Origin of the sequence: Streptomyces piniterrae (assembly GCF_005048155.1) — a bacterium.
Taxonomy (GTDB): Bacteria; Actinomycetota; Actinomycetes; order Streptomycetales; family Streptomycetaceae; genus Streptomyces; species Streptomyces piniterrae.
In genome coordinates this window covers 56,753-113,880 of the sequence record NZ_SUMB01000012.1, presented here as the reverse complement: position 1 = coordinate 113,880, position 57,128 = coordinate 56,753, and the positions used below count along the sequence as shown (strand labels likewise).

Sequence of the window (57,128 nt, the reverse complement as noted above, 5' to 3'; positions counted from 1 at the left end):
GTCGTGCACGACCTCCCGCAGAAGCCCGTACGCGTCACCCTCGTCTTCAAGGACCGGCAGGGCGCCACCGTCCTCGACCGGCACATCACCCTCACGCCGAAGCCGACCTACCCCAACGGCCGCGACTGCCCGCCCGGTGACCCCCAGGCCAACCTGACCGTCGCGGAGGACGGCTCGCTGACCGCGCGCTGACGAGGGGGGACGGCGACGGCCCCGGCCTCGCCCAGCCCCTCACCCCGGCGGGTCACTCCCGGCAGTTCCCTCAGCGGTGGCCTGTTTCGCGAGGCTCCCCCAAAGCCGACGGACTCCCCCACAAAGGTGAAATCGCCGCCGGGTCCTGCTGCCCTGTCACCCTGCCGGGTCAGGCGAAAGCGCTGTTCAGCGAGTTGACAAGCCGTCACGAGGTGCGCACCGCTGTGGGCTGCTGCGGACTTCTCCCCCTCGTGCCGGGCCTGGATTTCTTGGAGCATTGCGCTGTCGGCACCACTGTGCAGCCGTGATTCCGGGCCACGCAGGGCTCCGTCGTCGAGGACGCGTCCGCACGCGGGAGGAGTGGCGGAGCCTTCGGAGCCGCCGGCTTTCCCGCTCCGCCGACTCCCGGCACCACGTGAGGAACGCGTATGAGCGCTGCCAACGCCCCTGGCCGGTACCAGCCGATCGCCATTGTGGGAGCCGCTTGCCGATTGCCCGGTGACATCAGCGATGTGGACGGGCTGTGGCAGGCGCTGGAAGAGGGCCGGGACCTGGTCGGTGAAGCGCCCGCCGAGCGGTTCGACGCCACCCGGTTCATCGATACGAGCATGCCGCGCGCCGGCAAGAGCTACACCGCCGCGGGCGGTTTCCTGTCCGATGTCGCCTCTTTCGATGCCGAGTACTTCGGCATCACGCCCAGGGAGGCGGCGCAGATGGACCCCCAGCATCGGCTGCTGCTGGAGCTGGCGGCGGAGGCGCTGGACGACGCCGCGATCGCCCCGCGAGCGGTGGCGGGTTCGGACACCGCCGTCTACGTCGGGATCTGCGACGCCTCTTACGGCGCCCTGCAGTTGATGAAGTCGCGCTCGGTGAACGCCTACACCATGGCGGGTGCGGCGTCCTCGCTGGCGGCGAATCGTCTCTCGCACTGTCTGGATCTGCGCGGCCCCAGTATGGCGATCGACACGGCCTGCTCGTCCTCGCTGGTGGCGCTGGACCGCGCGTGCCGCACGCTGTCGGACGGCACCAGTCGCACGGCGCTGGCCGCGGGCGCGAACGTGCTGCTCAGCCCCTATCACTATGTGGGGTTCTCGCAGGCGTCCATGCTCTCGAAGCGGGGCAGGTGCGCGGCCTTCTCGGCCGAGGCGGACGGTTTCGTACGGGCCGAGGGCGGCGGACTGGTCGTGCTCAAGAGGCTGGCGGACGCGCGGGCCGACGGCGACCGGGTGCACGGGGTGATCCTCGGCAGCGGCTCCAACAGCGACGGCCGCACCGCGGGGGTCTCCCTGCCGAACCCCGAGGCGCAGGAGGCCCTGTTGCGGGAGGTGTACGAGCAAGCGGGTGTCCTCCCGGACGAGTTGGTGTATCTGGAGGCGCACGGCACCGGCACCCTGGTCGGGGACCCGGCCGAGTGCCGTGCCATCGGCCGCGCGCTGGCGACCCGTCGGCGGTCGGGGGCTTTGCCGATCGGGTCGGTGAAGTCGAACCTGGGGCACCTGGAACCCGCGTCCGGCATCGCCGGACTCCTCAAGGCGCTTCTGGTGCTGCACCACGGCACCGCTCCGGCCTCACTGCACACCCGGCCGGCCAACCCCGACATCGATTTCGCCGGACTGAACCTGGCACCGGTGGAGCACGCCCTGCCCCTGCCGGAGGTGTCGCGTCCTGTGGTGGGCGTCAATTCCTTCGGCTTCGGTGGTGCCAACGCACACGTCATCGTCGGTGCCGAACCGGTGGCCTTGGACGTGCCGGCGACGGCGGAACAGGCCGCGGCCCGTCCGGTACTGGTTTCGGCGCGTACCCCGCAGGCGCTCCGGGAGGCGGTGGCCCGTATGGCCGAACGGCTCGCGCGGACCGAGCCGGAGCGGTTCTACGACCTCGCCTACACCGCGACCCTGCGTCGCGGCACTCACCGGCACCGGGCGGTGGTGATCGCGGACGGGCCGGGAGAGGCGGCCGACCGGCTGACCGCGATATTCCCGGCCGACGAAGCCGAGGAGCCGCACGGGGAGAGCGGCGGAGCGGTCGGAGAGGCGACGGAGCACGGCCGGGTCGCGTTCGTCTTCTCCGGCAATGGCTCGCAGTGGGCGGGCATGGGCGCCGGTCTCCTGGACGGTGACGGGCCGTTCCCCGCCGCCCTCGCGGAGGTGGACGCGGCGCTGCTGCCGTATCTGGGCTGGTCGGTGGCGGAGAAGCTGGGCACGGTCACGGACGCCGAGTTGGCGGCGACCGAGATCGCCCAGCCGCTGCTGTTCGCCGTCCAGGTCGCGGTGGCGGCCGTGTTGCGTGCGCGCGGCGTCATCCCGTCCGCCGTGCTCGGGCACAGTGTGGGCGAGGTGGCCGCCGCCCATGTGGCCGGGGCACTGAGCCTTCGGCAGGCGGCGCGGGTCATCGCGGAGCGCTCCCGGGCCCAGGCGGGGACCGCCGGGTGCGGACGGATGGCGGCCCTCGCGCTGCCGCCGGAAAAGGCCGCCGAAGTGCTCGCCGGCCACCCGGAGTTGACGGTGGCGGCGGTCAACTCGGACCGGGACGTGACCGTCTCGGGGCCCGAGTCCGCGCTGTTGCGCCTGGCCGCCGAGATGAGCGCCCAGGACACCGTGTGCACGGTGCTGGACCTGGACTACGCCTTCCACAGCGCCGCCATGGACTCCCTGCGGGAGCCGCTGCTGCGGGCCTTGGACGGCTTGGCGCCCGCGCCGGCCCGCGTGCCGCTGTACTCCACGGTGACCGGGCGGCGGATCGACGGCACCGAGCTGGACGCCGCCTACTGGTGGCGGAACGTGCGCGAGCCCGTACGGTTCGGGCCGGCGGTCGAAGCCGCCATGGAGGACGAGGTGGACGTCTTCGTGGAGCTGGGGCCGCATCCGGTCCTGCGGCCCTATCTGCGCCGGGCCGCCGGTCGGCGCCGCACCGGGGCCTCGGCCGTCGTACCCACACTGCGTCGCACTACGGACGGCCGCGAAGCACTGCACAGGGCGGTCGAGGCGATCATGGCCGCCGGCGCCGACATCGACTGGACGGGGTACTTCCCCCGTCCGGGCCGGGTGGTGGACCTCCCCGCCTACCCCTGGCAGCGCGAGCGCCACTGGAACGGCGCCCCGCACGACTGGGTGCGCACCAGCGGCAGCGGCCGGGTGGAGCACCCCCTGCTGGGAGAGCGGATGCCAGGACCGCACCCGGTGTGGCACGGCGCCGTCGAACCGGCGCTGGTGCCCTGGATGGCCGACCACCGGCTGGCGGGCTCCGTCGTGGTACCCGCCGCCGCCTACCTGGAGATGGTCCTGGCCGCGGGCGAACGGGCGCTGGGGACGGCGGTGTCGGTGGACCGCATGGAGATCGCCAGCCCGCTGACCCTCCCCTGGGCCGATGCCTCCAGCGTCCACACCCAGCTCGCGCTGAATCCGGATGACGGAGTGGTGACCATCACCAGCACCGAAGAGGACGCGGGCGATCCGCGGCCGCATGTGCGTGCCCGCGTCCGTCAGCGCGTCGGCAGCGCCCCCGGCGCCCTGGACCCGGCCGGCCCCCGGGCCCGCTGCACCCACCTCATCGCGGCCGCCGACCAGTACGCGGCGCTGGCGGAGCGAGGGCTGGGATACGGACCCGCGTTCCAGGTCCTGACCGAGCTGCGGGTGGGGTCGGGCGAGGTGCTGGCCGCCTACCGGCAGACCGCCCCGGAGCAGCGGTACACGGCGGATCCCCTGCTGATCGACGGTGCGCTGCAGGCCGGTGCCCCGTTGATGCAGGGGCGTACGGCCGACGGTGACGTCTACCTCCCGTCGGCGTTCGAGGCCGTTCAGGTCTGGCGTCCCCTGGCCACCGAGGGCTTTGTGCACGTACGCGAGCGGTCCGCCACCCCGGCCGAAGTGTGCTGGGACATCACCGTCACCGACGAGGACGGCACGGTCGCCGTCGAGATGACGGGCTGCCGTCTGCGCCGCCTCGCCAGCCCCGTGCACACACCGGTGACCCGGCATCACACCGTGCTCCGCGCCGCCCCGCACGGCGACGCCACGGGCGCGCCGAGCCCGCTGCCCGCGTCCGAGGTGATCGCCGCCGCCTGCGAGGAACGGATCGCGGAACTGCTCCGGTGCTGGCGGCCGTTGCGCTACCCCGAGGCGATGGGCCAGACCCAGAGGTACTTCGCCACGCGCGTCGCGGAAGCCGTGGCGGACCTCCTCCCCGACCCCTCCGAATCCTTCACGCCGGCGGACCTGACCGCGGCAGGCGTGCTGGAGAAGCACCTCCCCATGCTGGAGCTGGAGCTGCCGGTCCTGGAGCAGCACGATTTCGTCAGGCGTACGGCAGCCGGCCGCTGGGCCCTGACGTCCACCGAACGTCCCTCTTCGGACGAGCTCAACACGGGGGTGTCGGAGTTTCCGGCCTCCGTCAACGAGGCGGCGCTGGCGGTACGCAACGGCGCGCAGATCATGCCGCTGCTCCGCGGGGAATGCGACCCGCTGGAGGCGTTGACCGGCGAGGGGGCGGGGTACGCGCTGGAGCTGTTCTACGACACCGCGCCGTTCTGCCGCTTCCAAAACCGCATCGCGCAGACGCTGGTCGGCGAAATGGTGCGGCGCTGGCCGGCCGACCGACCGCTGCGCGTCCTCGAAGTCGGCGCCGGCACCGGCGGCCTGGCCGGCGCCCTGCTCCCCGTTCTGCCGGCCGACCGCACCACGTACCTGTACACGGATGTCTCCGCGTTCTTCCTCCCGCGCGCCCAACAGCGCTTCGCGCGTTACGACTTCGTGCGGTACCGCACCTTCGATCTCGACGTGGATCCGGGAGAGCAGGACCTGGCCGAGGGCGGCTTCGACCTCGTGGTGGCCGCCAACGCCCTGCACACCTGCAAGGACCTCACCGCCACCCTGGAGCGGATCGCCACCCTCCTGGCCCCCGGTGGCCGTCTTCTGAGCATCGAGAACCACAACCCCGTGGCGTTGATCCCCTGGTTCGGGGCCGTGGACGGACTCTGGCACCACCACACCGACCGTGCGCTGCGCCCGCACTCCGCCCTGCTGCCCCGGGAGGAGTGGCCGCCGCTGCTGGAGCGGTGCGGCTTCGCCGACATCGTCCAGACCGGGGACGACCGCGCGGCGGAGCTCGTCGCCGCCTCCGTCGTGCTGGCCACCGCTTCCGCGAGGCCTGGTGCGTTGCCGCCCGCCCTTCCCCTCGGTCCGGAGAGCGCGGTGTTCGTCATCGTCGGGGAAGGGCCCTCCGAGCAGCCGCTCGCCGACTCCACGGCGGAGCTGCTCGCCGCCGGCGGGCGGCATCCGGTGCGCCTCGTCCAGGCCCACGAGGACGTACGGGAATGGCAACCCGGCATCGGCGAGACGGCCGAGGAGCTCCACCTGGTGCTGATCCTCGCCGACCGCGCGCCCTCCGACGTCGCCGAACTCACCGGGCACACCGCCGAACGGGCAAGTCTGCTGCGCAGCTTGGCAGAGGCCGATGCGGAGGCCGATGCGGGCGGCCGCCCGCAGGGCCGCACATCGCTGTGGCTGGTGACCCGCCCGAGCGGTGCCCTCCCCGCTCCCGAGCGTGCCCAAAGCCCCGCCGACGCCGCGGCCTGGGGCATCGCCCGCACACTGGACAACGAGTATCCGCACCTGGCCGTGCGGCGGATCAGCCTCGACCGGTCCGGTGCCACGGGCACCGACGCACACCGGCTGGCCGGCGAACTGCTCGCGCCGTCGGACGAGGACGAGATCCTGCTCACCCGCGAGGGACGCTTCGTCCCCCGCGAGATGCCGCTGCCCGCCACGCCCGCCCGCGCTTCGGACCGCTACGCCCTGGACGTCCACAGCCCCGGCCTCTCCTACGCCCTCGGCTGGAAGGCGGCCGCTCCCCGGGAGCCGGGCGCCGGGGAGGTGACGGTGGCCGTGCGGGCCGCCGCGCTGAACTACCGGGACGTCATGTCCGTGACCGGACTGCTGCCATCGGAATGCAGCGAAGGGACCCCGTACACGGCGCCCGGCATGGAGTGCGCGGGCATCGTCACCGCCGTGGGGCCCGGGGTCGGCACACCGGCCGTCGGCGACCGGGTCTTCGGGCTCGCGCCCATGGCACTCGCCTCGCACGCGATCACCCCGGCCCAGGGGTTGCTGCCCGTTCCCGAGGGCATGAGCTTCGCGGCCGCGGCGACCCTGCCGGTGGCCTTCTGCACCGTGCACTACGGCCTGGAGAACCTGGCGCGGCTCCGGGCGGGAGAGACCGTCCTGGTCCACGGCGGTGCCGGCGGTGTCGGGCTGGCCGTACTCCAATTCGCCCGGATGCGGGGTGCGCACGTCGTCGCCACCGCGGGCAACGAGACCAAACGCGATCTTCTGCGCTTCCTCGGCGCCGAGCAGGTACTGGACTCCCGCCGCCTGGACTTCGCCGCCCAGGTCACGCCGCTCACCGGCGGGCACGGCGTCGACGTCGTCGTCAACTCCCTCGCCGGCGAAGCCATCGACCGCAGCCTCGAACTGCTGCGGCCCGGCGGCCGGTTCATCGAACTCGGCAAGCGCGACATCTACGAGAACAAGCCGCTCTCCCTCGGCCCGTTCCGCAACAACCTCGCCTTCTTCGGCGTCGACCTGCTGTCCCTGATGCACCGGCCCGACGAGGCGCTCGCCCTGGTCGAGGAGGTCGGCGAGCGAGTGCGCAGCGGTACGTACCGGCCGCTGCCGCACACGGTGTACCCGGCGGACCGGGTGCGCGAGGCGTTCGAGCTGATGCAGCACTCCCGCCACATCGGCAAGGTCGTCGTCGCCTTCGACCCCCTCGACGAGCCCGTCACCGTCACAGCGGACCCCGCCCGCCCCGCTTTGGATCCGGACGGCACCTACCTCGTCACCGGCGGGCTCAGCGGCTTCGGTGCCGCCACCGCGCAGTGGCTGGCCGACCGCGGAGCCCGCCACCTCGCGCTCGTCGGCCGGCGTGGGGCGGCCGCCCCCGAGGCCGCCTCCCTTCTCGACGCGCTGACCCGCCGCGGCGTCCATGTGACCGCGCATGCGGCCGACTGCACGGACATGGCGCGCATGCGCGCCCTGCTCGACGGCATCGACGCCGGAGGGCATCCGCTGCGCGGCGTGGTGCACTGCGCCATGCACCTGGACGACGCGCCCCTGAGCGAGCTGTCCGCAGAGCGCTTCGCCGCCGTGCTGGCCCCCAAGGCGGGTGGCGCACTGGTGCTGGACCGGCTCACCCGCGACCGGCGGCTCGACCTGTTCCTGCTGATCTCCTCGGACGCCGCGTACATCGGCAACCTGCACCAGGCCCCGTACATCGCGGGCAATCTCTTCGTCGAGGCCCTGGTGCGGCAGCGGCGCGCGGCCGGACTGCCGGCCCAGGCCATCGCCTGGGGAGCGCTCGGCGAAACCGGCTATGTCGTCCGCAACGACCTGACGGCCCAGCTTTCCGCCGTCGGCCTGGAACCCCTCGGTCTGCGCGACGCGTTCGCCGCCGTCGACGATCTGCTCACCCGCGACGCCCCGGTTGCCGGAGTCGGCCGCTACCACTGGGGCCGGGCCCGTGGCCTGCTGCCCAGTCTCAACGCCCCGCGCCACAGCCTGCTGCTGCCTTCGCGCAGCGAGACCGGCGGCCGGTCCCGCGAAGAGATCCTCGCGGCACTGGCAGCCCTGCCGCCGGAAGAGGCCCGCGCCGCGGTACAGGACGCCATCACACAGCTGCTGGCGAAGGTCATGCAGATGGACCCGGACGCCCTCGATCCGCACCGCAGGTTGGACGAGTACGGGATCGACTCCCTCATGGCCGCCGAACTCCTGATGTCCCTGCGCCACCACTTCGACATCGACATCCCGCCGATGGAGCTGCTGCGCAGCGGCCGCACCATCGACGGCCTCACCACCCTGCTGCACCTGCGCCTCGGCCTGAACAACGACCAACCGCCGGCCGTCGCGGAGCCCGCAGCCGAGGGCGCGGCCGAGCCCGCATCCGAGGGCGCAGCCGTGGCCGTCGCCCTGCCCGCCCAGCAGTCCGCCACTCCCCCCGCAGCTCCCGCGCCGCAACCCCAGCCCTGAAGCTCCGCCCCTCCCCGCCCGCAAGCTCATCGACGCATTCCCCCACCCTCACCCCGCACTCCCCCACGAGCTGGAAAAGGACAGCACCATGCAACAGCGGCCACCCGCGCGGGCCTCGGTCCTGGAGACGGTTCTGCTGGGCGCCACCGTCTTCGTCCCGACCCTGGCCCAGGGGGCGATCCTGCGCCGGCCCCGTATGGTCCGCCTCGCCGCCCGTTTCGACACCCACCGCAGGGCCCATCGCACTCTCGCGCGGGTGCGCAGCCGACACGGCGCGGGCCCGGTCTCGGTCACCGTCCCCGGACGGCGGATGCTCCTGCTGCTCTCCCCGCAGGACGCCCGGATCCTGTTCACCGCCACCCCCGCGCCGCTCACCCCCGCCAACCGGGAGAAGGCCGGCGCCCTGCGCCACTTCGAACCCGACGGAGTGCTCATCTCTCCCGCCGAAGTCCGCCCCGAGCGCCGCGCGTTCAACGAGACGGTCCTCGACCGGGGCGCCCCGGCCCACCGGCTCTTCCCCGTCCTCACTCCCCGCATCCGCGAAGAGGCCCAGGCCCTCCTCGCCCTCCACCACGGCTCGGCCCGTCCCCTGGACTGGGACGACTTCTCCGCGGCCTTCTGGCGCATCATCCGCCGTGTCGTCCTCGGGGACGCCGCCCGCGACGACCACCGCATCACCGAATTGCTGGCCAGGCTGCGCGCCGACGGCAACTGGCTCAACCTGCGCAGGCCGAAGGACCGAACCCGCGACGCGTTCCTCGCCCGCGTCCGCGCATACGTGGACAGCGCCGAGCCCGGCAGCCTGGCCGCCCTGGTCGCCGCCACCCCCAGCACCGAGGCGACCGAACCGGTAGGGCAGGTCCCGCACTGGCTGTTCGCCTACGATGCCGCGTCCATCGCCACCTACAGCGCCCTCGCCCTCTTGGCCAGCCACCCCGAACAGGCCGACCGGGTACGTACCGAACTCGCCGGCACCGACCCCGCCCAGCCGGCCACCGCGGACGCGCTGCCCTTCCTCCGAGCCTGCGTCCTGGAGTCGCTGCGCCTGTGGCCCACCTCGCTGGCCATCCTCCGCGACACCACCGCGGACATCACCTGGCACAACGGCACCAGCACACCCGCCGACACCTGCGTCGTGTTCTACAGCTCGTTCTTCCACCGCGACGACCAACACGTGCCGCACGCCGACGAGTTCGCGCCCGAGGCCTGGCTGGACGGCCGCAACGAGGACAACTGGGCGCTGGCCCCCTTCAGCCACGGCCCCGCCAAGTGCCCCGGCCAAGACCTCGTCCTCTTCACCGCCGCGACCCTCCTCGCCGCCCTCCTACGCGACCACAAAGCCCTGCTGCTGCTCCCCCGCCGCCCCCTCGCCCCACCGGTCCCGCTTCCCCGCACCATCGACCACACCTCCCTCCGCTTCGCCCTCCTTCCCAAGTAGTGGCTGATCGGGGCCCGTTGGGAGGAAGCGCCGATGGCTGCAAGCGCGGTCTACGATGGCGCGATGACCACAGTGTTGATCATCGGTGCCGGCGACATGGGCGAGCGGGTCGCGGACGGGCTGGCCGCCGGTGGCCGGGGGCGGCGTCTGCTGGTGGCGGGCCGATCGTCCGCGCGCCATGACATCGCGGCGACCGTGGCCAGCGCCCGCGACTGCCTTGTCGAGGCGGTCCGGCTCGACGCGTCCCGGCAGGACGAGGTGGCCGAGCTGCTCACCGCCACCCGCCCCGACCTGGTCGTGCACTGCGCCTCGCTGCGCAGCCCCTGGGCGATGTCCGGCCGCCCCGATCCCGCGGCCCGCGCCGTCGCCGCCGCCGGTCTCGGCCTGCGGCTGCCTTACCAACTCCCGCTCGTGCTCTCCGTCATGCGGGCCGTTCGCGAGGCCGGCTACACCGGGCCGGTGGCGAACCTGTCCTTCCCGGACGTGACCGGGCCGATCCTGGCCCGTCTCGGTCTGGCGCCCACCGTCGGCCTGGGAAACGCCGCGATGATGCAGCTGCGGGTGCGCGCCGCCCTGCGCGCCGCGCACCCGGACCGGCCGGCGCCACTGATCCGTGTGCTCGGGCACCACGCCCATGTGTTCGACGTCATGCAAGCGCGTCAGCCCGCCGACCCGGAACAGCGCTGCCGGGTCTATCTCGGCGAGGAAGGGCGGCGCGGCGACTCCCTGGCCTACCAGGCGCCACCGCTCGCGCCCGGCCCGCGCTACAACGTCGTCACCGCGGCCGCGGTCATCCCGGTCCTGGAAGCGTTGCTGCCGGGAGCCGGCCCACTGCGCCATTCCACCGCCGCCCCGGCGGGCCTGCCGGGCGGATACCCGGTCCGCATCGTCGACGGCTCGGTGGCCCTGGATCTCCCGCCTGGGCTCACCGAGGCCGACGCGATCGCCTTCAACGAGCGCATGGCCGGCGGTGACGGTGTCGATCACATCGACGACGCGGGCACCGTCCACCTCACCGCCGCCGGCCACCGAGCCGTCGCCGGGATCGCTCCGGACCTGGCCCACCCCATAGCCATCGACGAACTCGCGGAGCGGGCGGCACTGCTGGACTCCGTACTCGCCTGACCGAGGCTTGTCCTCGGGTACGGGTACTCACCTTTGAGTACCCGTACTCAGGACACCGCGTATCCGGACAGGTGAGGGTCGACTGGTGAACCTCAAAGCCGAACGCACCGGCAGACGCACGGCCGTGGCACTGGCCGTCATCGAGCTGGCGGTCCTTGCCTTCATCGGCCTGTCCTGGGCTTCGACCTACTACTGGTCGTGGGACCCACAGCACTACGGCGACCCGCCGGGCCCGTACCTGAAGAAGGCCGCGGTCGTGCCGATCTTCGCCCTGGTCGCCGCGGTGGTGGCCGCCGTCCGGCGCGTACGGTCGGTCGCTGTCGGGCAGGCCGTGATGTTCGTCGTCATCTGCGGGGTCATGCTCTGCGCCGGACCCGCCGGAGAGAGCGCCTACGAGGACTCCTATCGAAACGCCTGTCACGCGGGCGTGATCTGCGACGGCGACCCGTCGAACCGCCGGTGACCCGATGGCCGGCGGATGGGGGCGCTACTGGGCGAGCCGGCGTTCGAGAGGGGTGCGGTAGGAGGGGGTGATCCGGGTGCCGGCGAGGAAGTCGGTGAGCCGGGCGGTCTCCGCTTCGATGGCGGCGCGGGCCTCGCCGCCCGGGTCGGTGAGCAGGCCGTGGTTGATGCGACCGTCGGGGCGTTGAGCCCAGGCCCCGACGATGCGGCCGTTCGCCCAGACGGTGGGGCCGATATTGCCGTTGCGGTCGAACAGGGCGGGTACCAGGTCGGGATCGAGGTACCAGTGACGGTCGCGCCAGCCCATCGGGGTGGGGTCGAGGCCCGGCAGCAGCGCGACCCACGGCAGCGGCTCGTCGACGGGTTCGGTGTCGTCGGGCATGAGGTAGCCGGTGCCTTCGTCGAGGTCGACGGCTTCGGCGCCGCCGGCGGCGATGGCTTTGCGGGTGTCGGTGAGCGTCCAGCCGGTCCACCACTTGAGGTCTGCTTCGGTGACGGGGCCGAAGGCGGCGAGATAGTGGCGCGCGAGGGTCGCCCTGGCCTCGGCTACGGGCACCTGGGGCAGCGGGTCGGCCGGGGCCCAGCGGAACTGGGCGGAGGTCCAGTTGCCGGCGGGCCGGGCACGGCGGATGCGGCCCTCGGCGGCCAGCGCACCGAGCACGGTGGAGCACACGCGCTGGCGGGACTCGTACGACTTGCCTGGGTACACGGTGATCTGCTCGGCCAGGGCCGGTACCGCCGCGGCGAGTTCGGCCGCGGTGAGTTCGCCGCGTGCGGCCAGGGCCGCCACAGCCTCCTGTTCGGCCGCGGTGTAGCGGCGCTCGTCCCAGCCGACCGCGTTGCCGAGCCGTTCGATGGCGGCCGCGCGGTCGCGGTAGGTGTCCTTGCCGGTCGCGGACTGCACGGCGGGCGCGAGAGGGGCCGGAACGACGAACATGGTCCCGCGCATGCACCGTATCCGCGCCAGCGTCCGCTCCTCGTACAGCGCCCGTTCCACCATCGCCACGTCCGGCTCCGCCAGCCGTGCGGCGGCGGAGAGGAACACGGTCGCCGGGTCGGTCGCGTGCAGGCCGATGAGCGCGTTCGTGACGCCCTCGGGGGTCTTCACCCGCGACGTGGCGGCCAGCAGATGGCGGTGGCCCAGGCGGGCGCGGCGCTCGGCCGCGGTGATGTGACGGCGGAAGGAGGCCATGAGGACGTGACTCCGGGGGTGGGTGCGGAGAGCGGGTCCGGGCGCGGACTCGGCAGCCCTCAGCTCGCTTCAGTACATTAGTACTGTACATCAGCCCCAGAAGGTGCGCAATACGGACACAACCCCCCTGTCGCGCCACCCCACAGGGCCTGCGAATGCATACGGTACGTACGTACAGCCGGGCAGACGCCGTTGCCGGGGTCCGGCAACGGCGTCTGCCTGCGCCTAGGAGGCGACCCGCCAGCTCAGCGATCGGGAGAGGAGTTTCCGCAGGGCCGGGTCACGGACCGCGTTCGTGCGGTCGGTGGCCTTGGCCGTGACCGTGTGGGTGCGGCCGTCGGCGGGGACGCCGAGGGCGCGCGGTACGGCTGTTGTCCTGCCGCGCGCGCCCTTGCTCTCACGGCCGTCCACGTACCACTTCACCTGCGCGGAGCGGGGCACGGTGACTCGGATGCGGTCTCCGCGGCTCAGCGGGTGGTCGGTGGCGACCCGGCTGCTCAGGACGCTCGCATAGCGGTAGAAGCCCGCGATCATGGCCTCGCGGCCGGGGAGGTTGAACTCCCGGCCCAGGGTCCGCATGATCGAGTTTTCGGTGGGACGGTTGAGGCCGTACTGGTAGTAGCCGCCGCCCTCATATGCGTTGACCTTGCCGCCGTCCGGTGACTCCTGGCCGATCCAGCGGTACCACTTCTGCTGCTGGGCGGTCATCTCCTCGGCGGAGAGCTTGGTGAGGTTGACCTCGGTGGGCTCGGGTCCTGTGTAGGTCCCGGGCTGGCCGTAGTCGTACTCGTCGGCGAGCTTGCCGAGCGAATGACCGGTCTCGTGCACGGCGATCTGGTCGGACTGGTCGTTGTCGGAGGAGGCGGTGGCGATGCCGTCGTAACCGACCTGCGAGGAGACGTCGTTGTAGCCCGCGCCGCCGTACTTGGTGGAGTTGGAGAGGACCACGACGAGGTCGCCGGCCGGCGCCTTCGAGGCGTACGACTCGACCTTGCCGGTGTCGACGCAGAGCAGTCGCTCGATGCCGTCGCAGAAGAAGGCGGAGTCGAGGGCGGTGTCGCGGACCACGTCCTTCGACGGGTCGCCGGAGACACCGGTCTCGTTGGAGACCGCGTCGACGGCCCAGACGTTGAAGAGGTTGGTGTAGGAGGCGTACGGCTCGACCGCGGTGATCTTGGCCCACTTGGCGCGGACGTCGTCGTGGAAGTCCTCCTGCTGGTCGGCGGTGTAGCCATCACCGATGAAGACGACGTCGAGCTTGGTGTCGACGGGGCCGTTCTCGACGATCGGGGTGACGTCGCCGTCGGAGGCGATCGCGGACTTCTCGGATCGGGAGAGCGGCTTCGAGGCCGGGACGGTGGTGTGGCGGGGGTGGCTGCCGGCTCCGCTGAAGTACTCGACGTGCTGGGTGTTTTGGCTGTGCTGGGACGGGGTCGGGGCGGCTCCTTGAGACGCGGTCGCGGTGGCCGCCGCGGCGGTGAACAGTGCCGCTACGGATAGGGCGGCGGATATGCCGGTGCGGACGGATATTCGTCTGGGGGTGCCGGTGGAGGTACGTATGGACAGGTGTTTGCGCATGGGGGGTTTCCTTCCGAAGCCCGCGGCATAAGCGGCGAGTTGAGTCGGATTCAGGCGCGCTCAACGTAGAGGCTTCGGGGACGCCAGGCAACGATTGATGTCCAAGTGAACTACTGGTATGGAGAATTCGCGACGGTGAGTGCCGGTTCGCCAACCGGAGCGTGAGATGAGACGGAGTCCGGCCGTGTTCACGTGCACGGGCGGCGCTTGGGTGCACGGGCGCAGGCGGCGCTTGGGGGCACGGGCGGCGGACGGGAAGCGCAATCGGATGCGCGGTGGGGTACTGGTCCCCGGACCGGGGATTTCGGCACATGCGGGCCGAATGGATCGCGTATGCGAGAGCACGAGGAGCGAGAGCGCAATGGGCACCACGGGCACCATGAGCATCAACGAGACTGGCCGGAAGCCGCTGTCGGGGACCGCGGGGCTGGTGACGGGCGCCTCCAGCGGCATCGGTGCGGCCACCGCCATGGCGCTGGCCCGGGAGGGCTGTTCGCTGGCACTGGTCGCCCGCCGGACGGAGCGGTTGGCGGAGCTCGTGGAGGCGATCGGCAAGGAAGGCGGTTCGGCGTTCGCCCTGACCGCCGATCTGACCGACGGGGCTCGGGCACGGCAGGCGGTCGATACCGCCGTGGACCGCCTCGGGCGGCTGGACGTGCTGGTGAACAATGCGGGGTTCGGTGTGCGCAGCTCCGTGGAGGACAGCGATCCCGAGGACTGGGACCGCATGGTCGACCTCAACTTCAGGGCCGTTCTGCGGATGTCGCACGCCGCACTCCCCCATCTGCTGCGTGCGGCGGGCGAGCGGCCCCGGGGCGTCGCCGACCTGGTGACCGTCAGTTCGGTGGCGGGCCGGGTGCCCCGCAAGGACAACAGCGTCTACTCGGCCACCAAGCACGCGGTGTGCACGTTCAGCGAGGCGCTGCGCCAGGAGGTGACCGGGCGCGGCGTGCGGGCCGGACTCGTCGAGCCGGGTATGACCGCGACGGAGATGACGGTCGGCAACAGCCGGGCCGCATCGGGCCACGGACTGCCACAGGACACCTGGCTGAACGCCGAGGATGTCGCCCGCTCCGTCGTTTTCATGATCACTCAGCCGGCGCATGTGGCGATCAACGAGATCACGGTGCGGCCGACCGCACAGGAGCGCTGACCGTCGGACACGACGCGAGGTGATCGGCTGATCAGCGGGGCGTCGCGGCGGCCGGGGCTCGGGCGGATACGGTCGGCCGGTGCGACTTCTGCTCACCGCCGACACCCACCTGCCCAAGCGCGCCAGGACGCTCCCGCAGCAGCTGCTCGACGAGGTGCCGCGTGCCGACATCGTCGTGCACGCCGGCGACTGGGTCGACACCGCCACCCTGGACCTGCTGCGGGCTCGTGCTGCACGGCTGATCGGGGTGTACGGGAACAACGACGGGCCGGAGCTGCGGGATCGGCTGCCGGAGGTCGCGTACGCGGAACTGGAGGGCGTACGGCTCGGCGTCATCCACGAGACCGGACCGGCGAAGGGGCGGGAGCGTCGTTGCGCCGAGCGGTTCCCCGACCTCGATGTGCTGGTTTTCGGCCATAGCCACATCCCGTGGGACTCCCTGGCCGAGGACCGGCTGCGCCTGCTGAACCCCGGTTCGCCGACGGATCGCCGGCGGCAGCCGTACTGCACATACATGACGGCGGAGGTCGGTGCGGGCCGGCTCGTCTCGGTGGAATTGCATCGCCTGCCGCGCGGCTGAGGACAACTTTTTCCGGTCCGGTTGTCCCTGCAACCGACTGGTCGGAAAAACGGTCGTACTGGGCATGAAGAGACGACTGATCGTAGGACGCCGGGGTTCCGGCGCACGGCGTCGGGCGGGTGCCTCTCTCGCCCTTGCTGCTCTGACCCTGCCGCTGACGATGGCGTGGGGAACCAGCGCCCAGGCCGCCACCGTTCATTCGGCCGCGTCACCCTGTACCGCGGTCCGTGGCCCATATCAAAAGCAGGCCGAGAAATTCCTCGGGCTCCGGGTGGACGGCCGCCAATCGGCGTCCGACTGCCGGGCCATCCGTGACTTCCAGACCAGTCACGGAATCACCCCGAACATCGGTTACGCGGGTCCCGTCACCTGGGGTGTGATGAGCCTCGTCACACAGCAGAAGGCGGCCGGGAACAACCCGAACAAGGCCCATAAGTGCCCCACCGGGAAAGGGCGAATAGCCTGTGTCGACCTGACCCGTCAACTCAGCTGGATTCAGGACGGATCAAAGCTGGTGTTCGGGCCCGTGCCGATACGCAGCGGGCGCGATGGATACGAGACCCGCACCGGCGCCAAAAAGATCTACTGGCGACACCTGCATCATGTGTCGACCCTTTACAACGTGCCGATGCCCTATAGCCAGTTCTTCGACGGCGGGCAGGCATTCCACTCCATCAGTGGCAGCGTGTGGTCGGCTCCCGGCTCGCACGGCTGCGTCAATATGCGCGACAAGGATGCGAAGAAGTACTGGTCCCTGCTCGGGAACGGTGATGACGTCTTCGTCTACGGTCGCAAGTCCGGCACCTGAGGACTGGCCGGCGGCGCCTCCGGATGGGGACGGACGAGGACGAAGGACCTTGACCTGAACTGCGGTTGAGGTCCTAGCGTCACGATGAGTTGACCATCATCTGACGGCAGGGGCGTGCGTCCATGATCCTCGTAACGGGAGCCACCGGAAACATAGGAAGCGCGCTTCTGAGGGAGCTGCGGGCGTCCGGTGCCGCACCGGTGCGGGCACTGACCCGCGATGCCGCGCAGGCCAGCTTCCCGGCAGGGGTGGCAGCGGTGGAGGGCGACCTCTCCCGGATGGCTTCGGTGAAGCCTGCTCTGGAGGGCGTGCGCTCGCTGTTCCTCGTCCCGGGCATGGGCTCGGACGCCGACTTCCTGACGGCAGCCCGCCAAGCGGGAGTCGAGCACGTCGTCCTCGTGTCGTCCATCACGGTTCGGTCCCATCCGCACCTCGGCCCCGCCGGGGAGAACCGGGCCGTCGAGAAGCTGCTGAAGGACAGCGGCATGAGGTGGACGATCCTGCGGCCGACGCAGTTCGCCTCGAACGCGTTGTGGTGGGCGGCGTCGATCCGTGCACGTGAACCGGTCCGCGTGCCGTATGCGGATGTCGGCCTTCCCACCGTCCACCCCGCGGACATCGCCGCGGTGGCCCGGAGGGCGCTGACCGAGCCGGGCCATCATGGGCGGACCTACGCACTCACCGGTCCGGAGAGGATCACCCCCCGCGAGCAGCTCGCCGCCCTCGCCGCGGCGCTGGGGCGAGAGGTGCCCTGTGTCGAGATCAGCCGGGAGGAGGCGCACCGGCGGATGGCGGGATTCCTGGGTGACGAGGCGGCGGACGCGGTGCTCGATGTGACCGGCGGGGAGGTGAACGACGAACTGCTGATGGTGCGCCATACGGTTTCGCGGGTCACGGGCTCCCCGGCCAGGACGTTCCGACAATGGGCCGCGGAGAACGCTGCCGCCTTCCGCTGACTCGATCTATGACTCGCCGAATGAGCCGCCGCATAGTCGTCGAATGAGTCCTGGAATGAGTCGTCGAATGCCTTTCGGCGGCTGCTGAGGCACCGCGTGGTGACTCCGTCCTCGCCGAGCGAGGGGACGGTGTCAGGCGGCGGGGGTGAGATCGGCCCAGTGGGTGGCGTGGCCGGTCTGCCAGTGGTCGCCGTGGGCGGCCGCGACGGTGTCGATGATCGTCAGGCCGCGTCCACGCTCGCCCTCGGCGCAGCTCGCCGCCCAGTCGCCCTCCGTGGCGGCCGGGCCTCCATCGGTGACCTCCACATGCACCGCACCGTCCCCGGGTACCCGGCTCAGATGGAGCGTGAGCGGCGGAGAGGCGTGTTCGACGGCGTTGGTGACGAGTTCCGAAACCACCAGCACAGCCACGTCGGCGACCTCGGGGGTCACCTTCCACAGCGCCAGCACCTCCCGGGCGATACTGCGGGCTGCCCGGACGGCCTCGGGCCGGTGCGGCAGCGGCCAGGCTCCACCCTGCCCCGGCCGATCCGTCCAGGCGGTCCGGCCGGTCCGGGCCTCGGGCGGGAGGCTGGTGGTGGCGGTGGTGGTGCCGGTCATGGTGCCCACGTTCCTTCCTTTTCCGGACTTTCCGGCATGGCGGTAGTGACGACCGTGCGATGCGGGTGATGCCCGTCGAGCGGTCTGATGCCCATCAAACGGTGCCCATGGAGATAACAGCCGCGGGCCGTCGACTGTTCCCGGATCGACGGTCTATCTGCCTGCCGGAGGCGTGGCGACGCAGCGGGAAGTAGCGAGAAGCTGAGATCTGACATGCGGTCATAACCAGCCCCGGCATGGACGGCACTGTCGGCGATGGCCGCGGCGCCCCTGAGCGTCCGGGGGTGCGTCAGGCACTTGCACCCCCGGACCAGCGCCGTTGCTCACCAGCGATACCAGCGCCCGCGACGGCCACCGGCGGCCGCGCCCCGGAAGACGAAGCCCAGCAGCCACACAATCAGTACGGCAATGGCGATCCACCACAGGACCTTCAGTGCAAAGCCTGCCCCGAAAAGGATCAGGATGAGGAGGAGCACCAAAAGCAGAGGAACCATCAGAACTCACCTTCCGTGACCAAGTGTCCTCCGGCCAACGCTGTGGTGCCAGTCCGGTTCGACGCCTTCCGCGCCGCCTCCGCGACAGTCGGTCACCTCAACTCGACAATACGTGAGCGGCGGGCTCGTGAAGGCCCGGGATCGTCGGCGGGTGGGACCGCGCGGGCGGGATCGTTTGCGTGCCGTACACGGCCGGAGGACGCTGAAACTGTTCGAGCAGAGAGGTCGGGTAGCAAAAGCGGGAGGCGTCATGTACAGCAGGGTCACCCTGGCCGGACACCCGGTCCATCCGATGCTCATCGCCTACCCGGTAGCCGGCTACACCGGCACCCTCGTGGGCTTCGCTCTCTACGGAGCCACCGGCCAGCAGTTCTGGCTGAACTGGACCATCGCCCTGAACATCGCCGGCGTGGGAGGAGCGCTCCTGGCGGCGGTGCCCGGCTTGATCGACTGGGTCGCCGGCGTCCCGCGCAAATCGGCGGCCAAGACGGTCGGCGCGATCCACGCCGGGCTCAATGTCGCCGCACTGGGCCTGTTCGGCGCCAGCCTCGGTGTCTACGCCGCGCATTGGGACGGGCCCGCCACAGGAGCGACGGCCGGGATCGTGCTCTCCGCGGTCGGCCTCGGCTGCACACTGGGGGCCGGGTTCCTTGGTTGGACGCTGGTCCAGGACTTCCACATCGGCGTCCGGCTCACCACCATGCAGGAGCGCGACGAGCTGGCGGTGCAGAAAGCCCAGCCGATCCATCTGCTGCACCACCGTGGCACCCACACCGCGTGACGGCGAAGTACGCGGCACGCGGCTTCACGAATTCAACGGGCCTGCACGGCGAATCCGGGTGAAGGCGTGCGTCTGAACAACAAGGACGAGTGAGTGCGTCATGAGCAAGAAGGACGAGGCCGTGGTCCGGGCACTGCTCGACCGGCACGGCCGGACCTACGCCGCCCAGGCGGGCATCAAGCTGCGGGACACCCCAGCGCCGCTGTACCAGCTCCTGGTGCTCTCGTTACTGCTGTCCGCCCGTATCCGGTCGGACACCGCGGTGGCGGCGGCCCGCGCGCTGTTCACCGCCGGAATGCGCGATGCCCGGCGGATGGCGGAGGCCACCTGGCAGCAGCGCGTCGACGCGCTCGGCGAGGGCGGCTACCGGCGCTACGACGAGCGCACCTCCACCCAACTCGGCGAGGGGGCCGAGCTGCTGCTGGAGCGGTACAAGGGCGATCTGCGGCGGCTGCGCGAGGGTACGGACCCGAAGAAGCTGCTACGGGAGGTCCCCGGCATCGGCCCCACGGGGGTGGACATCTTCCTGCGGGAGGCTCAGGCCGTATGGCCGGAGTTCTCCCCCTACCTCGACCGCAAGGCGCTGGACGGGGCGGAGCGGCTCGGGTTGCCCGCCTCGCCCGGGAAGCTGGTATCCCTCGTGGCAGAGGCCGACCTGCCGCGACTCGCCGCGGGGCTGGTCCGAACCGCGCTCAGCAAGCAGGTGGCCGAGGACGTCGGCGCCGCGGCAACGGCCTGAAGGCCGCACCCGCAGCTGGGCCGGCCCTATGACGCGGCGCCTGCGGCTGACCCTGCTGGGAGTGGGCGCGATGAATTCGCCGCGGTTCGCTCCGGCCGGTCTGCTGCTGCGCTACGGCGAACAGCGGGTCGCTTTCGACGGCGGTCCGGGCGCCGATCCGCCCCCGCGCGTGGATGCCTGGCTGGTCACCGACGAGCGGGCGGAGCTGCGCTCGGCGCTGCGGCGCATGGCCGCGGACCGTGGTGTCGCGCCGCGGGTCGGGAACGTGGTTCTGGGTGCGCTGCGGGTGAGTTCGTGTCCGGTGGTGCACACCTCGCATCCCACGTACGGGTACCGCGTCGAGGTCGGTGGCCTGGTAGTGGGCACCCCTGTATTCGGGCCATGGACGCCGGCTTGGAACCGGAGGTGGGCGAGTGGGGCGACGAGGGCCGCACCTACACGCTCAGCCCCCGTGTGCCGACAGGTGACTTCGGCGGGGATCGGTGACTTCGCTGGGGATCGGTGATGAACGCTCGGCCGGCGGCCCCCGGCCGAGCCGCCGGCCCGGCAGGGCGAGTTTGTCCCTGGTGCCTTCCGGGCACCCGACCCACTCACACCGTCCGACGCAAATAGCCGAACTCACACCGTCCGACGCAGATCGCCGAACTCACACCGTCCGACGCAGATCGCCGAACTCACACCGTCCGAGCGGAGGTCATCCGCCGTTCGCCGAACTCGCACCGTCCGACTCACCGCCGTGTCGATTCGTCTGGAAGCGATTATGAAACGACGCCGACCGCGCATCGTGATTGTCGGAGCCGGATTCGCCGGCTTCTCGACGGCCCGCCGACTCTCCCGCCTCGCCCACGGCGCGGCCGAGATCGTACTGATCAACTCGACCGACTACTTCCTGTACGTGCCCCTGCTGCCCGAAGTGGCGACCGGCATCCTGGAGCCACGCAGGGTGGCGGTCCCGCTTGCCGGCACCCTGCCCGGGGTGCGTCTCGTCCTCGGCGAGGCCGACGCGCTCGATCTGGACCGGCGCCGGGTCGGCTGGACCGACCCGGAAGGCCACCACCACGACCTGGGCTACGACCGGCTGGTTCTCGCCGTCGGCAGCGTCAACAAGCTGTTGCCCATCCCCGGTGTGGTCGAGCACGCCCATGGCTTTCGGGGCATGCCCGAGGCGCTCTACCTGCGTGACCACATCACCCGCCAGATCGAGCTGGCGGACGCCGCCGACGACTGGCACGAACGCGCGGCCCGGTGCACGTTCGTCGTGGTCGGCGCGGGCTACACCGGCACGGAAGTGGCCGCGCACGGGCAGCGGTTCACCGACGCGCTCGTTCGCCGGCACCCCAGGCTGAAATTCGGGGAGCGGCCGCGTTGGCTGCTGCTCGACGTCGCTCCGCGGGTGCTCCCCGAACTCGACCCGCGTATGTCGGACACCGCCTTCCGAGTGCTCAAGAAGCGCGGCGTGCAGGTGCTCACCGGCACCTCGGTGGCGGAGGCCACCGAGGACGGCGTGCGCCTGACCAGTGGCCGATTCGTGCCCACCCGGTCCCTCATCTGGTGCGTCGGGGCGCACCCCGATCCCCTCGTCGCCGACCTGGGTCTGGCGACCGAGAAGGGCCGCCTGATCGTCGACGCGTTCCTGAACGTGCCCGGCCACCCCGAGGTGTTCGCCTGCGGCGACGCGGCGGCGGTGCCCGACCTCGGGCATCCGGGCGAGATAGCGCCCATGACCGCGCAGCACGCCGTGCGCCAGGGGAAGGCGGCCGCACGCAATATCGCCGCCTCCTGCGGGCACGGCACCCGCCGTCCCTACGAGCACCGGGACCTGGGCTTCGTGGTCGACCTCGGCGGCGTCCAGGCCGCGGCAAACCCGTTCAAGGTGCCGCTGTCGGGGCCGGTCGCGGGTGCGGTGACCCGGGGCTACCACCTGCTGGCGATGCCGGGCAATCGCGTCAGGGTGGCCGCCGACTGGCTGTTCGACGCGGTGCTGCCCCGCCAGGGCGTGCAGCTCGGCCTGGTGCGTGCGCGCGCGGTCCCGCTGGAGCACACCGCGCCGGAGGTCCCGGCAGCGCCCCGCGGAGGGCAACGGGACTGAGCACGTGGTTCCGAGCGGGTGGTTCGACGGCGGTTCTCCCGCCGGTGTGCGGTGGTATCGCGCCGAGCAGCCGCACCCGTCTGCCGGGGGATGACACGCTGGCCGTCGGTGTGGATCTGCCCGGGACGGGTGCGGGCCGCCTACGATCTGCGCCACGGCCAGGGTCTCGGCCGGGTTCCGCACGGGTGGTGCGGGCCGCCGGTATCCGGCCGGCCGGAGGTGTCTGGGTGGCCTGGATGGTGGAGGTGCTGGGGTGGTGGGTGGCGCTGACCGCACTGTGGTGGGTGCTGATCTCCACCGTCCAGCCGCTTGAGGTACTGGTGGGCGCCGCGGCCGCGCTGGTCGCGGCGCTGGCGGTGCGTGCCGCGCGCAAGGCGGTCACCCGGCGGTGAACGGCTGGTTGCTGGCCGCGGCGGTCCTGCTCGTGGCGGGGCTGGCGCCGGTTCTGTGGACGATGGCGGTCGGCGAGCCGCGGACCCGGCTGGTCGCGCAGAACCTGTCGACCGTGCTGGCCTGCCCGGTTTTTCTGTTGGCGGCGCAGGGGTTCGGCCGTCCCTCGTACACCGATCTGGCGCTTGTGCTGGCCATGCTGGGGCCCGCCGGGACGCTGGTCTATGCCCGCTTTCTGGGTGTGTTGCCGCGCTCCCGGGTGGTGCTGGGGACAGCATGGACCGTGGTTCCCGCGACCGTGCTGCCGCTGTGTGTGGTGGCCGGGCCGGGCAGGGCCATGGCGAAACTGCTGGTGATCGGCGTGCTTGTGGTCGCAGGGAACACCGTGACGAGCGCCGGAACGGACAGGCATGGATGAGGTGTTGATCGCGATCGCGGTGGTGCTGGTCGCCGCTGCCGCGACGGCCGCGGTGTTCCATCGCGACCCGCTGCGCCAGTCCATGGTGCTCTCGTTGCTCGGCTTGTTCCTGGCGCTGCTCTACACCTTTGTGCAGGCCCCTGATGTGGCGCTGTCCCAGCTCGCGGTGGGGTCGGCCGTCACACCGCTGATGATCTTGTTGACGGTGCGCAAGGTGAAGCGCGGGCCGAGGAGCGGGAGCGAGGACCGGTGAGCCGTCCCGTCCGGCTGTGGGTCTTCCTGGTGGGTGCGGTCCTGGTCGCGGCGCTGTACGCATGGGCGTGCTTCGACCTGCCGTCGTTCGGCGGCGACCATCATCCCTACGGTGACCGGGCCGTGCGTACCGCGCTCGCACAGCACACCGCCAACGCTGTCAGCTCCGTCAATTTCGACCAGCGTGCCTTCGACACGCTCGGCGAGCAGACGATTCTCTTCGCCGCGGTGCTCGGCACGGTGGTGCTGCTGCGGCAGGTCCGGGGCGAGCGCAGGACCGACCCGACCCCCGCACCTGTCGCCGACCGCGTCCGCTGGTTCGGAGTGCTGATGCTGCCCGTCGCGCTCGTCGTCGGCTTCTACGTCGTCGCGCACGGACCGCTCAGTCCCGGCGGTGGTTTCCAGGGTGGGATCGTGCTGGCCACCGCACTGCATCTGCTCTACATCGCCGCGGACTACCGCGCGTTGGAGCGGATCCGGCCGGTCGGGCTGTACGAGGTCGGGGACGCGGTCGGTGAGGCGGCATACGTGGTCACGGGCCTTGCGGCGGTGCTCGCCGGTTCGGCGTTCCTGGCCAACGTCGTTCCGCACGGTACGTTCAACACCCTGTCCTCCGGCGGCACGGTCGCGGTCCTCAACATCGCGGTCGGGATGGAGGTGGCCTGCGGGATCATCGTGCTGCTCGCCCGCTTTCTGGACCAGGCCGTCGAGATCGAGGAGACGGCCGAGGAGACGGGAGCCCGATGAGCGTCCTTCCGTACCTGGCCGCAGGGTGGATCTTCCTCATCGGCGTGTACGGGCTCGTCACCAGCCGCAATCTCATCCACGCCGTGGGGTGCCTGACGGTGACCCAGTCCTCCACCTACGTGCTGCTGGTCGCGATCGGATACCGGCGCGGCGGCACCGCCCCGGTCTTCTCCGACCTGCCCCCGGGCGCCCGTGTCGTCGACCCGGTGGTGCAGGCGCTGGCGCTCACCGACATCGTCGTGGGCGCGACCGTGACCGCTCTGCTGCTCGCTCTCGTCGTCCAGCTGCGCAAACGGCACGGGACCGTCGATCCCGACAAGCTGGCCGAGTTGAGGGGCTGAGGGGTGGCCGCCGGTGAGCTGCTCCCGCTGGTCGTCGCTGTGCCGCTGCTGGGTTCGGCCGTGCTGGTCGCCGCGGGGAGGCGGCTGACCAGGATCGCGGCCGACGCGCTGGGCGCCGCGTTCGCGGCCGGCACCGTGGCGCTGTGCGTGTTCGCGCTCATCGGGGTCCTGGAGGGGCCGGCGGTCGCCTGGGCCGGGGGCTGGCGTCCGAAGGACGGGCTGGGTGTGGGCATCGCGCTGGTCGGCGACCCGCTCGGGGTGGGGCTCGCCGCGCTCGCATCGGTGGTGACCGTCGCCGCGTTCGTCTATTCCTGGCGGTATTTGGAGGAGCCGCCGCCGCGCCACGCGGGTGGTTTCCCGGCGCTGCTGCTGCTTTTCCAGGCCGGCATGTGTGGCTTCACGCTCACCGGCGACCTGTTCAACGCCTTCGTCTTCTTCGAGCTGATGAGCGTGGTCGCCTACGCGCTGACCGGTTACCGCGTGGAGGAACCACGGCCGCTGCAGGGGGCGTTGGCCTTCGGGATCGTCAACTCGCTCGGCGGGTACTGCATGCTGCTCGGCATCGCCCTGCTGTACGCGCGTACCGGCGAACTGGGCATGGCGCAGATCGGGCGGGCACTCGGCACCGGGGAGCCGGACGCGTTGGTGCTGGCGGCCTTTGTGCTGGTGATGACCGGGTTGCTCATCAAGGCCGCCGCGGTGCCGTTCCACTTCTGGCTGCCCGACGCGCATGCGGTCGCGCCGACGCCGGTGTGCATGGTGCTGTCCGGGGTGATGGTGGAGCTCGGCGTGTACGGCGCCGCACGGGTGTACTGGACCGTCTTTGCAGGGCCGGGCGGCGTGTCGCACAGCTCATGCACCCGCACACTGCTGGTCATCGGCGTCGCCACGGCCGTCCTCGGTGCGGCGATGTGCTGGCAGCAGCGGCACCTCAAGCGGCTGCTCGCCTTCTCCACCATCGGGCACGTCGGACTCTTCCTGATCGGCGTCGCCGTGCTCACTCCCGAGGGCGTCTCCGGGACCGCGCTGTATGTGCTCGGGCACGCCGGGGCCAAAGCGGCACTGTTCGCGTGCGTGGGCATCCTCCTCGCCCGGTACGGCTCGGTGGACGAGTACGAGCTGTACGGGCGGGGGCGGGAGCTGCGGTTGGTCGGCGTGCTGTTCGGGGTCGGTGCGCTCGCGCTCGCGGGTGTGCCGCCGTTCGGCACCGGCCTGGGCAAGGCGGTGGCGGAGGAGGCGGCCGGGCAGCAGGCTCCGTGGCTGCCCGCGGTGTTCGTGCTGGTCTCGGCCGTGACCGGTGGTGCGGTGCTGCGGGCAGGCCTCCGGGTCTTCGGCGGAGCCGGGCCGCGCCCGCCCGCTGAGAAGGCGGACGGCGAGCCGGAGACCTCGGGTGCGGAGGAGGAGCCGGAGACCGGCGACCGGCTCGGCCGTGTCCCCGGCACGATGCTGGCGGTGCCCGTCGCGCTGCTGGCCGGGGCGCTGGCCGTGGGCGTACTGCCGGGATTCGCGGCGGCGGTCGGCGCGGCCGGGGACCACTTCGCCGACCACACCGGGTACCTCGGCACGGTGCTGGGTTCCGGCTCCGCGCTGTCACATGTGTCGGCCTCGCCGCACTGGACGGCGGCGGGTGTCGTACTGGACCTGGTCTCCACCGCCCTCGCCATCGGATGCGCGGCGCTCGCGGTGTGGCGCCCCGGGCGTACCGGGCATCCCGGAGCGTCGGGCTGGTGGACGCCCATCCGGCGCATGCAGTCCGGGCATATCGGCGACTACGTCGCCTGGGCGCTCGCAGGAGTGGCCCTGCTCGCCGTGCTCACCGTCCCCGGCATGCTCCTCTAGGGCGTGTCCGATGGGTCAGGCCCCAGCGCCGTCGGCAGTGCTGCGGGCGGTCCCGGCAGGATCCCGGGCCGTCAGGAGGAGTCTTCCCGGACAAGGGCATCGAGGCGGCGACGGGCCGGCCCCAGGGAGCGCCGGCAGCGGCTCAGGCCCGCCCAGGGGTCGCCGTGCTCGGACAGCCGGTCGGGGAGGGTGCGCAGGGTCCAGTGCCGCGGGCCGATCCGGGGGTCGTCGAGTTCGTCCCATTCGAGCGGGGTGGCCACCGGGGCGTGCGGGCGGGCTCGGACGGCGTAGGGGGCCACCGAGGTCTGGGCGTAGGCATTGCGCTGGGTGTCCAGGTAGAGCCGGCCGCGGCGCTTGTTCTTGCGCGCCTCGGTCGTCAGCTTGTCCGGGTGCCGGGCGGCGAGCAGGTCGGCCACCTGCCGGGCGAAGGCGCGTGTGGTGTCGAAGTCGGTGCGCCGGTCGAGAAGCATGACGAGGTGCAGGCCGCGTGAGCCCGTCGTCATCACCGCGGGCCGCAGCCCGAGTTCGGTGGTGAGGAGGTCGCCCAGCTTCCGGGCGGTCCAGCGCACGATCTCGAAGTCCTCACCCGGAGGGTCCAGATCGAAGACCAGCCGGTCCGGGCAGTCGAGCCGGTCGACGCGGCTCAGCCACGGGTGCGGAGTGATGCATGCCTGGTGGGCGAGGTAGGCGAGAGTGGCGGAGTCGTCACACACCACCATGGTGAGGGTCCCGTCCTCCTTGGCCACCTCCTGGCGGTGGATCCAGTCCGGGAAGTAGTCGGGGACGTCCTTGTGGAAGAACGACTTCCCGCCGTACCCGTCGGGGTGGCGTTCCATGGCCAGCGGCCGTCCGCGCAGATGGGTCAGCATGGGGCGGGAAACGGTGCGGTAGAAGTCGATCAGTTCGGCCTTGGTGATCCCGTCGTCAGGGAAGAGTTCCTTGTCCGGATGGGATATCGCCACGGTCCGGCTCCCGACACGAATGGCGTCCTTCGTACTCACCGTCTCTCCTTCGGCCGCTCCCCCACCGGAGAGGCGGGCTCGCGCACGTCAGGTGGCGGGGTGGGCCGGATCCTTCAGGACCCACGCGTTGCCCGAGCAGCCTTGGGACGGAGGTGGGAAGCGGTGTCCTTTGACGTCGGTGCTCCAGTGATGGTGCTGGCCGCAATTGCACTCGTAGATACCGCTGTCGGGCACGATCTCACCGGGCCGGAATGATTCTTTCTCGCTCATACCTCCTGTCTACGGCCACTTCCCACGCCCCGCGACCGGACCGGAACGGCACCCGGTGATCCCGGGTTGCCGTCGTGTCAGGCGCGTTGTACGGCCTGCGAGAACTCGGACAGGAAGGTGCTGCAGAAGGCCTCCAGATCACCGGGCCTACGGCTGGTGATGAGAGTGCTGGGGCCTGCCGTGCACACCTTCACCTGTTCGTCGACCCAGGTGCCGCCGGCATTACGGATGTCGGTCTGCAGGCTGGGAAAGGACGTGAGGGTACGGCCCCGTACGACGTCGGCCTCGATGAGCGTCCAGGGCGCATGACAGATGGCCGCGACGGGTTTGCCCGCGTCGAAGAAGTCCCTGACGAACTTCACCGCTGTCTTGTCCATACGCAGGGCATCGGGGTTGGCGAGACCGCCGGGCAGCACCAAGCCGGCGTAGTCGCTTACTTTCGCCGCATCCACCGTGCGGTCCACCGGGAAGGTTTCGGCCTTTTCCAGGTGGTCGAAGGCCTGGATCCGACCCGAGCGGGTGGAGATCAGATGTGGCGTCTCTCCCGAGTCGATGACCGCCTGCCAGGACTCGGTCAGTTCGATCTGCTCCACACCCTTGGGCGCCACCAGGAAAGCAATCTGCATGATGTTTCGCTCCTTTCTGCGCGAAGGCAGATGCCCTGATCCGTTCCTTTCTGCGCGAAGGCAGGTGCCCCAGTGGAAGTCTCCCGCCTGATTGGCGTAGCGCCACCGGGCCCTCGGCATATGGCGCCGCACTCCGTTCCCGGCCTCATATACGGCCACCCTGCGGAACCCCCGGGGCTTTGGTCGCGCGTACCCGAAGCGTGGGCCGATACGCCCCTGAGCGCCACCGGGTAGCGTCGTTTGTGCAACGCGACGGAAAGGGCGATCCATCGTGCAGGTGATTCCGGCCGCTCCCTCTGTCGAGGGGCTCACCGCTGTGGTTACCGGCGGCTCGCGAGGACTTGGGCTGCTCATGGCTCGCCAGCTCATGCAGCGTGGCTGTGACGTGGTGCTGCTGGCGAGGGGCGAGGCCGGACTCAGCCGGGCCGTCGCCAAGCTCGACGCGCTGAGCAGGGGTTCGGTGCACAGTGCGGTGTGCGATGTGCGGGACGGTGCCGCGGTCCGCGACCGCCTCGCGGAAGTCGCCGATGAGCACGGCGGTCTGGACATCGTCATCGCCAACGCCGGCATCATCCAGGTCGGTCCCGCGGAGGCCCTGGGCCCCGACGGTTTCCGCGAGGCGATGGAGTCGATCTTCAACGGCACGGTCAACACCGCTTTCGCCGCACTCCCCCACCTTCGGCGCAGTGCCGCCGGCGGCCGACTCGCCCTCATCGGGTCCGTGGGCGGTCTGCTGGCGGTGCCCCATCTGCTGCCGTACTCCTGCGCCAAGGCGTCGGTCGCCGCACTCGCGGAGGGCCTGCGCGCGGAGGAGGCTGCGTACGGGGTCACGGTGACGGGCATCCACCCCGGTCTGATGCGCACCGGCTCGCATCTGCATGCGTCCTTCGGTGGCGACCGGCGGCGGGAGTACGCCTGGTTCCAACCGCTGGCCGGGGCCCCGTTCCTGTCCATGAACGCCGAGCGAGCGGCGGAGCGCATTGTGACCGCTGTACAGCGGCGGCGGCCTCGGGTGGTCCTCACTCCGGCGGCCAAGCTGGGTTCCACGGCCCATGGGGTGGCACCCGTGATCACCAGCCGGCTGGTGTCGGCGGCGGGCCGCATGCTGCCCCGCGACGGCAGCCATCGCGAAACGGCGGAGGGCGCCAAGGTCGCCGCGGAGGAGCAGCCGCCCGCACGATGGCTCCGCGCCGTGCTGGGCGTGCTCAATGAACGGGCGGCCGACCGGTACAACCAGCGCACCGGGACCAAGGGCCACAGGTGGTGAGGTGGCTTGGTCACCGTGCGGGTCCGTCACCGTGGAGGCCCGTCACCACAGGGCTTGGTCACCGCGGGGCTTGGTCACCGTGCGGCTTGAGCTTCTCCATCACATGCTTTGCCTTGCGCTTCGCCATCTCGGTAAGCCTCATCGGCCTCTCCTTGGCACTGCCCCTGTCCTGATCCGCTGACTGCGGTTCCTCGACAGGTTCCTCAGGGGTTTCGGGATTGTGCATATCGGCCTCCTCACCCCCTAGTACGTTCGCAGGCGCGTCGCATCACGCGGAGAGGGCCTTGATGAGGTCGCCGCGGTTCATCGACGAGCGCCCTCGGACATCGGCCTCGGCGGCGAGTTCATAGAGCTCCGCCTTGCTGTACCGGCCGAGTTCGGATCGCTCGATCCGGCCCTTCGCCTGGCTCTTCCCTCGGCCCTTCCTTGGGCCCTTCCCTTGTCCCTGGCGCCGGCTCTGTTCCAGGCCCTTTCGCCGGCCCTTCCGCGTTCCTTCGGCCGTTTCCAGGCTGGCGTTGAGCGCATCCATCAGATCGATGACATTGGTGGATTCGGGTGCCTGCTCGGCCTTCTCCACCGTCTCGCCCTTGCGTTTGGCCTCGACGAGATTGCGGACTCTTGCCTGGTAGGTGTCGTGGTAATCCTCGGGATGCCCATCAGTGGTCAGGGCCTCGATCAGCTGGTCAGCGGCCTTCAGTTCACGTTCGGTGACCTTGGGCCTGGCCGGCAGATCATCCACTTCCCGGTGCGGGTCCCGCACTTCGTCCGCCCAGTGCAGGGTGTGCAGCGCGAGGAGGTCGTCTTCCGATTTCACCGCGACCAGGTACTCGCGGGTGCGCATCACGAACGTGGCGATGCCGGCCTTTCCTGACCGGTCGAGGGCCTGGTGCAGCAGGGCGTAGGCCTTGGCGTACTCCTTGCCCCTCGGTCCCAGGTAATAGGTGCGGTCGAAGAAGATCGGCTCGACCTCGGCCAGATCGACGAAGCCGGTGATCTCCAGTGCCTTGGACCGGCCGGGCGCGATGTCGTCCAATTCCTCCGGCTCGACCAGCACGTAGTCCTCGCCGGTGTCGAATCCCTTGACGATGTCCTCCGCCGGGACTTCTTCACCGGTGCGTTCATTGACCCGCTGATGGCGGATCCGGTCCGATGTGCCGCGCTGGAGCTGGTGGAAGTGGATCGTGTGACTGTCCGTCGCCGTGTACATCCTTACGGGCAGGGTGACCAGCCCGAAGGTCAGGGAACCGCTCCACACCGGACGAGCCATGGGCCGCACCTCCGAGCCGGCCGTGCCGGAGCTGCGCCTCCGGCTTCCCCCTTCCATGGCACGTCCGATCGGCATTGATCGCATCCCTCGCAGACCGCCGCCCATCAGTTCCTTGCGAATTTCCGCAGTTCCTTGCGCATTCCGCCGGGCCGGCCCATAACCGAGCCCGGTCCCGCCCCGGGCACCATAGCCGTCGTCCACTGAGTGCACCGGTCGGCATTTCACTCGTACGGCCTTCCCCGCGCGCTCTGTGGCACGACCAGGAGCATCCATCATGGCGGGGGTGAATTCGCATTGCGCGGTTCACGAGGAGAGGGAGCGCAGATGACTGAGGTTGCGGTGGTTGACCGGTCCGTATCGGGAAAGGATCGGTCGCGGCCCGGCCGAGTCCTCCTGAGATGGCTCACCACGACCGACCACAAAGTGATCGGCAACCTGTACTTGGTCACCGCCTTCGGATTCTTCCTGTTCGGCGGAACACTGGCCATGCTCATGCGCGCGGAGCTGGCCCAGCCCGGCCTCCAACTGTTCTCGAACGAACAGTACAATCAGCTTTTCACCATTCATGGCACCATCATGATGCTGCTGTTTGCGACTCCCATGTTCGCGGGCTTCGCGAACGCGGTGATGCCGCTTCAGATCGGGTCCCCTGATGTCGCGTTTCCGCGACTCAATGCTTTTACTTACTGGCTCTTTCTGCTGGGCGGCCTGATGGTGGTGTCGGGCTTCATCATTCCCGGTGGGGCGGCCTCGTTCGGCTGGTTCGCCTACGCACCCCTCAACGGGGCGGTTTTCTCACCGGGAAAGGGCGGCGATCTATGGGCCATGGGGCTTGTCGTGGCAGGTCTGAGCACGATTCTGGGCTCGGTGAATTTCATTACCACGATCGTCTGTCTGCGCGCCCCCGGCATGACGATGTTCCGCATGCCCATCTTCACCTGGAATATCCTGTTCACCTCCATTCTCGCGCTACTGGCGTTTCCCGTACTCACGGCCGCGCTGCTCGTCCTGGAGGCGGACCGGAAGTTCGGCGCGCATGTCTTCGACTCCGCGTACGGGGGCGCATTGCTATGGCAGCACATGTTCTGGTTCTTCGGTCATCCGGAGGTGTACATCGTGGCCCTGCCATTCTTTGGCGTAATTTCCGAAATCATTCCGGTGTTCAGCCGCAAACCGATCTTCGGGTATATCGGAATGGTCGGCGCGACGATCGCCATCACCATGCTTTCCGCCAGCGTCTGGGCCCACCACATGTTCGCCACCGGAGGGGCCCTCCTGCCGTTCTTCGCGGCTCTTTCCTTCCTCATCGCCGTTCCGACCGGTGTGAAGTTCTTCAACTGGATCGGCACCATGTGGCATGGCAGCTTGTCGTTCGAGACACCGATGCTGTGGAGTGTGGGATTTCTGGTCTCGTTCCTGCTGGGCGGACTCAGTGGAATCCTGATCGCCTCGCCACCCCTGGATTTTCATGTGACGGACAGCTACTTCATCGTGGCGCATCTGCACTACGTGTTGTTCGGTACCGTCGTCTTTGCGATGTTCGGCGGGTTCTATTTCTGGTGGCCCAAGTGGACCGGAAAGATGCTGAACGAGAGGCTTGGCAAGATCCATTTCTGGACGTTGTTCATCGGATTCCAGGGAACGTTTCTCGTACAGCACTGGCTCGGTGAGATGGGTATGCCCCGCCGCTACGCCGACTATCTGGCGGCAGATGGCTTCACGACCTTGAACATGGTCTCCTCGATGAGCGCCTTTCTGCTGGGTGCCTCCACGCTGCCGTTCTTGTACAACGTCTGGCGCACCGCCCGCTACGCGCCGAAGGTCCAGATGGACGACCCCTGGGGTTTCGGGAGGTCATTGGAGTGGGCGACTTCCTGCCCGCCGCCTCGCCACAACTTCCATACGTTGCCGCGTGTCCGATCCGACTCCCCCGCATTCGACCTGCATCATCCAGAGGTGGCGGCCGGCGTGCCGACGTCCGACATCCGTTCCCGCTCCGAGCAGGGCGGCACACCCACCCCCGACACAAGGGGCGATAGCACGTGAAGATCGAAACGTATCTCTTCGGTGGTGTCGCGCTGTTCTTCGCCGTCACCTCCGTCGGCTATGCGTGGTGGTCGGACCTGGAACCGGCCGGCACCGCCGCGCTCATTGTGTCCTTCCTCATGTCGGGCCTTGTCTTCATCTTCTTCGGTGTGCAACGACGCAAGCACGGATCCCGTCCCGAAGACCACAAAAGCGCCGAGATCCTGCAGCGGTCGGGCCCGGTCGACTTCTTTCCGCCCCGCAGCGTCTATCCGTTTCTCACAGCGCTCGGATACTCAGTGACAGCACTGGGCGTCGTATTCGGCGCATGGCTCTTTCTGATCGGTGTGGGCCTTGTGGCCGGCGGCACCTTCGGCTTTATCTTCCAGCACGCGGACCGCGAGAGCTGAGACCATCCGCCTGCCATTCCCGCCCTTCCCTCTGCCCCTCCTCGTCCTTCGCTTCCTTCTCATCCTTGTGTTCCTGAAGGACAGGAAACTCCACCTGATCCCGGTAGTACCAGCGGCTCAGAGACAACTGCAATCGCTGTCGCCGGGGAAGGGTTTTGGCGGGTACCTCGGGATCCGGGAGGGGAAGCTGCGTCCTGCGAGCAAGCAGCGTAAGGCGCTCCGCAGCGGGCAGCGGCCGGTGCCCCTCGCTCAGGTCGCCATAAACGGACTGCTGGACCTGACCTGTTTCATCCCCTTCGATCAGGCGCTCACGGTCACGGTGCTGCAGAGCCAGGCAGAGCCACTTGGTGACGACGAAAGCCAATGGCGGGACCACCAGCACCGCCACCCGCAGTACCCAGGTCAGGGCGTTGATCGACAGGTCGAAGATGAACGCGACGACATCGTTCCCCCCGGCCAGGAGCAGCACTGCGTAAAAGGAGATGGCCGCCACACCGAGACCGGTACGCGTGTGCTGCTCACGCGGCCGGTCGCACAGATGCCGTTCACCTCTCTCAGGGGTCACCCATCTCTCGAAGAAGGGGTAGGCATACAGCACCCCGAAAAGCACCCCCGGAAGAGCGACAGCGGGAATGAAGACATTCCACATGATGGTGTGCCCCCACAGGTTCGTCTCCCAGGGAGGCATCAGACGCAGAGCTCCCTCGAGGAATCCCACGTACCAGTCGGGCTGCGCGTCGGTGGACACCTGATCGGCTTGGAACGGCCCGTAATCCCACACCGGGTTGATCTGGCCGAGCGCCCCGAGCACGGCGAAGACGCCGGACAGGATGATGAAGAGGCCGGTGGACTTGACGAGCCATTGGGGGAGCATCGGCTGCCCCAGCACGTTTTTGTTCGTTCTACCGGGACCTCGCCACTGAGTGTGTTTGAGATACACCACAAGAATGAGATGGACTGTCACGAGCGCGATGAGGATTCCGGGCACGAGCAGGATGTGCAGAACGTAAAGGCGCGGGATGATGACCTGACCGGGAAACTCGCCACCGAAGGCGAAGAAGGACAGATATGTCCCCACGACGGGAATGGATCCCATGATCGTGGCCGCGGTGCGCAGCCCGGTTCCGGAAAGCAGATCATCCGGAAGCGAGTATCCGCAGAACCCTTCCAGCAAGGCCAGGAGGAAGAGCGTCAGGCCGATCGCCCAGTTCCCCTCGCGGGGGCGTCGGAAGGCTCCGGTGAAGAAGATCCGCAGCATGTGCACGCCGATGGCGGCGAGGAACGTCAGCGCAGCCCAGTGGTGGATCTGCCTGATGAGCAGTCCGCCACGCACATCGAAGCTGATCCTCAGCGTGGAAGCGTATGCCTGCGTCATCCGGGTGCCCTGCAACGGCACGTACGAGCCTTGGTACGTGCTCTCGTTCATGGCCGGGTCGAAGAACAGGGTCAGAAAGACGCCGGTGAGCACCAACACCAGCAGGCTGTAGAGCGCCAGCTCACCCAGCAGAAAAGCCCAGTGATCGGGAAAGGCCTTGCGCAGGAGTTTGCCGGCCGAGGCTGCCGGCAGTCTGGCGTCCAGCCAGTGAAAGCTTCTTTCGGCGGCCTGTTGCAGTCGGTCGCTGAGCCGTACCGCACCCTTCCGAAAGGACATGAATCGCGCTCCCCTCAAGCCGCCAGCGCCGGAGCCGGTTTCGGCACATCGTCACGTGTCACACGCCGCACGGTGCCCCTCGGTGTTCGTCTCCGCGATGGCCGTGCCCGACCGAAATTCCTGACGTGTAGTCAGCTGCGCGAAGAACCTCATGGCCGGCAGCCGCACGGCGCGCCTGCCCGGCCGCCCGCGCCACTCGGATTCCCTGTCCCTGCCCGGCACTTCGCTATGTCTCCTCCTCCAGCCGGATGGATTTCCGGAGATCCTCGGCGGCTTTCCCGCCCTTTCCTTCGTAACCTTCCAGTAGCGCGGCAGCCACTGCGTCGAGCTTCCGCTGAATCGCATGCTCGGCACGGAGCTCGGAATTCTTGAGCAACGCCAGAAGAAGGAGCGTCACCGCCGTCATCGCATCCCCTACGAACAGCTGCAAATCGACCGGAAAATGCGCCAGATGAAAGGCGATGAACAGGCCGATGAGAGCGAGGCAGAAGACAAAGAAGGCTGGCGAACTGGTGAGAAGCGACGACTTCTGGGCCAGTTCGGCGAATCGGCCCCGTCGGTTGCCTCCTCTGCTGGCAGGGTGACGAAGGATCATGTCACCTGGATACTCGATGATCCCGCGGGCGGAACAGCGCCACGCCGCGCGCGGACACGTCCCCACCCTCTCCGCCGGGACCTTGTCGCCTGGCTGGCTCGTGGCCGTCGGAACGCGTGTCGCCCTGCCGCGACATTCAAGACGTGATCCGGTGACGCGGTGTGGCAGCGCCCATCGGAGACGGCTACGGCATACCCGGCAGGGGCAAAGGCCTGCCTATCGATCGAACATCCCGCGGCTGGCGGAATTCACCTCAGCCGGATCGATCCCGCGTACCCCCAAAGCGCCGAGGAAGTCCGGGAGAACGGCGGACATGTCCCCGTCGCCGGCAGCAGCATTACCCAGTAACCGTCATTCGTTCGGAGCCGCGGAAATGCCCCCAGTTCGGGTACGCCCGATCATGAGCTTTGCCTGGCGAAGGTCCAGGCTGCGCCCAGCGGGGCCCACCCTCCGGGGCCGGCCCCGAGCCCGCCGAAGCCAGGGCACGGGCCCATGCCCTGAGGGGCGGCCGCACCCCTTGCCAGCCGACCGTCGACCCAGCCGACTGTCGACCGGCAGTGGCACGGGCGGGCCCGCTCGCGGAGGCGACGCACTCCCGCTGCCCGATTCTCAGCGCGGGTTGAAGACCATACTCGCGAAGACAACGTTGCGGGGTGCCTGCTGCCCGGGCGCGAGGCGGTACTTCGTTCCTGCGCACTGCCTCTTCGAGTAGACGATGGCCGGCATCTTCGTGTTGTTGCGTGGTGCCCGCGCCTGTTGGGCCATGGAGAGGCACTTGCCTCCGGGGGGATTCGTCACCGAATAGAGCTTTCCGTTGGGCCCCTCCCAAATGAAAGGAGCGCTTTCGGCGGATGCGGCGACGGTGGGCAGGGTTACGGCGAAGAGGAGCCCTCCGAGGGCAACAGCCACGGGGCGGAAGAGGCGCATCACAGATCCAAGGGGTCTCGACGATAGGGCGATAGGACGCCAGGAAGCAGATGGAGCAAATCGGCATCAACGATGCCAAACAGCACCACTGGCATCAACGACGCTCGACGCCATGCGATACGCAAGCTCTCGTCGCGCCCGATCCGTTCGAGGCGGTGCGCGGCGAAGCGCACCGGGAAACCGCTGCCTCTGGCGGCGTTCCGTAGGGACCGTGATTCATCCGCGTGATTCATCCGACTGCCGTAGCCGAGCCGGCACCCCGGCCATCACGCCGGCCGTCACGCCGGGCGACGCTCCTGGACGAGTAGCCCGCCGCCGCAGGTTTTCCTGCCTCTCGATCGCAGCCCGGCCCCTCAACTCCCCCACTCATGAACGGACGCGGTGCATCCGGCCGGACAGTGGGTATGACATCTAGTAATTCGGTTCGGCGGCGCGGAAACCGCAGAAACGTGGAAAGTCGCCGTAGAAATCAGCCGTAACGATCCACCGCAGAGAGCCATTACAGAGATCGTCACGAGATCCGCCACAGAGATCCGTCACAGGTCCGCCACAGAGGTCCGCCACAGATCCCTCGCAGAGTTCCTCTCAGAGATCCCCTCAGGAAATCACCGCAGCAATTCCGCCTTGGCCGGGTGCCTCGCCGATCCGCCATGGTCATCCGCCTTGCGCTCCCGGGAGCCGCTCATGAAGCACACCAATCCCATGCCCGGCGACATCGGACTCACCCAAATATCCGGCGTCACCGGCCGGTTGATCCGCCTCGGCCAGTGGCTCAACGGAGACGGTTTCGCCGACTACCAACACGCCTTTCTGGTCCTGCCCGACAACCGCCTGCTGGAAGCCGTGCCCGGCGGGGCCCGCATCAGATCGCTCTCCGAATACACCGGCGCCAATGCGCTCTACGTCTGTCCGGAAGGACTCACCGAGCAGCAGCGCAGCGCCATCTGCGACGCGGCCACCCGATACATCGGAGTGCCGTACAGCTTCCTCGACTATCTCGCCATCGCGACCCACCGCTTCCACCTCCCCGTACCGGGACTGCGCCGCTACATCGCCAGCACCCGGCACATGATCTGTTCCCAACTCGTCGACCAGTGCTACCTGGATGCCGGTGTCCATCTCTTCGCCGACGGCCGCTGGCCCGGCTATGTGACACCGATGGCGCTGTACAAGCTGCTGGCCCACTGACCTGGGCAACTTCACGCAGCTCGGATCGCGTTGACGATCCGCGTAGCCGATCCATGCCGGGCCGTAGCCCGTCGTAGTCCTGCCATGCCGCGCGGTTGCCGGAACATCCCGCAACCGCCCGGCACGCACAACTCGCTACGTGACCACCCGCAGAGGCACCGACTTCAGCCCATGGATGAAGTTCGACACGAGCCGCTTCGGCGGACCTGCGACCGCCAGGCCGGGCAGCAGGTCGCACGTCTCCTCGTAGAGCACCCGCAACTGCAGTCGCGCGAAATGCGCGCCCAGGCAGACATGCGGGCCGTCGCCGAACGCGACATGGGAATTCGGGGTGCGGGCCAGGTCCAGTCGGTGCGGGTTGGCGAAGGCCCGCTCGTCGTAGTTCGCCGAGCCGTGAAAGACGACCACTTTGTCGCCGGCGCGTATCGGGCGGCCGGCCACTTCGGTGTCGCATGTCGCGGTCCGGCGGAAACTGAGCACCGGCGGGTGCCAGCGCAGCAGCTCCTCCACACCTGTCCCCTTCCCCACCGCCCCTGCGCGCAGCCGGCGGTACGCGTCCGGGTGCTCGGCCAGTGCCAGCAGGCCGCCGGGGGCCGCGCTGCGTACGGTGTCGTTGCCCGCGATGGTCAGCAGGAAGAAGAACATCTCCAGCTCGGGCGTGGCCAGTTCGCTGTCCGACGCGAGTACGGTCATGATGTCGTCGCCGGGGTGTTTCCGCTTGTGGGCGGCCAGTTCACGGGCGAAGGCGAACATGTCCTGCAGCATCGACGGCGAGCGCGGGTTGGCGGGCCGACCGTCCGGGCCGGCTTCGGACGGGCCGGCTTCGTCCGCGTCCTGGTAGCCGATGACGCGCCGGGTCCAGTCGAGGAGCAGGCCGCGCTCCGTGGCCGGTACGCCCAGCAGGTCGGCGAGGTTGAGCAGTGCGAAATCGTCCGTGACCTCGGTGACGATGTCGCACACCCCGTTCCCGGTGCGTGCCGTGTCGACCGCCGCCGCCAGCAGGTCACGGGCCCGATCGCGTACGACGGCCTCGAAGCGGTCGACCCGGTGACGGGTGAAGGCGCGGCTGACCAAACGTCGTAGCCGCCCGTGGTCCGGGGGGTCCTGATTGAGCATCATCCGGCGGATGAACGGCAGGTCGGCGGGATCAGGATCGCGGATCTGGGTGGCGCCGAGGTGCGAGGAGAAGGTGCGCGCGTCCTTCAGTACGCGTACGACATCGGCGTGTCGCGTGACGGCCCAGAAACCGGGACCGGCGGGCCAGCCGAGTACCTCGTGCTCCTCCTGCCAGGCCACGGGATGCCGATCGCGCAACAGGCGATACGCCGCGTGCGGCAGCCCGTTGGCGTAGCCGCGCGGGTCGAAGATGTCCGGCAGATCTGGGGCGTGCGGCGTGTCGTGCTCCGTGGCGCCTCCACCGGCACCGGGACCGGATCCGGCTCCGGCATCAGCACCGGGATCGGCTCCGGCTCCGGCGGCCGATGGAACAGTCATCCGGCTGCCGGCCTGTCGCTGCCCCTGCCGTCGCCGTCGGCCTCGCCCCCCTCGCCGTCCGCGCGCAGGAAATCCTCCACGGTCCGGATCAGCTCCAGAGGCGTCTCGTCCATGGCGTAGTGCCCCGCCGAACGCAACTCGGCCAACTCACCACTGCGGTACCACCGCATCCACGTCTGACGCATCAACTCGGTGGTCAGAGCGGGATCCAGCGCCCCGACCACCGCCAGAGCCGGTGCCTGCGCGCCCTCGGCCTCCGTATGGAAATCCTCCCCGGCCCAGGAGTCCAGCCAGGCCCGGAAGGCCTTCGGGTCGCTGCACTCCAGCGATCGCCGCACCATCCGTTCCAGCCACGCGGCAGGGCGTCGCCCTCCGGTGGTGAAGTCGATGATTGCCCTCCGGTTCTCCGGGGCGTGCGCGGCGGAGGAGAACAGCTCCCACTGTTGTGGCGGCAGTGGCAGCCCGGACGCGGGAACAGGGGAGATTCCGACGATCCTGCGTACGCGGTGCGGCGCCGCGGCCAGCACCCGTTGGGCGACGCTGCCGCCCATCGAATGGCCGATCACCGAGAACCGCTCCCAGCCCAGCCGGTCGGCGAGCGCCAGCACGTCGTCCGCCCCCTCGCCTGTGGTGTACGCGCCGAGCGCACCCTTCGCGTCGCCGTAGCCACGGAGGTCGACCAGCGCGTATTGGAACGCGTCCTGGTCGAGATCCGGCAGGACCGCGTCGAAGGCGGACCTGTCGGCGAACCATCCGTGGACGGCGATGACCTTGTGCGATCCCCCGCCGCGTAAGGCATGAGGCAGTACGAAGGAAGCCACACCCACTCCAAACGTATGAGGTGTCAGTGGTACGGGTCAGGACTTACGAAGCCATGGGTTGGGACATACGAACTCGTTGACCGCCATCGGAAGCGCAGCCTGCAGTCACGTCCGACCACATTGGCCGTAACGCCACCGCCCCGCAAGGGCGTCATGCGCGCCGCTACCACCCGCCGTGATTGGGCATGCCCCGGGTCCTTCCATCGGCCGGGGAGTCATCAACCACACGTACCCCCAAGGGCCTTGACCCCTACCCGCGCCGCTGATGTAATCGGCGATTACATCAGCCGAGGAGACATTCGATGCGCATACCGCGATTCCCGGAACCCGCCGCCACCGGCACGGTGACCATCCGGGCGACACCGGCCGAGGCGTACCGCATCATCAGCGATCCTCCCGTCATGATCCGCTTCGCCGAGGAGGCCCACCGCGCCCGCTGGCTGCGCGACGCCACGGCCCCGGCCGTAGGCGCCCGCTTCCGCGGCTACAACCGCAATGGCCTCCGTCGCTGGACCACCACCTGCCGTGTCACGGACGCCACGCCGGGCCGGCGCTTCGCCTACGAGGTGACGGCGCCGCTCGGGATTCCCATCTCCCGCTGGCAGTACGACATCGAGCCCAGCGGCGAGGGCTGCACCGTCACCGAGACGAACTGGCTGCGGGTCCCGGCGTGGTTCATCCCGTTCGCCATCCTGATCACCGGTGTCTTCGACCGCATGGGCACCAACGACACCAATATCGACACCACGCTTCAGCGCCTGAAGGCCCATCTGGAGGCGGCGGCGGCGCCGAGCGTCGCGTGATGGCGGCTTAGAGGGGGGCTGGGCGCGACGACCCTTAGGGGTTGTTCGAACAGATCCCCTAGGGGATGCGAAGGCCCCCTGCGGGTCCACAACGCGGGGGCGGGGGGCGGTATTCCCGCGGACGGACATTCATGCAGGCGGCAGCTCGGTGGGCCGCAGGCCCGGTGGGCCGTGGGCCTGTGCCCCGAGGGGCGTGGGCCTGTGCCCCCAAGGCCCATAGCCCGGTGGGCCGAAGACCTGTCGGCCGTATAGCGCCTACTTGCTCAGTACATTCGCGGCGACGATGAACAGTCCGAGCAGCATGTCCACGCCGCCGACCCGGCACGCCGCCCACCAGCCCCGTCCGGCGGCCCGAGCCGCCCACACTCCCCAGCCGAACAGCGCCACCGTGTTGATGGTCAGGGCGACTGCCTCCGCCGTATCTTCCGACCACCATTTGGCGTACGCGCCGAGCAGCACGGCGGTCGTCGGCAGCGCCGCTGCCACCAGCGGCCATTCGGTCAGCATCGACCGTACAGCGTTCATGGTGACCGCCGGCTCGTCGGCCGTACGGTGGGCGATCGCGTGCGCGTAGCCGTGCGCGGCGGCGGACGCCACGGCCGCCAGCAGCACCCACAGCACATCGTATCCGGGATCGGGCGGCGCGCCGTCGTGCGTCAAGGCGGCCACCAGGGTGCTGGCGAGTACCGATCCGTAGACCCCGCCGAACAGCAGCCGCTGCAAGCGGGTTTCCCGCCGGCCAGGAGGCACGGATTCGCTGACGTTGCCCGACAAGGCGCCACCTCACAGGGGCAGGACCGACTTCACGGAATGCGTGGATGGGTGTGGAGGAGGGGGTCTGGTGGAGGGGTGGGGCGGAGTGGAGGGATGTATACGAGGTGTAGCAGCAATTGGGGTGGATCTACTTGCGCCAACGCCGCAATGGCCCTTGTTCCACCCTCACTGCCGCAACGGATTCGGGCTCGGAAGCCTTGTATCAGAACCCTCGGAACCGCCACGGCACCCCCGGATCCGCCATGGCCGGCCGCCGCCCTGCAAGCGCTCGGCCCCGCGCCTTTCCCCTCCGTAGGACAGGGCTCCCCCGTCCCCCGCCTTCGGAGATCCGCCGGCCACACGGACCCGCAGCCGCGTGAGGAGGCGCCATGACTGTCCGTATCACAGCCTTCAACACCGAGAATCTCTTCCGCAGGCCCGGGTTTTCGCAGTCGAGGATTCCGAGGAGCGCCGAAAGACGCTGAGGACTTCGTGTCTCTGGTCGCCACACTCGACCACGAGACGCGTATGACGGAGGAATAGAGAACATCGTCGAAATGCTCGATCGAGAAGTGCGATGCACCTGACTCCCAGTCAAAGATGCGGCCGATCCTGGTGAACGAGACCCACGGAGGCGCCATGCTCTGCAAAGTCAGGCAGGGTGGTGCCATCGAGTCGTCGCCAAGGGGCGGCGCAACTGGGCCGGTTGGGCCGAACTCGTACGTGACGACCTCAACTGGAATGCCGTGCAGAACACCGCCCGGGTCATCGCCGAAGGCGACGCCGATATTCTGATCACGGCGAGGTCGAGGGCCGGCTCGCTCTGCATCGCTTTAACGTGCAGGTGCTGGGCGATCTGATGGGCAGGAGCGTTCCAACGAACGCCAGGCCCACGCGAAGCGGGTCAAGGAGATCTACAAGGCCGGGCTCGCCGACCTGCGAGGCGGGCGCGCGTGAGGGTGAGGGCAAGGGGTCAGGACTCTCGCACCACACATCACCCCTGCACTTGCCGACACATGCGCCCGGAATTCGCGACCAGTGTCCGAAAAATTCCCGATCAAGCAATTCCGAGCAGCGCCCGGAAATATCCAATGAAGGCGCCTTGATCACTGATCGCCCAATCCATTCCCGATCCATTCCCGCGGGCGCACGCGCGAAAACACAGCACGTCGCCATACCGCAAGGGTTTGCCGATGTGACATGCGCCGACGTCAGAAGTCTTGACCCTTGTTAACCCGGAGGTAACCATTCCGCATACGGCTCGGCGTTCGACATTGCCGACCCCGGTTCGGGTTGCAACCCGATGTGAGAAAGGTTCAACCCCATGCGTCTGCGCTCCCGTCTCCAGATTCTGACCGCTGCCGCCGCCGCGGCCGCCCTCGCTTTTCTGGGCACTGCCGCCACCGCTCATGCCGACGTCACCGATATCCCCCCGGCCGGCGCCAATAACTGGTCGTGCAAGCCCAGCTCGGCGCATCCTGAACCGGTCGTGCTGGTCAATGGCACGTTCAAGACCATGGCGGAGAATTGGGCCACGCTCTCGCCGCAGCTCGCGGACGCCGGCTATTGCGTATTCGCCTTCAATTACGGGCACGCCGCCACCGACCCCATTCCGGACTCGGCGGCCGAGCTGCGCGACTTCGTGAACGCCGTGCTCGGCTCGACGGGAGCGCGCAAGGCGGACCTGGTCGGCCACAGTCAGGGCGGGATGATGCCGCGCTACTACATCAAGTTCCTCGGCGGGGCGACCAAGGTGGACGACCTGGTCGGGATCGTGCCCTCCAACCACGGCACCTCGAACCCGCTGGCTCTCGTGGCCGGAGCGACGGTCTGTCCGTCCTGTGTGGACCAGACCACCGGCTCCGAGCTGCTCCAGAAGCTCAACGCCGACCCCGAGGCGCCCGCGGGTCCTGACTACACACAGCTCGCCACCAAATACGACGAGGTCGTGGTGCCCTACACCAGCTCCTTCCTGAGCGGCCCGGCCGACCACGTCACCAACGTCCGCCTCCAGGACAAGTGCCCGCTCGACCTGACCGAGCACGACCAGGCCACGAAGGACCCGGTCGTCGCCCAGTGGGTGCAGCGTGCCCTCGAGCGCCAGGGCCCGGCCGATCCAGCCTTCCAGCCGCACTGCGTCGGCTGACCACGACCCAGGAGCCGAACACAGCCGAGGAGCCGAACACAGCCCCCGGCCCGCCGGCCCCCCCGGCCCCCCGACCCCCGCCCTGCACGTCAGAGCGGGGGCCTCGGCGTTTCAGGGCGGGGGCCACCACGATCGGGGCCCTCGGAGCGGAGGCCTTTGCGGCTCAGAGCAGCGGAGGACTTTGCAGCTCAGAGCAGCGGTCTCTGCATCTCAGAGCAGCAGTATCTGCGCCTCAGAACGCAGGCGTCTTCGGCATCGGCGTATGCATCGGCTGTTCCGCCCAGATCGTCTTGCCGTCGCGTACGTAGCGGGTGCCCCAGCGCTGGGCGAGCTGGGCGACCAGGAAGAGGCCGCGGCCGCCCTCGTCCGTGATGCGGGCCTGACGCAGGTGCGGGGACGTACTGCTCCGGTCGGAGACTTCACAGATGAGGTCGCGGTGGCGGATGAGTCGCAGGGTGATCGGCCCCTCGCCGTAGCGGTAGGCGTTGGTGACCAGTTCACTGACGAGGAGCTCGGTGGTGACGGACATCTCGTCGAGCTGCCACTCGGTGAGCTGATGCGTCGTCAGACTTCGCGCCTCGGCGGCCGCCGTGGGTTCCGCGGGCAGCTCCCAGGTCGCCACCTTCTCCGCCGCCAGGGCACGGGTACGGGCGATGAGCAGGGCGACGTCGTCGCCGGGACGTTCGGGCAGCATCGCCTCCTCGACCGCCGTGCACGTCTCCTCCAAGGTGCGGGCGGGAACGGTCAGCGCCTCGCGCAGCCGTGCCAGTCCCTCGTCGACGTCCTGCTGGCGGGCCTCGACAAGGCCGTCGGTGTAGAGGGCCAGGAGGCTGCCCTCGGCCAGTTCCAGCTCGGTGGACTCGTACGGCAGCCCGCCCAGGCCGAGCGGCGGGCCGGCGGGAACATCGGCGAGGCTCGCCTCTCCGTCCGGTGTCACCACCACGGGCGGCAGATGGCTGGCGCGCGCCAGGGTGCAGCGGCGGGAGACCGGATCGTAGACGGCGTAGAGGCAGGTGGCGCCGATGAGCTGCGGGGACTGTGTGCCGGTGGCTTCCTGCTCGACGGCGAGGCGGTCCACGAGGCCGTCGAGCTGGGCGAGTACCTCGTCCGGAGCGAGATCGAGGTTGGCCAGTGTGTGTACTGCGGTCCGCAGCCGTCCCATGGTGACCGCGGCGTGGGTGCCATGGCCGACCACATCTCCGACGACGAGGGCGACGCGGAGCCCGGAGAGCGGGATGACATCGAACCAGTCGCCACCGACACCCGCGGCCGGATCGGCGGGCCGGTAGCGGTGGGCGACCTCGGCCGCCGGATGCCCGGGCACCTCTCCCGGGAGCAGGCTGTGCTGGAGGGTCAGCGCCGCCTGGTGCTGCTGGGTGTAGCGGCGGGCGTTGTCGATGCAGAGGGCGGCGCGGGAGGCGAGCTCCTCCGCGAGGGTGAGGTCGTCCTCCTCGAAGGGTTCGGGCCGTCGCGATCTCCACAGGCCGAGCGTGCCGAGCACCAGCCCGCGCGCGGCCAGCGGCACCACCATCAGCGAGTGGAGGCCCTCGCTGAGGACGCGCTCGGACCGCTCGGCGTCGTCGGCCAGCCAGGGCAGACGGCTGTCCCGATACGTTTCGAGGACCGGGCGGCGCTCTGCCAGGCACCGGAGATGCGGCGCCTGCGGCGGGAAGGCAATCGTTTCGCCGACCGGATACATCACCTCCGCCGCCTCCGACGAGATGCCGCGGATCGCCATCCTGCGCATCGGTTCGAAGGTCCCCTGAACCGGCTCCTCGCCACGGTTGACCGGCTCCAGCAGGTCGACGGAGGCGTAGTCGGCGAGGTCGGGCACCACCACCTCGGCCAGTTCGCGGGCGGTGGTCGGCACGTCCAGCGTGGTTCCGATGCGGGCGCTGGCCTCGTTGAGCAGCGCCAGCCGGCGGCGGGCCCGGTAGCGGTCGGTGACGTCCTCGACCGTCTGCGCCACGCCGAGGACCCGGCCGGAGGAGTCCTGCATCCGGAACGCGGAGGACGACGCGACCAGCTCCTGCTCGGGGGAGGTGAGGATATGGACGGGCTGCTCGGCGAAGATGGAGGACTTCCCGGACTCCAGCACTTCGCGCATCTGGGCCTCGACCGTCTCCGCGTCGGGCTGGAAGAGGAAGTCGTTGGCGCGCAGACCACGGTGGTTCTCGGCCGGGACCCCGCTGAACTTCGCGATCGCCCGGTTGACCCGCAGAAGGCTCAGGTCAGGAGCGTAGATCGCCAGTCCGATGGGCGACCGCCGGAACAGTCCGTCCAGCACCGACCGGTCGGTCTCCCACTGGACCACCTCCTGCGCCGGGGCGCCGACGACGTACCACTCGTAGGTGGCATCGGGGCGTACGACGATCCGGGCCCGGCACCCGATCTCCACGCGATTCCCGTTGCGGTGGCGTACCGGCACGATGCCGAACCATCCCTGGTCGCGAAGGCAGAGTTCCACCGCGGCCAGTACGGCATCGCGGTCCCGGGAGTTGTCCACCAGGACGTCGTCCGCCGGCCGGCCGATCACCTCGTCGGGTGCGTAGCCGAGCAGCGCCTCGGCCCGCTCGCTCCACCCGACGATCAGCCCGCGGGCATCGATGACGACCGAGGCTGCGCGACGCGCGGCGAAGGGGTCTTCCGGCCCCTCGCTGAACGTCGACGGCGATGCGTCCATCATCACCACCTTGTGCCTTCCGAGTGGCACCGGGACGACGCGGCGCCGCCCGGGGGGACTCCCCACCGTGACCCGATGGCAGGACCTACGATGCTGCACCCAGTATCGGCCTCGCGGACGAACCTCGCCCTCCGTCGTGCGTGGAAAGCGGGGCGTCACCTCGCCACCGGCTCCGCCGGCCGGTCCGCTCACCACTGGGCCGGGTATCCGTCAATGCGCCGATCGGGTGGCAGAGCACATGGCTCTCGACGGACGTGGGTACTTCCTCGTCGGCATCGCCGACCAGCCGCCGATGCCGACGAGGAGGCAGAGCATGTACGCGAGCGTGGGCGACCGGATCCTTGTTCACGGGCGGATCGTCGGTCAGCACGATCGAAGCGCGGAGATCATCGAGGTGTTGGGGGACGGGGGCGGTCCTCCCTACCGCGTCCGATTCGAGGACGGTCACGAGACCTTGATGAGCCCTGGTCCGGACACGGTCGTCCGGCCCTTCTCCGCCGCAGAGGAGTAGGCGGCTCGTTCAGAGAAGTAGGCGGCTCGTCTCGGTCGGCGGGCGGCCGTGGCCGGGCCCGCTCACTCCTGGCAGGTGTCCAGCATGTCGGTGAGCTTGGCCTTCTCGGGCCCGGTCACGTTCAGTCGGTAGAGGTGCTTGATGTCGATCCAGGCCCGTGCGTAGGTGCACCAGTACGTGAACTGCGGGGCCCACTGGTCCGGGGACTTGTCGCCCTTCTGCCGGTTGCTGGACGCGGAGACCGCGATGAGCTGCGGGTCCTTGAGGTCGTTGGCGAAGCTCTTGCGTTGCGGTGTGGTCCACTCGTCGGCGCCGGAGCGCCAGGCGTTGGCCAGCGGCACGATGTGGTCGATGTCGAGCTGCCCCGCCGACGTCAGCGTCTTGTCGTCGTACTCGCTGAACCAGACCCCGGCGGTCGCCCGGCACATGTCGTCCTGCTCGACGTTCTCGCCGTCGCGGGCGAGGACGACCTCGCGGGTGTCGCACTGGCCGTTCTGCTTGATCCAGTGCGGGAACTTGGCGCGGCTGTAGCCGTCCATCGAATGGGGTGCCTCGATGCGCAGCTCGACGAGTTCCTCGCGGGCGACGGCGGCGGTAGAGGGCTCCGGCAGGTCCGGTGGCGCCAGGCGGGAGACGGCGGCGTCGGGTGTCGTTGCGGCAGCGGGTGTGGTTGCTGTGGCGGGGGCGATGGCGGGGAGACTCAGGAGGACCAGGGAGACTGCTGTGGCGGCAACTCGGCGCCGCCAGTGGCTACTTGGCATGTAAGGGACATAGCCAAGAGAAACGATTCCCTATGTCGGCATTCACCCGATAGTGGGCGAGTCGCACGATTAGCGCCATTGGGCGGGCTGGAATTCGCCCAAGAACCGGGGCTGTGCGCGCATGCGTGCACAGCCCCGGTCCGCGTCGGTATCCGTTACGGCCCCCACGTCTGCGGGACCGGGGTGCACTGGAGGGCGAGGCCGGCGCCGAGTGCGGCGACTTCGGTGTTCTCGGAGGCCTTGTTCACCAGGGACGGCTTGCAGAGCATCGGGGCCACCGCATCCTCCTCCTCACGCAGGTCGCGCCAGGTGGTGGCGGGCGTGAGCGAATGCGGCGCACGGCAGCCCAGGTTGACCATTCCGTCGAAGAGGGTGCCGCGGGTGCAGATCTTCACGATGCCGCCCCCGTCCACGAACTCCTGGGGCGTGGGCCCGTGTTGGCGGGTCGCCGACGCGGCGGGGGCGAGGGCTAAGGTCGCGCCGGTGGCGACGATCGCCGAAGCCAGTGCGGCATAAACGGTACGGGGGCGCATGGCGTGGGTTCCTCCTGGTCGGCCGGTGCTGTCCGGGGCGACGCCGGGGGATGACGTCGACCGGTCACCTGAGAGTTCGTTGAGCGTTCGTACTGATTGGCCAACGATCGGACAAATGATGAGGGACGCCTGACGGTCGACAATTCGCCGACATGGGTGACCCCGTCAGCGAGGAGGGGCCGCCGACACAAGGGTGCTGCCGCGGCATTGATTTATCCTTACGGATGCGTAAGTTTACTTCGGAGTAAGATGCTTGCGTCCAAGGCTCCGGAGCTGACCATGGGCAGTATCGGCACAGACCTCAGAACCGCCGGGCGACGGCCCGAGCTCGCCGGGCGGGTCACCGTCGAGCTCATCCGCGAGGGCGGTGTGGTGCGGGAGGTACGGGCCGACCCGCTCGTGACGACCCCCGGTGACGGCAGCCTGGCCGACATCCCGTTCACCAACGCCGCCGAGGCGCCCCGCCACGTGGTGGTGCGGCGCAAGACCGACGGCCGCTGGCAGCCGGTCACCGCGGCCGAATTCGCCCGCCAAGTCGGCGCGGTGGCACGGGGGTTGGTGGCCGCCGGACTCGCGCCGGGCGACCGGGTGGCCCTGATGTCGCAGACCCGCTACGAGTGGACCGTCCTCGACTTCGCGATCTGGGCGGCCGGCGGTCTGAGCGTACCGATCTACCCCACCGCGTCCGCCGAACAGGTCCGGTGGATCCTGCACGACTCGGCGGCGGTCTTCTTCATCGTCGAGACCGCCGAGGACGCGCGGACCGCCAGGAACGCCATGGCCGGGCTGGACCACTCGCGCCGCATCTGGCAGATCGACGACGGTGCGCTCGACGAACTCGCCCGCATCGGGCGGGAGATATCGGACCGGGTGCTGACGGCACGCCGGCGGGCGCTGGGCCCGGACAGCATCGCCACTCTCGTCTACACCTCGGGCACCACCGGTATGCCCAAGGGCTGTGTGCTGACCCACGGCAATCTGCACGCCGAGGCCGCCAACCTCGTACAGCTGCTGCGCCCGGTCTTCGTCGAGGCCACCCGCCAGACGCCGGCCACCCTGCTGTTCCTGCCGCTGGCGCACATCCTGGGCCGGGCGATCCAGGTGGCCTGTCTGCTGGACCGGATCACGATCGGGCTGTGGCCCAGCATCACACCCGAGGAACTCCGCCCCGAACTGGCGGCGTTCCGGCCGACCTTTCTCGTCGCCGTGCCGTATTTCTTCGAGAAGGTCCACGACACCGCGCGGGAGACCGCGGACCGCATGGGCCGGGCCGCGTCCTTCGTACGGGCCGAGCGGATCGCCGTGCGGTACGGGGAGCGGCAGCACCACCGCATGCTGGGGACCGGCCGCGGGCCCGGACTCGGACTCCGCCTCGCGAAGCGCCTTTACGACCTGCTGGTCTACCGCCGGGTCCGCAAGGCGCTGGGCGGCCGGTTGCGGTATGCCATCAGCGGCAGTTCCTCGCTGGACCCCCGGCTCGGGATGTTCTTCTTCGGCTGCGGAATCCTGATCTACGAGGGCTACGGGCTGACGGAGACGACGGCCGCCGCGACCCTCGCCCCGCCGCTGGCCCCGCGCCCCAAGACGGTCGGACTGCCGGTGCCGGGCACCGCCGTGCGTATCGCCGATGACGGGGAAGTGCTGGTCAAGGGCCCGATCGTGTTCGGTGCGTACTGGAACAACCCGGCCGCGGCGCAGGCGATGCTGAGCGGTGGCTGGCTGGCCACCGGCGACCTCGGGCGGCTCGACGACGACGGTTATCTCAGCATCGTCGGCCGCAAGAAGGACATTCTGATCACCAGTGGTGGCAAGAACGTGTCCCCGGCTCTCCTGGAGGACCGGCTGCGCGGCCGTCCGCCGATAGGGCAGTGCATGGTGGTCGGCGAGGGCCGGCACTTCGTCGGCGCCCTGATCGCCCTGGACGCCGAGGCGATGGCGCACTGGCTGTGGGTCCGCGGCCGTCCGATCGATACGCCGTTCTCCCAACTCCGGGAGGATCCGGAGCTGTTGGCGGATATCCAGCAGGCCGTCGAGCATGCGAACCAGGCCGCTTCGCAGGCCGAGTCGATCCGCGCGTTCCGCCTCGTCGACGGGGCGTTCACCCAGCAGAACGGGCTGCTGACTCCTTCGCTGAAGATGCGGCGGCATGCCGTGGCCGCCGCGTACGCGGACGAGATCGAAGCCCTCTACGGCGGCTCCCGCGGTGAGACCCGCAACGGGGAGGCGCTCCACAGCGGCCTGCACGGTGGCCCGCGTGGTGGCCTTCTCGGCGATCGGAACAGCCGGCGGTCAGGACGGTAGGCCGCCTGGCCCACAGCGCTCGCCGCGCCCCGCCCGCTGCCATACATTGCCGTGAGATGCCGCCGAACTGCCCCTGACCTGCACCTGACCTGCACCAAGCCGAAAGGGCTCGCTCGCCATGCCGATCCCGCACCCCCCGGCCTCGCTCAGGGTCATGACCCGCAACGTCTATATCGGTGCCGATCTCTCGCCGGTCTTCCACGCCATCAACGCCGATCAGCTCATCGCCGGCGTGGACACGGTGTTCAGAAGCGTGCAGGCCACCGACTTCCCCGCCCGCGCCGAGGCGCTGGCCGGTGAGATCGCCGGTGCCGACCCGCACCTGGTCAGCCTGCAGGAGGTCGCACTGTGGCGCAGCCGGACGCCGGCCGATCTCGACCACACCCCCAACGCCACCGATGTCGAGTTCGACTTCCTGGAGATCCTGCTCGACAGGCTGGCCGCCCGCGGCAAGCACTACGAGGCCGTGGCCACGGCGATCGGGGGCGACTACGAGGCGCCGCGGCGTACCGCCGTCGGCGGCCTCCAGGACATCAGGCTCACCGACCGCGATGTGCTGCTGGCCCGCACCGACCTGCCCGAGGAGGAGTTCTCCGTCGCCCATGCGCAGGCGGACCGGTACGAGGCGCATGTGCAGATCACCAGCGGGCCGCTCAGCGGCACCGTCGTGCCGCGGGGCTGGGTCGCCGCCGACGTCACCGTGCACGGCCACACCATCCGCGTGGTCGGCACACACCTGGAGCCCGTCGACCCCGCCGTCCAGATGGCCCAGGGCAGGGAACTGCTCGACGGGCCGCTCGACACCACCCTTCCCCGGGTGCTCGCGGCGGATCTCAACTCGGCTGCCGACGGCGTCGGCGCGCTGCCCGGCAGAACGGACACCCGCACGCACCACGACATCCTGGCGGCCGGCTTCACCGACGCCTGGACCGCCGCGCACGACGCCGAGCCCGGCTTCACCTGCTGCCGGCCGGCGGATCTGCGTGACGGGATGACCAACCTCGGCCAGCGCATCGACTACGTGCTCTTCAGCGGCGCCCTCACCGTCCTGGCGACGAACCGGGTGGGGGAGGCACCGGGGGCCCTGACGCCGTCGGGGCTGTGGCCCTCGGACCACGCCGGGGTCTGGAGCGTCCTCCAGGTGCACTGACGGGTGTGCGTCCTCCGGGTGCACTGACCGTTACTCGTGCCCTTCGAGCAGCCCCTTCAGCTTCTGCTCGTTCCGCGGCATCTCCTTGCGCGCATGCGGGCGAACGACGAGCGGACCGAGCATCTTGCCGATGCCGTGCGTCTCGAATTCGAGGGAGAGGGTCACGCGCGACCGCTCGCCGTCACCGAGCGGCTCGATGGTGCCCTTCACATCTCCGCGGACGGGGCCGTCCACGCCGCGCATCCGCCAGCTCCGCGGCGGATCCAGCTCGGCGACCTCCGCGGTCATCGGGAATTCCCGGTGGCCGATCTTCCGGGTCACCACGACCCGTGAACCCACTTCGAGCGGGGCGTCGCCCACCGGGGTCACCGAGGCGACGCTCTCCTGCCACTCGGGGAGATGCGAGGGGTCGGTGACATAGGAGAAGACGTCTTCGGGACGGCGCGAGATGTCGATGGTTTCCTTGATCGCGGTCATTTCGCCCCCTTCATTGCGAATTGTCCGCTTATTGTGGTTTCTTACGAATGGTCCCACGAGGGTGGCCGCCGCGCCAGGCTGCGCGGACCGGCGCCGGGGCGTTGCGGACCGGCGCACGCTATGGGGGCGATACGGGGCGGCGACCACCCGGCCGTCACCAGGCCGCAGGCACGTAATCCTTGAGGAAGCAGCCGAACAGGTCCTCACCGAGCTCACCCCGGACGATCGGGTCGTACACCCGGGCCGCGCCGTCGACCAGGTCGAGCGGGGCGTGGAAGCCCTCCTCGGCCAGCCGCATCTTGTCGGGGTGCGGGCGCTCGTCGGTGATCCAGCCGGTGTCGACGGCGGTCATCAGGATGCCGTCGGTCTCCAGCATCTCGCGGGCGCTGGTGCGGGTGAGCATATTGAGCGCGGCCTTGGCCATGTTGGTGTGCGGGTGTCCCGCGCCCTTGTAGCCGCGGCTGAACTGGCCTTCCATCGCGGACACGTTCACCACGTACTTACGGCGCGCGGGCGCCGCGGCCATCGCCGGGCGCAGCCGGCTCACCAGCAGGAACGGCGCGGTCATATTGCACAGCTGGACTTCCAGGAGCTCGACCGGGTCGACCTCGTCCACCTTCTGGATCCAGCTGTTGGTCGAGTGCAGGTCGGGCACCAGCCCGCCGGCGTCGATCGCGGTGCCCGCCTCGATACGGGCGGGCGAGGCCGAGCCGCTGGTCAGGGCGAGGGCCGTGAGGTTCTCGGCGGTCAGCGCGGACTGCCCGGCGGGCGCGGCGGCGGGGAGGGCGGCGGGCGCGCCGCTGCCGTAGTGGCCGATGACCAGGGACGCCGGCAGCTCTCCGGCGGGCAGCGGCGCGGACTCGGCCGCGATCAGCTGTCCGTACGCCTCGGGCGACCGGCGGACGGTCTGCGCGGCGTTGTTGATCAGGATGTCGAGGGGGCCTTCGGCGCTGACGGAGTCGGCGAGCGCGATCACCTGCGCCGGGTCGCGCAGATCGATCCCGACGATCTTGAGTCGGTGCAGCCACTCCGCGCTGTCCGGCATCGCCTTGAAGCGGCGGACCGCGTCGTTCGGGAAGCGGGTGGTGATGGTGGTGTGCGCACCGTCGCGCAGCAGCCGCAGCGCGATATACATGCCGATCTTCGCCCGGCCGCCGGTCAGCAGCGCGCGCCGTCCGGTGAGGTCCGTACGGGCGTCGCGGCGCGCCCGGTTCTCCTTGGCGCAGGGCTGGCAGAGCTGGTGGTAGAAGGCGTCGACCTCGACGTACCGGCTCTTGCAGACGTAGCAGGACCTGGGCCGCTGCAGAATCCCGGCGATCTCCGTGGTCACCGAGCTGGTGAGGGACAGGCCCAGGGTCTCGTCGTCGATCCGGTCGGCGGCTCCGGTGGCGGTGGCTTCGGTCACCGCCCGGTCGTTGGCCGTCTTGGCCGCCCGGCGCTCCTTGCGGCGGCGCTGCTTGACCGTACGGAAGATGCCGGCGGTGGCGCGCCGTATGGTGATCGCGTCTGGGTGGTCGAGCGGCAGCGCGTCGAGTTCTTCGAGGACGCTCAGACAGACCGCCATCCGCTCGGCGTCGATGCCTTCGACGTCCGCGCCGGGGTCGATTCCCGCGCCATCGGCCCGGCCGTTCTCTGTCACCGTCATCGCCGTGCCGCTTTCGTGGGATCGTCTGTTCTATTCAAGCTCCGGCGGAACTTTACGTACACGGGGGCGGCTGCGCCAAACCCGGCGGGAAAGGACAGGGCGCCGGGCGTGCCGGAGAGCCGCCGCGCGGGCTGCGGTGGCCGATCGGTGCAGGCCCGGCCGTTACGGGCGGGGAGTTGGCGGCGCCGTCTCGACTTCCGTGGCGATGATCACGGGCAGATCGAGGGGCAGGGCGGTGACTCCGACGGCGGTGCGGGCGTGACCGCCGGCCTGCGGCCCGTGGACATCCAGGATCAGGTCCGAGCAGGCGTTCATGACGAGCGTCGTCTGCGGATAGCCGGGCTCGGCGTTGACGAAGCCGGTCACCGTGAGCCAGGCCGTCACGGCATCGAGGCTGCCGAGGGCCCGTCGCAGGCTGGCGAGGACGGCCAGCGTGGCGAGCCGAGCCGACTCCTGTGCGGCTTCGAGCGGCACCTCGCCGGGAACCTTCCCGAACGGCCCGGCGGGCTTGCCGTCCGGGGTGAGGGCACCATGACCGGCCACGAACGCCCGGTCCCGGCGGACGCGCACCCATGCGAAGGGGAGCTCAAGACCCGGCGGTCGCTGAAGCTCCGCGGGCAGGGTCAGCCCCAGCTCGGCAAGCCGTGCCTCGGCCGGCATGGCACCTCCCTCACCGCACGGCGACCGGAACGATGCCAGTCTCGGCCCGTCCGCTCGGCCCCGCCTCCGGGACGGGGGGCCGAGCGGCCGGGCCGAGTGGCGGCGGTCCGCCCCGGGGAACGGACACCGACGGGAACTCATAGACACTTCCCGCCAGTTGACGGTACGTCAGGCAGCGCGCCCGCTCAGCCGCCCGCCCCGGACATCACCGCCACCGCCCGCGGCTCCCGCTCCTCCCCCTCCGTCTCGGGTTCGGGTTCGGGTCCGTCGACAGGCGTCGCCGTGGGCGCCTTCATGAACAGCACGAGGACCGTGCTCAGCAGATGCAGCGCCGCGTAGATCCACATGACCCCCTGGATGCCGAGCGACCCGATGAACACCGTGCCGATGAGCGGGCCGAAGGCCATGCTGGCGCCGGCGCCCAGGGTGTACGCGGACATGACCTGGCCCTTGCGTTCCGGGGCCTGGGTGGTCATGAGCGGGGGCAGCGGGACGTATCCGGCCATGCCGACGCCCAGCGCTCCCGCGGCGATCGCGACGAGCAGGTAGTCGTGGCCCACGGTCGCGGGCACGTAGTACAGCGCCAGGCAGGCCACTGCGGAAACCACGCCGCCGAGCCAGGCGACCGTCTTGCGTCGGCTCCATTTGTCGCCGACGGCGCCGAAGGTGACGACGCAGGCGAGATTGCTGACCATCATCACGATGAGCAGCGACGCCCACTCCTCGGCGGAGAAGCCCACCCGGTCGACGAGGTACAGCGGGACGAAGACCCACACTCCGAACTGCGAGGTGGTGTTGATGAGCCGGACGACGGCGCCCATGCCCACCCGCGGCTTGGCGAACATGACGGTGAAGCAGCCGGTGAGCGTGCGCACCAGGCTGGTGCGCTCCGACCCCTTGGACAGGCCCTGGAAACCGGAGCGTTCGCGCAACAGGACCAGAACGACCAGGGCACCCGCGACGATCATCGCGAGCGAGATCCACAGCGTGTCGTAGAAGCCGATCACGGGCTTGAGGAGGGAGACCAGGGCGGAGCCGAGGACCGGGTAGCCCATGGTGAAGCAGAACCAGAACCAGCCCAGCGCCTTGCCGAGTTGCCGTTCCGGGGCGCCGGCCATGATCCAGACCATGAACCCGTAGGCGAACAGCGGATAGCCGAAGCCGCGCAGGCCGTAGGTGAGCAGGATCAGCGGGTACGAGTGGGCCGGAATGGCGACCGCGAGCATCAGCGCGTGGCAGACCACCCAGCAGGCGGCACCGGCCATCATCACCTTGCGCGGCCCCCACAGGTCGGACAGCCCGCCGGCCAGGAAGGCGCCGACGGCGGCGGTGATGCCGTAGAGCGTGAAGACGATGCCGACGCTCGCTTCGGCGAAGCCGAGGTCGGTCTTGAAGTACGTGGGGAGATAGCTGGTCTCCACACCGTCGCCGATCATGAACAGCAGCACGCCGACGTAGCCCCAGAGGAGAGCTCGGGGTATTCCGGCGTAGGTGGAGTGGGACGGGGACAGCACGGCGGTGGGACCTCCTGACAGGCCGGGCGGATGCCCGAGAGTGGTCACCACCCTGAACAGCTTCTCAATAAATTTCAATGGCTTCACAGAAAGTGTGTGATGTTCTATGGTGCGAGGAGAGCGGTTCGAAGAACGAAGGAAAAGAGCGGGGGCGACCAGCGATGAGACCGAGTCGTGGTTCCGAGGCCGAGGTGGAGGAGCGCCGCCAGGCGGTGCTGCGCCAGGTCGCCGAAGAGGGCGAGGTCCGTATCGCCGACCTCGCCGAGCGGCTGCACGTCAGCGTGATGACCATGCACCGTGACCTGGACAACCTCAACGAGCGGCAGCTGATCCGCAAGGGCCGCGGGGTCGCGACGTCCTTCTCCAACGTCACGATGGAGAGCGCGCTGCGCTTCCGCGAGCACAGCAACATGCCGGCCAAGGCCGCCATCGCGGACGCGCTCGTGGACGAGATAGCCCCGGGCAGCACGGTGCTGATCGACTGCGGTTCCACGCTCTTCCCGCTCGCCCGCCGGATCGCCGGGATGGATGGGATACGCGTGATCACCAACTCGCTGCGCATCACCTACCTCCTGTCCGGCTCACCCGCCGAGGTCACCCTCCTCGGCGACCGGTTCTACGAGGACTTCGAGTCGTGCGCGGGACCGCAGACCCGGCGCCAGCTGGAGCACATCCGCGCCAACGTCGCCTTCGTCACCGCCACATCGGTCAGCGCCGGCCGGCTCTTCCACCCGGTGCGCGAGTACGCGGACAACAAGGAGGCCTATCTGCAGGCTGCCGATCGTGCCGTGCTCGCCGTCGACCACAGCAAGTTCGGCCGTACGGCCACCTACGCGTACGGCGATGTCAGCGGCTACGACCTGCTGGTCACGGACACCGCGACGCCCGAGGAGGAACTCCGGTCCGTCCGCGACCTCGGCGTCGAGATCCGCGCCGTCGAACCGGAGAGCTGAGCCACCCGGCAAGGTTCCCGGCCCGCTCTCCCAGGCGCACCGATCCCGCTCTCCCCCAGACAACCGCTTCCCCCCAGAAACCCCCGGCTTCCCCCCGGCCCCCCGAAAGGCCCCTCTCCATGCGTGCCGTCGTCATCGAAACCCCCGAGCACTACGGGGTCACCACCGTCCCCGACCCCACCCCGGGGCCCGGCGAGGTCGTCGTCGCCCCCGCCGCGGTGGGGATCTGCGGCACCGATGTGCACATCGTCCAGGGCGAGTTCGCGCCCACGCCGTACCCGATCATTCCCGGTCATGAGTTCACCGGCGAGATCGTCGCGCTCGGTGCGGGAGTGACCGGCCTGCGCACCGGGGAGCAGGTCGCGGTCGACCCGTCGCTGTTCTGCGGCGCCTGCCACTACTGCTCCATCGGGCACGGCAACCTGTGCGAGCGGTGGGGGGCGATCGGCGACACCGTGGACGGGGCGATGGCCGAGTACGTCAAGGTGCCGGCCGCCAACTGCTACCGGCTGCCGGAGAGCGTGGACGTCGTCCAGG

The 57,128-nt window shown here is 69.7% G+C and carries 49 protein-coding genes (2 of these 49 running past the window's edge); 30 read left to right on the top strand and 19 right to left on the bottom strand.

Annotation, left to right across the window (positions count from 1 at the left end; all coding sequences use genetic code 11):
• From FCH28_RS29655 to FCH28_RS29635, 5 genes are all read left to right on the top strand, one after another.
• Positions 1-192: the 3' portion of a hypothetical protein gene (locus FCH28_RS29655; protein ID WP_136743271.1), read on the top strand. Its footprint begins 87 nt before the window's first position; only the last 192 of its 279 coding nucleotides appear in the window; the start codon falls outside the window, past its left edge; its stop codon occupies positions 190-192.
• Between the two features lie 428 nt (positions 193-620).
• Positions 621-8,216: a type I polyketide synthase gene (locus FCH28_RS29650; RefSeq protein WP_136743270.1), complete on the top strand. Its 7,596-nt coding sequence runs from the start codon at positions 621-623 to the stop codon at positions 8,214-8,216.
• A gap of 88 nt (positions 8,217-8,304) precedes the next feature.
• Positions 8,305-9,654, top strand: a complete 1,350-nt coding sequence (locus FCH28_RS29645) for a cytochrome P450 (RefSeq protein ID WP_136743269.1) — start codon at positions 8,305-8,307, stop codon at positions 9,652-9,654.
• 63 nt (positions 9,655-9,717) lie between these two features.
• The gene (locus tag FCH28_RS29640; protein WP_169314278.1) at positions 9,718-10,779 is read left to right on the top strand and encodes a saccharopine dehydrogenase NADP-binding domain-containing protein; all 1,062 of its coding nucleotides are present in this window, start codon (positions 9,718-9,720) and stop codon (positions 10,777-10,779) included.
• A gap of 85 nt (positions 10,780-10,864) precedes the next feature.
• Positions 10,865-11,242 carry a DUF6234 family protein gene (locus FCH28_RS29635; RefSeq protein ID WP_136743267.1) on the top strand — a complete coding sequence of 126 codons (378 nt, stop codon included), beginning with the start codon at positions 10,865-10,867 and terminating at the stop codon, positions 11,240-11,242.
• A 24-nt stretch (positions 11,243-11,266) separates the two neighbouring features.
• On the opposite strand, the gene FCH28_RS29630 is transcribed toward FCH28_RS29635, so the two are convergent.
• Positions 11,267-12,433, bottom strand: a complete 1,167-nt coding sequence (locus FCH28_RS29630; protein WP_136743266.1) for a winged helix DNA-binding domain-containing protein — start codon at positions 12,431-12,433, stop codon at positions 11,267-11,269.
• A 225-nt stretch (positions 12,434-12,658) separates the two neighbouring features.
• Positions 12,659-14,011, bottom strand: coding sequence for a M64 family metallopeptidase (locus tag FCH28_RS29625; protein WP_136743265.1), 1,353 nt, complete (start codon positions 14,009-14,011; stop codon positions 12,659-12,661).
• A gap of 361 nt (positions 14,012-14,372) precedes the next feature.
• On the opposite strand from FCH28_RS29625, the gene FCH28_RS29620 reads away from it, so the two are divergent.
• From FCH28_RS29620 to FCH28_RS29605, 4 genes are all read left to right on the top strand, one after another.
• Positions 14,373-15,164, top strand: coding sequence for an SDR family oxidoreductase (locus FCH28_RS29620; protein ID WP_136743264.1), 792 nt, complete (start codon positions 14,373-14,375; stop codon positions 15,162-15,164).
• 79 nt (positions 15,165-15,243) lie between these two features.
• The gene (locus FCH28_RS29615) at positions 15,244-15,744 is read left to right on the top strand and encodes a metallophosphoesterase family protein (protein WP_136743263.1); all 501 of its coding nucleotides are present in this window, start codon (positions 15,244-15,246) and stop codon (positions 15,742-15,744) included.
• A 64-nt stretch (positions 15,745-15,808) separates the two neighbouring features.
• Entirely contained in the window at positions 15,809-16,552 is a 744-nt protein-coding gene (locus tag FCH28_RS29610) for a L,D-transpeptidase family protein (RefSeq protein ID WP_136743262.1), read from the top strand.
• Between the two features lie 122 nt (positions 16,553-16,674).
• The gene (locus tag FCH28_RS29605) at positions 16,675-17,508 is read left to right on the top strand and encodes an SDR family oxidoreductase (RefSeq protein ID WP_136743261.1); all 834 of its coding nucleotides are present in this window, start codon (positions 16,675-16,677) and stop codon (positions 17,506-17,508) included.
• Between the two features lie 132 nt (positions 17,509-17,640).
• Here FCH28_RS29605 and FCH28_RS29600 read toward each other — a convergent pair whose 3' ends face one another.
• Together FCH28_RS29600 and FCH28_RS29595 are read right to left on the bottom strand one after the other, a co-directional pair.
• Positions 17,641-18,108, bottom strand: coding sequence for an ATP-binding protein (locus tag FCH28_RS29600; RefSeq protein ID WP_136743260.1), 468 nt, complete (start codon positions 18,106-18,108; stop codon positions 17,641-17,643).
• Between the two features lie 323 nt (positions 18,109-18,431).
• Positions 18,432-18,602 carry a hydrophobic protein gene (locus FCH28_RS29595; protein ID WP_136743259.1) on the bottom strand — a complete coding sequence of 57 codons (171 nt, stop codon included), beginning with the start codon at positions 18,600-18,602 and terminating at the stop codon, positions 18,432-18,434.
• Between the two features lie 250 nt (positions 18,603-18,852).
• Here FCH28_RS29595 and FCH28_RS29590 point away from each other — a divergent pair, with 250 nt between their 5' ends.
• The 9 genes from FCH28_RS29590 to FCH28_RS29550 all read left to right on the top strand — a co-directional run bounded on the left by FCH28_RS29590 (position 18,853) and on the right by FCH28_RS29550 (position 26,198).
• The gene (locus FCH28_RS29590; RefSeq protein WP_136743258.1) at positions 18,853-19,383 is read left to right on the top strand and encodes a DUF2231 domain-containing protein; all 531 of its coding nucleotides are present in this window, start codon (positions 18,853-18,855) and stop codon (positions 19,381-19,383) included.
• A 100-nt stretch (positions 19,384-19,483) separates the two neighbouring features.
• Positions 19,484-20,122 carry an endonuclease gene (locus FCH28_RS29585; RefSeq protein ID WP_136743257.1) on the top strand — a complete coding sequence of 213 codons (639 nt, stop codon included), beginning with the start codon at positions 19,484-19,486 and terminating at the stop codon, positions 20,120-20,122.
• Positions 20,123-20,882: 760 nt separating this feature from the next.
• Positions 20,883-22,211 (top strand): NAD(P)/FAD-dependent oxidoreductase, encoded by a 1,329-nt coding sequence (locus FCH28_RS29575; protein WP_136743256.1) that lies wholly within the window; start codon positions 20,883-20,885, stop codon positions 22,209-22,211.
• 227 nt (positions 22,212-22,438) lie between these two features.
• Positions 22,439-22,603 (top strand): hypothetical protein, encoded by a 165-nt coding sequence (locus FCH28_RS38320; RefSeq protein ID WP_169314275.1) that lies wholly within the window; start codon positions 22,439-22,441, stop codon positions 22,601-22,603.
• Positions 22,600-23,019 (top strand): MrpF/PhaF family protein, encoded by a 420-nt coding sequence (locus tag FCH28_RS29570; RefSeq protein WP_136743255.1) that lies wholly within the window; start codon positions 22,600-22,602, stop codon positions 23,017-23,019. Before FCH28_RS38320 ends, FCH28_RS29570 begins: the two co-directional genes overlap by 4 nt.
• Positions 23,012-23,272, top strand: coding sequence for a Na(+)/H(+) antiporter subunit B (locus FCH28_RS29565; RefSeq protein ID WP_136743254.1), 261 nt, complete (start codon positions 23,012-23,014; stop codon positions 23,270-23,272). Before FCH28_RS29570 ends, FCH28_RS29565 begins: the two co-directional genes overlap by 8 nt.
• Positions 23,269-24,018 (top strand): MnhB domain-containing protein, encoded by a 750-nt coding sequence (locus FCH28_RS29560; protein ID WP_136743253.1) that lies wholly within the window; start codon positions 23,269-23,271, stop codon positions 24,016-24,018. Before FCH28_RS29565 ends, FCH28_RS29560 begins: the two co-directional genes overlap by 4 nt.
• On the top strand, positions 24,015-24,359 hold the full coding sequence (locus FCH28_RS29555) for a sodium:proton antiporter (protein WP_136743252.1): 345 nt from the start codon (positions 24,015-24,017) through the stop codon (positions 24,357-24,359). The genes FCH28_RS29560 and FCH28_RS29555 overlap by 4 nt, the downstream gene beginning before the upstream one ends.
• A 3-nt stretch (positions 24,360-24,362) precedes the next feature.
• A complete protein-coding gene (locus FCH28_RS29550) occupies positions 24,363-26,198 on the top strand; it encodes a complex I subunit 5 family protein (RefSeq protein WP_136743251.1) in 1,836 nt (611 codons plus the stop codon).
• Positions 26,199-26,269: 71 nt separating this feature from the next.
• On the opposite strand, the gene ligD is transcribed toward FCH28_RS29550, so the two are convergent.
• The gene (ligD, locus tag FCH28_RS29545; RefSeq protein WP_136743250.1) at positions 26,270-27,199 is read right to left on the bottom strand and encodes a non-homologous end-joining DNA ligase; all 930 of its coding nucleotides are present in this window, start codon (positions 27,197-27,199) and stop codon (positions 26,270-26,272) included.
• Positions 27,200-27,507: 308 nt separating this feature from the next.
• Positions 27,508-28,056: a type 1 glutamine amidotransferase domain-containing protein gene (locus FCH28_RS29535; protein WP_136743248.1), complete on the bottom strand. Its 549-nt coding sequence runs from the start codon at positions 28,054-28,056 to the stop codon at positions 27,508-27,510.
• 352 nt (positions 28,057-28,408) lie between these two features.
• Here FCH28_RS29535 and FCH28_RS29530 point away from each other — a divergent pair, with 352 nt between their 5' ends.
• Positions 28,409-29,323, top strand: coding sequence for an SDR family NAD(P)-dependent oxidoreductase (locus tag FCH28_RS29530; protein ID WP_425472027.1), 915 nt, complete (start codon positions 28,409-28,411; stop codon positions 29,321-29,323).
• A gap of 268 nt (positions 29,324-29,591) precedes the next feature.
• Here the strand turns inward: FCH28_RS29530 and ku are convergent, their stop codons facing one another.
• Positions 29,592-30,590, bottom strand: coding sequence for a non-homologous end joining protein Ku (gene ku / locus FCH28_RS29525; protein WP_136743246.1), 999 nt, complete (start codon positions 30,588-30,590; stop codon positions 29,592-29,594).
• Between the two features lie 324 nt (positions 30,591-30,914).
• Between ku and ctaD the strand changes: the two genes are divergently transcribed.
• Both ctaD and ctaF read left to right on the top strand, forming a co-directional pair.
• Positions 30,915-32,636: an aa3-type cytochrome oxidase subunit I gene (gene ctaD / locus FCH28_RS29520; RefSeq protein WP_136743245.1), complete on the top strand. Its 1,722-nt coding sequence runs from the start codon at positions 30,915-30,917 to the stop codon at positions 32,634-32,636.
• A complete protein-coding gene (gene ctaF / locus FCH28_RS29515) occupies positions 32,633-33,025 on the top strand; it encodes an aa3-type cytochrome oxidase subunit IV (protein WP_136743244.1) in 393 nt (130 codons plus the stop codon). Before ctaD ends, ctaF begins: the two co-directional genes overlap by 4 nt.
• Here ctaF and qcrB read toward each other — a convergent pair.
• Positions 32,994-34,676 carry a cytochrome bc1 complex cytochrome b subunit gene (qcrB, locus tag FCH28_RS29510; RefSeq protein ID WP_136743243.1) on the bottom strand — a complete coding sequence of 561 codons (1,683 nt, stop codon included), beginning with the start codon at positions 34,674-34,676 and terminating at the stop codon, positions 32,994-32,996. The two genes, ctaF and qcrB, sit on opposite strands and share 32 nt — an antisense overlap.
• Positions 34,677-34,902: 226 nt before the next feature.
• A complete protein-coding gene (locus FCH28_RS29505) occupies positions 34,903-35,271 on the bottom strand; it encodes a low affinity iron permease family protein (RefSeq protein WP_136743242.1) in 369 nt (122 codons plus the stop codon).
• 977 nt (positions 35,272-36,248) lie between these two features.
• Between FCH28_RS29505 and FCH28_RS38315 the strand changes: the two genes are divergently transcribed.
• On the top strand, positions 36,249-36,404 hold the full coding sequence (locus tag FCH28_RS38315) for a hypothetical protein (RefSeq protein WP_169314277.1): 156 nt from the start codon (positions 36,249-36,251) through the stop codon (positions 36,402-36,404).
• A gap of 478 nt (positions 36,405-36,882) precedes the next feature.
• Positions 36,883-37,386, top strand: coding sequence for a C40 family peptidase (locus FCH28_RS29495; RefSeq protein ID WP_136743240.1), 504 nt, complete (start codon positions 36,883-36,885; stop codon positions 37,384-37,386).
• A gap of 135 nt (positions 37,387-37,521) precedes the next feature.
• Here FCH28_RS29495 and FCH28_RS29490 read toward each other — a convergent pair whose 3' ends face one another.
• Together FCH28_RS29490 and FCH28_RS29485 are read right to left on the bottom strand one after the other, a co-directional pair.
• The gene (locus FCH28_RS29490; RefSeq protein WP_136743239.1) at positions 37,522-38,880 is read right to left on the bottom strand and encodes a cytochrome P450; all 1,359 of its coding nucleotides are present in this window, start codon (positions 38,878-38,880) and stop codon (positions 37,522-37,524) included.
• Positions 38,877-39,701: an alpha/beta fold hydrolase gene (locus FCH28_RS29485; protein WP_136743238.1), complete on the bottom strand. Its 825-nt coding sequence runs from the start codon at positions 39,699-39,701 to the stop codon at positions 38,877-38,879. The genes FCH28_RS29490 and FCH28_RS29485 overlap by 4 nt, the downstream gene beginning before the upstream one ends.
• 302 nt (positions 39,702-40,003) lie before the next feature.
• Here FCH28_RS29485 and FCH28_RS29480 point away from each other — a divergent pair, with 302 nt between their 5' ends.
• Positions 40,004-40,504 carry an SRPBCC family protein gene (locus FCH28_RS29480; protein ID WP_136743237.1) on the top strand — a complete coding sequence of 167 codons (501 nt, stop codon included), beginning with the start codon at positions 40,004-40,006 and terminating at the stop codon, positions 40,502-40,504.
• 255 nt (positions 40,505-40,759) lie between these two features.
• Here FCH28_RS29480 and FCH28_RS29475 read toward each other — a convergent pair whose 3' ends face one another.
• Positions 40,760-41,278 carry a hypothetical protein gene (locus tag FCH28_RS29475; RefSeq protein ID WP_246103346.1) on the bottom strand — a complete coding sequence of 173 codons (519 nt, stop codon included), beginning with the start codon at positions 41,276-41,278 and terminating at the stop codon, positions 40,760-40,762.
• A gap of 1,303 nt (positions 41,279-42,581) precedes the next feature.
• On the opposite strand from FCH28_RS29475, the gene FCH28_RS29470 reads away from it, so the two are divergent.
• Positions 42,582-43,403, top strand: coding sequence for an alpha/beta fold hydrolase (locus FCH28_RS29470; RefSeq protein ID WP_136743236.1), 822 nt, complete (start codon positions 42,582-42,584; stop codon positions 43,401-43,403).
• Between the two features lie 232 nt (positions 43,404-43,635).
• On the opposite strand, the gene FCH28_RS29465 is transcribed toward FCH28_RS29470, so the two are convergent.
• Positions 43,636-46,086, bottom strand: coding sequence for a SpoIIE family protein phosphatase (locus FCH28_RS29465; protein ID WP_136743235.1), 2,451 nt, complete (start codon positions 46,084-46,086; stop codon positions 43,636-43,638).
• Positions 46,087-46,399: 313 nt separating this feature from the next.
• On the opposite strand from FCH28_RS29465, the gene FCH28_RS29460 reads away from it, so the two are divergent.
• On the top strand, positions 46,400-46,597 hold the full coding sequence (locus tag FCH28_RS29460) for a DUF1918 domain-containing protein (protein WP_136743421.1): 198 nt from the start codon (positions 46,400-46,402) through the stop codon (positions 46,595-46,597).
• Positions 46,598-46,659: 62 nt separating this feature from the next.
• On the opposite strand, the gene FCH28_RS29455 is transcribed toward FCH28_RS29460, so the two are convergent.
• Both FCH28_RS29455 and FCH28_RS29450 read right to left on the bottom strand, forming a co-directional pair.
• Positions 46,660-47,358 (bottom strand): HNH endonuclease family protein, encoded by a 699-nt coding sequence (locus FCH28_RS29455; protein WP_136743234.1) that lies wholly within the window; start codon positions 47,356-47,358, stop codon positions 46,660-46,662.
• Between the two features lie 155 nt (positions 47,359-47,513).
• Positions 47,514-47,891, bottom strand: coding sequence for a hypothetical protein (locus FCH28_RS29450; protein WP_136743233.1), 378 nt, complete (start codon positions 47,889-47,891; stop codon positions 47,514-47,516).
• A 249-nt stretch (positions 47,892-48,140) separates the two neighbouring features.
• Between FCH28_RS29450 and FCH28_RS29445 the strand changes: the two genes are divergently transcribed.
• Both FCH28_RS29445 and FCH28_RS29440 read left to right on the top strand, forming a co-directional pair.
• Positions 48,141-50,192, top strand: a complete 2,052-nt coding sequence (locus tag FCH28_RS29445) for an AMP-dependent synthetase/ligase (protein WP_425472024.1) — start codon at positions 48,141-48,143, stop codon at positions 50,190-50,192.
• Between the two features lie 154 nt (positions 50,193-50,346).
• Positions 50,347-51,342, top strand: a complete 996-nt coding sequence (locus FCH28_RS29440) for an endonuclease/exonuclease/phosphatase family protein (protein WP_136743232.1) — start codon at positions 50,347-50,349, stop codon at positions 51,340-51,342.
• 30 nt (positions 51,343-51,372) lie between these two features.
• On the opposite strand, the gene FCH28_RS29435 is transcribed toward FCH28_RS29440, so the two are convergent.
• The 4 genes from FCH28_RS29435 to FCH28_RS29420 form a co-directional block, all read right to left on the bottom strand.
• Positions 51,373-51,819 carry an SRPBCC family protein gene (locus FCH28_RS29435; RefSeq protein ID WP_136743231.1) on the bottom strand — a complete coding sequence of 149 codons (447 nt, stop codon included), beginning with the start codon at positions 51,817-51,819 and terminating at the stop codon, positions 51,373-51,375.
• A gap of 154 nt (positions 51,820-51,973) precedes the next feature.
• On the bottom strand, positions 51,974-53,464 hold the full coding sequence (locus FCH28_RS29430) for an SDR family NAD(P)-dependent oxidoreductase (RefSeq protein ID WP_136743230.1): 1,491 nt from the start codon (positions 53,462-53,464) through the stop codon (positions 51,974-51,976).
• A 162-nt stretch (positions 53,465-53,626) separates the two neighbouring features.
• Positions 53,627-54,124 carry a RidA family protein gene (locus FCH28_RS29425; protein WP_136743229.1) on the bottom strand — a complete coding sequence of 166 codons (498 nt, stop codon included), beginning with the start codon at positions 54,122-54,124 and terminating at the stop codon, positions 53,627-53,629.
• 185 nt (positions 54,125-54,309) lie between these two features.
• Entirely contained in the window at positions 54,310-55,689 is a 1,380-nt protein-coding gene (locus FCH28_RS29420; RefSeq protein ID WP_246103345.1) for an MFS transporter, read from the bottom strand.
• A gap of 110 nt (positions 55,690-55,799) precedes the next feature.
• Here FCH28_RS29420 and FCH28_RS29415 point away from each other — a divergent pair, with 110 nt between their 5' ends.
• Both FCH28_RS29415 and FCH28_RS29410 read left to right on the top strand, forming a co-directional pair.
• Positions 55,800-56,591: a DeoR/GlpR family DNA-binding transcription regulator gene (locus tag FCH28_RS29415; RefSeq protein ID WP_136743228.1), complete on the top strand. Its 792-nt coding sequence runs from the start codon at positions 55,800-55,802 to the stop codon at positions 56,589-56,591.
• Between the two features lie 119 nt (positions 56,592-56,710).
• A protein-coding gene (locus FCH28_RS29410; protein WP_136743227.1) for a zinc-dependent alcohol dehydrogenase family protein crosses the window boundary here: on the top strand, positions 56,711-57,128 show its start. The gene runs 581 nt beyond the window's last position; 418 of the gene's 999 nt are visible here — the first part of the coding sequence; it begins with the start codon at positions 56,711-56,713; the stop codon falls past the right edge of the window.

Coding starts and splice junctions, on each gene's coding strand:
- FCH28_RS29650 (WP_136743270.1), top strand. CDS start 621: ATGAGCGCTGCCAACGCCCCTGGCCGGTACCAGCCGATCGCCATTGTG.
- FCH28_RS29645 (WP_136743269.1), top strand. CDS start 8,305: ATGCAACAGCGGCCACCCGCGCGGGCCTCGGTCCTGGAGACGGTTCTG.
- FCH28_RS29640 (WP_169314278.1), top strand. CDS start 9,718: ATGACCACAGTGTTGATCATCGGTGCCGGCGACATGGGCGAGCGGGTC.
- FCH28_RS29630 (WP_136743266.1), bottom strand. CDS start 12,433: ATGGCCTCCTTCCGCCGTCACATCACCGCGGCCGAGCGCCGCGCCCGC.
- FCH28_RS29625 (WP_136743265.1), bottom strand. CDS start 14,011: ATGCGCAAACACCTGTCCATACGTACCTCCACCGGCACCCCCAGACGA.
- FCH28_RS29620 (WP_136743264.1), top strand. CDS start 14,373: ATGGGCACCACGGGCACCATGAGCATCAACGAGACTGGCCGGAAGCCG.
- FCH28_RS29610 (WP_136743262.1), top strand. CDS start 15,809: ATGAAGAGACGACTGATCGTAGGACGCCGGGGTTCCGGCGCACGGCGT.
- FCH28_RS29605 (WP_136743261.1), top strand. CDS start 16,675: ATGATCCTCGTAACGGGAGCCACCGGAAACATAGGAAGCGCGCTTCTG.
- FCH28_RS29600 (WP_136743260.1), bottom strand. CDS start 18,108: ATGACCGGCACCACCACCGCCACCACCAGCCTCCCGCCCGAGGCCCGG.
- FCH28_RS29595 (WP_136743259.1), bottom strand. CDS start 18,602: ATGGTTCCTCTGCTTTTGGTGCTCCTCCTCATCCTGATCCTTTTCGGG.
- FCH28_RS29590 (WP_136743258.1), top strand. CDS start 18,853: ATGTACAGCAGGGTCACCCTGGCCGGACACCCGGTCCATCCGATGCTC.
- FCH28_RS29585 (WP_136743257.1), top strand. CDS start 19,484: ATGAGCAAGAAGGACGAGGCCGTGGTCCGGGCACTGCTCGACCGGCAC.
- FCH28_RS29575 (WP_136743256.1), top strand. CDS start 20,883: ATGAAACGACGCCGACCGCGCATCGTGATTGTCGGAGCCGGATTCGCC.
- FCH28_RS29565 (WP_136743254.1), top strand. CDS start 23,012: ATGGATGAGGTGTTGATCGCGATCGCGGTGGTGCTGGTCGCCGCTGCC.
- FCH28_RS29555 (WP_136743252.1), top strand. CDS start 24,015: ATGAGCGTCCTTCCGTACCTGGCCGCAGGGTGGATCTTCCTCATCGGC.
- FCH28_RS29535 (WP_136743248.1), bottom strand. CDS start 28,056: ATGCAGATTGCTTTCCTGGTGGCGCCCAAGGGTGTGGAGCAGATCGAA.
- FCH28_RS29530 (WP_425472027.1), top strand. CDS start 28,409: ATGGCTCGCCAGCTCATGCAGCGTGGCTGTGACGTGGTGCTGCTGGCG.
- ku (WP_136743246.1), bottom strand. CDS start 30,590: ATGGCTCGTCCGGTGTGGAGCGGTTCCCTGACCTTCGGGCTGGTCACC.
- ctaD (WP_136743245.1), top strand. CDS start 30,915: ATGACTGAGGTTGCGGTGGTTGACCGGTCCGTATCGGGAAAGGATCGG.
- qcrB (WP_136743243.1), bottom strand. CDS start 34,676: ATGTCCTTTCGGAAGGGTGCGGTACGGCTCAGCGACCGACTGCAACAG.
- FCH28_RS29505 (WP_136743242.1), bottom strand. CDS start 35,271: ATGATCCTTCGTCACCCTGCCAGCAGAGGAGGCAACCGACGGGGCCGA.
- FCH28_RS38315 (WP_169314277.1), top strand. CDS start 36,249: ATGGAGCAAATCGGCATCAACGATGCCAAACAGCACCACTGGCATCAA.
- FCH28_RS29495 (WP_136743240.1), top strand. CDS start 36,883: ATGAAGCACACCAATCCCATGCCCGGCGACATCGGACTCACCCAAATA.
- FCH28_RS29490 (WP_136743239.1), bottom strand. CDS start 38,880: ATGACTGTTCCATCGGCCGCCGGAGCCGGAGCCGATCCCGGTGCTGAT.
- FCH28_RS29480 (WP_136743237.1), top strand. CDS start 40,004: ATGCGCATACCGCGATTCCCGGAACCCGCCGCCACCGGCACGGTGACC.
- FCH28_RS29470 (WP_136743236.1), top strand. CDS start 42,582: ATGCGTCTGCGCTCCCGTCTCCAGATTCTGACCGCTGCCGCCGCCGCG.
- FCH28_RS29465 (WP_136743235.1), bottom strand. CDS start 46,086: ATGGACGCATCGCCGTCGACGTTCAGCGAGGGGCCGGAAGACCCCTTC.
- FCH28_RS29460 (WP_136743421.1), top strand. CDS start 46,400: ATGTACGCGAGCGTGGGCGACCGGATCCTTGTTCACGGGCGGATCGTC.
- FCH28_RS29455 (WP_136743234.1), bottom strand. CDS start 47,358: ATGCCAAGTAGCCACTGGCGGCGCCGAGTTGCCGCCACAGCAGTCTCC.
- FCH28_RS29450 (WP_136743233.1), bottom strand. CDS start 47,891: ATGCGCCCCCGTACCGTTTATGCCGCACTGGCTTCGGCGATCGTCGCC.
- FCH28_RS29445 (WP_425472024.1), top strand. CDS start 48,141: ATGCTTGCGTCCAAGGCTCCGGAGCTGACCATGGGCAGTATCGGCACA.
- FCH28_RS29440 (WP_136743232.1), top strand. CDS start 50,347: ATGACCCGCAACGTCTATATCGGTGCCGATCTCTCGCCGGTCTTCCAC.
- FCH28_RS29435 (WP_136743231.1), bottom strand. CDS start 51,819: ATGACCGCGATCAAGGAAACCATCGACATCTCGCGCCGTCCCGAAGAC.
- FCH28_RS29430 (WP_136743230.1), bottom strand. CDS start 53,464: ATGACGGTGACAGAGAACGGCCGGGCCGATGGCGCGGGAATCGACCCC.
- FCH28_RS29425 (WP_136743229.1), bottom strand. CDS start 54,124: ATGCCGGCCGAGGCACGGCTTGCCGAGCTGGGGCTGACCCTGCCCGCG.
- FCH28_RS29415 (WP_136743228.1), top strand. CDS start 55,800: ATGAGACCGAGTCGTGGTTCCGAGGCCGAGGTGGAGGAGCGCCGCCAG.